This window comes from Rhizobium sp. CECT 9324 (assembly GCF_918741265.1).
Taxonomy (GTDB): Bacteria; Pseudomonadota; Alphaproteobacteria; order Rhizobiales; family Rhizobiaceae; genus Allorhizobium.
The window spans coordinates 2,117,346-2,175,016 of the sequence record NZ_CAKKMZ010000001.1 but is presented as its reverse complement, the minus strand read 5'-3'; the positions used below and the strand labels follow the sequence as shown (position 1 = coordinate 2,175,016).

The 57,671-nt window shown below is 59.9% G+C and carries 49 protein-coding genes, 1 tRNA gene and 3 pseudogenes (2 of these 53 cut by a window edge); 19 read left to right on the top strand and 34 right to left on the bottom strand.

Features of this window, described 5'->3' with window-relative positions; translation table 11 throughout:
• Together LQ231_RS10790 and LQ231_RS10785 are read right to left on the bottom strand one after the other, a co-directional pair.
• Positions 1-198: the 5' portion of an ABC transporter ATP-binding protein gene (locus LQ231_RS10790; protein WP_230171316.1), read on the bottom strand. 591 nt of this gene lie to the left of the window's left edge; the window shows 198 of its 789 coding nt (coding positions 1-198); its start codon is at positions 196-198; the stop codon falls past the left edge of the window.
• 205 nt (positions 199-403) lie between these two features.
• The gene (locus LQ231_RS10785) at positions 404-1,423 is read right to left on the bottom strand and encodes an ABC transporter substrate-binding protein (protein ID WP_230173315.1); all 1,020 of its coding nucleotides are present in this window, start codon (positions 1,421-1,423) and stop codon (positions 404-406) included.
• A gap of 331 nt (positions 1,424-1,754) precedes the next feature.
• On the opposite strand from LQ231_RS10785, the gene LQ231_RS10780 reads away from it, so the two are divergent.
• On the top strand, positions 1,755-2,798 hold the full coding sequence (locus LQ231_RS10780) for a bifunctional helix-turn-helix transcriptional regulator/GNAT family N-acetyltransferase (protein WP_230171315.1): 1,044 nt from the start codon (positions 1,755-1,757) through the stop codon (positions 2,796-2,798).
• A gap of 33 nt (positions 2,799-2,831) precedes the next feature.
• Here LQ231_RS10780 and LQ231_RS10775 read toward each other — a convergent pair.
• The 3 genes from LQ231_RS10775 to wrbA all read right to left on the bottom strand — a co-directional run bounded on the left by LQ231_RS10775 (position 2,832) and on the right by wrbA (position 4,024).
• Positions 2,832-2,916: transfer RNA gene (locus LQ231_RS10775), tRNA-Leu, on the bottom strand.
• A 79-nt stretch (positions 2,917-2,995) separates the two neighbouring features.
• A complete protein-coding gene (locus tag LQ231_RS10770; RefSeq protein ID WP_230171314.1) occupies positions 2,996-3,256 on the bottom strand; it encodes a PilZ domain-containing protein in 261 nt (86 codons plus the stop codon).
• Positions 3,257-3,427: 171 nt separating this feature from the next.
• Entirely contained in the window at positions 3,428-4,024 is a 597-nt protein-coding gene (gene wrbA, locus LQ231_RS10765; RefSeq protein ID WP_230171313.1) for an NAD(P)H:quinone oxidoreductase type IV, read from the bottom strand.
• 266 nt (positions 4,025-4,290) lie between these two features.
• Here wrbA and LQ231_RS10760 point away from each other — a divergent pair, with 266 nt between their 5' ends.
• From LQ231_RS10760 to gpt, 3 genes are all read left to right on the top strand, one after another.
• On the top strand, positions 4,291-5,076 hold the full coding sequence (locus LQ231_RS10760) for a competence/damage-inducible protein A (protein WP_230171312.1): 786 nt from the start codon (positions 4,291-4,293) through the stop codon (positions 5,074-5,076).
• A 141-nt stretch (positions 5,077-5,217) separates the two neighbouring features.
• Positions 5,218-6,060, top strand: a complete 843-nt coding sequence (locus LQ231_RS10755) for a universal stress protein (RefSeq protein WP_230171311.1) — start codon at positions 5,218-5,220, stop codon at positions 6,058-6,060.
• Between the two features lie 384 nt (positions 6,061-6,444).
• Positions 6,445-6,942: a xanthine phosphoribosyltransferase gene (gpt, locus tag LQ231_RS10750; protein ID WP_113143936.1), complete on the top strand. Its 498-nt coding sequence runs from the start codon at positions 6,445-6,447 to the stop codon at positions 6,940-6,942.
• A 66-nt stretch (positions 6,943-7,008) separates the two neighbouring features.
• Here gpt and LQ231_RS10745 read toward each other — a convergent pair whose 3' ends face one another.
• From LQ231_RS10745 to LQ231_RS10730, 4 genes are all read right to left on the bottom strand, one after another.
• Entirely contained in the window at positions 7,009-7,818 is an 810-nt protein-coding gene (locus LQ231_RS10745; protein ID WP_230173313.1) for an SDR family oxidoreductase, read from the bottom strand.
• Between the two features lie 344 nt (positions 7,819-8,162).
• Complete coding sequence (locus LQ231_RS10740) at positions 8,163-8,396, bottom strand: hypothetical protein (RefSeq protein WP_230171310.1); 234 nt, start codon at positions 8,394-8,396, stop codon at positions 8,163-8,165.
• A 50-nt stretch (positions 8,397-8,446) separates the two neighbouring features.
• A complete protein-coding gene (locus LQ231_RS10735; protein WP_230171309.1) occupies positions 8,447-8,791 on the bottom strand; it encodes an NAD-dependent epimerase/dehydratase family protein in 345 nt (114 codons plus the stop codon).
• A 169-nt stretch (positions 8,792-8,960) separates the two neighbouring features.
• On the bottom strand, positions 8,961-10,868 hold the full coding sequence (locus tag LQ231_RS10730; protein ID WP_113143939.1) for a methyl-accepting chemotaxis protein: 1,908 nt from the start codon (positions 10,866-10,868) through the stop codon (positions 8,961-8,963).
• 805 nt (positions 10,869-11,673) lie between these two features.
• On the opposite strand from LQ231_RS10730, the gene LQ231_RS10725 reads away from it, so the two are divergent.
• Both LQ231_RS10725 and LQ231_RS10720 read left to right on the top strand, forming a co-directional pair.
• Complete coding sequence (locus LQ231_RS10725) at positions 11,674-15,456, top strand: vitamin B12-dependent ribonucleotide reductase (RefSeq protein ID WP_230171308.1); 3,783 nt, start codon at positions 11,674-11,676, stop codon at positions 15,454-15,456.
• 241 nt (positions 15,457-15,697) lie between these two features.
• The gene (locus tag LQ231_RS10720) at positions 15,698-16,357 is read left to right on the top strand and encodes a hypothetical protein (protein WP_230173311.1); all 660 of its coding nucleotides are present in this window, start codon (positions 15,698-15,700) and stop codon (positions 16,355-16,357) included.
• 72 nt (positions 16,358-16,429) lie between these two features.
• On the opposite strand, the gene LQ231_RS10715 is transcribed toward LQ231_RS10720, so the two are convergent.
• The 4 genes from LQ231_RS10715 to istA all read right to left on the bottom strand — a co-directional run bounded on the left by LQ231_RS10715 (position 16,430) and on the right by istA (position 20,796).
• Positions 16,430-17,062 carry a hypothetical protein gene (locus tag LQ231_RS10715; RefSeq protein WP_230171307.1) on the bottom strand — a complete coding sequence of 211 codons (633 nt, stop codon included), beginning with the start codon at positions 17,060-17,062 and terminating at the stop codon, positions 16,430-16,432.
• A 185-nt stretch (positions 17,063-17,247) separates the two neighbouring features.
• Positions 17,248-18,456 carry an AAA family ATPase gene (locus LQ231_RS10710; protein ID WP_230171306.1) on the bottom strand — a complete coding sequence of 403 codons (1,209 nt, stop codon included), beginning with the start codon at positions 18,454-18,456 and terminating at the stop codon, positions 17,248-17,250.
• Between the two features lie 35 nt (positions 18,457-18,491).
• Positions 18,492-19,286 carry an IS21-like element helper ATPase IstB gene (istB, locus tag LQ231_RS10705; RefSeq protein WP_230171305.1) on the bottom strand — a complete coding sequence of 265 codons (795 nt, stop codon included), beginning with the start codon at positions 19,284-19,286 and terminating at the stop codon, positions 18,492-18,494.
• Positions 19,276-20,796 carry an IS21 family transposase gene (gene istA / locus LQ231_RS10700; RefSeq protein ID WP_115672796.1) on the bottom strand — a complete coding sequence of 507 codons (1,521 nt, stop codon included), beginning with the start codon at positions 20,794-20,796 and terminating at the stop codon, positions 19,276-19,278. The genes istB and istA overlap by 11 nt, the downstream gene beginning before the upstream one ends.
• Before the next feature lie 50 nt (positions 20,797-20,846).
• Between istA and LQ231_RS10695 the strand changes: the two genes are divergently transcribed.
• The 3 genes from LQ231_RS10695 to LQ231_RS10685 all read left to right on the top strand — a co-directional run bounded on the left by LQ231_RS10695 (position 20,847) and on the right by LQ231_RS10685 (position 24,163).
• A complete protein-coding gene (locus LQ231_RS10695; protein WP_230171304.1) occupies positions 20,847-21,209 on the top strand; it encodes a hypothetical protein in 363 nt (120 codons plus the stop codon).
• Positions 21,210-21,284: 75 nt separating this feature from the next.
• On the top strand, positions 21,285-22,355 hold the full coding sequence (locus LQ231_RS10690; RefSeq protein WP_230171303.1) for an ATP-binding protein: 1,071 nt from the start codon (positions 21,285-21,287) through the stop codon (positions 22,353-22,355).
• On the top strand, positions 22,355-24,163 hold the full coding sequence (locus LQ231_RS10685; protein WP_230171302.1) for a TniQ family protein: 1,809 nt from the start codon (positions 22,355-22,357) through the stop codon (positions 24,161-24,163). Before LQ231_RS10690 ends, LQ231_RS10685 begins: the two co-directional genes overlap by 1 nt.
• Before the next feature lie 32 nt (positions 24,164-24,195).
• On the opposite strand, the gene LQ231_RS10680 is transcribed toward LQ231_RS10685, so the two are convergent.
• The 3 genes from LQ231_RS10680 to LQ231_RS10670 all read right to left on the bottom strand — a co-directional run bounded on the left by LQ231_RS10680 (position 24,196) and on the right by LQ231_RS10670 (position 28,726).
• Positions 24,196-26,622, bottom strand: coding sequence for a DUF4238 domain-containing protein (locus LQ231_RS10680; RefSeq protein ID WP_230171301.1), 2,427 nt, complete (start codon positions 26,620-26,622; stop codon positions 24,196-24,198).
• A 254-nt stretch (positions 26,623-26,876) separates the two neighbouring features.
• The gene (locus LQ231_RS10675; protein WP_230171300.1) at positions 26,877-27,791 is read right to left on the bottom strand and encodes a phage exclusion protein Lit family protein; all 915 of its coding nucleotides are present in this window, start codon (positions 27,789-27,791) and stop codon (positions 26,877-26,879) included.
• A gap of 68 nt (positions 27,792-27,859) precedes the next feature.
• Positions 27,860-28,726 (bottom strand): FRG domain-containing protein, encoded by an 867-nt coding sequence (locus tag LQ231_RS10670; RefSeq protein WP_230171299.1) that lies wholly within the window; start codon positions 28,724-28,726, stop codon positions 27,860-27,862.
• 239 nt (positions 28,727-28,965) lie between these two features.
• Here LQ231_RS10670 and LQ231_RS10665 point away from each other — a divergent pair, with 239 nt between their 5' ends.
• The 3 genes from LQ231_RS10665 to LQ231_RS10655 all read left to right on the top strand — a co-directional run bounded on the left by LQ231_RS10665 (position 28,966) and on the right by LQ231_RS10655 (position 32,602).
• The gene (locus tag LQ231_RS10665; RefSeq protein WP_230171298.1) at positions 28,966-29,643 is read left to right on the top strand and encodes a hypothetical protein; all 678 of its coding nucleotides are present in this window, start codon (positions 28,966-28,968) and stop codon (positions 29,641-29,643) included.
• A gap of 2,130 nt (positions 29,644-31,773) precedes the next feature.
• Entirely contained in the window at positions 31,774-32,058 is a 285-nt protein-coding gene (locus tag LQ231_RS10660; protein WP_230171297.1) for a GIY-YIG nuclease family protein, read from the top strand.
• Positions 32,059-32,173: 115 nt separating this feature from the next.
• Positions 32,174-32,602 carry a VOC family protein gene (locus LQ231_RS10655; RefSeq protein ID WP_230171296.1) on the top strand — a complete coding sequence of 143 codons (429 nt, stop codon included), beginning with the start codon at positions 32,174-32,176 and terminating at the stop codon, positions 32,600-32,602.
• Between the two features lie 75 nt (positions 32,603-32,677).
• Here the strand turns inward: LQ231_RS10655 and LQ231_RS10650 are convergent, their stop codons facing one another.
• On the bottom strand, positions 32,678-33,109 hold the full coding sequence (locus LQ231_RS10650) for an OsmC family protein (RefSeq protein WP_113143944.1): 432 nt from the start codon (positions 33,107-33,109) through the stop codon (positions 32,678-32,680).
• A 1,517-nt stretch (positions 33,110-34,626) separates the two neighbouring features.
• Between LQ231_RS10650 and LQ231_RS10645 the strand changes: the two genes are divergently transcribed.
• Positions 34,627-34,938 (top strand): DUF1883 domain-containing protein, encoded by a 312-nt coding sequence (locus LQ231_RS10645; RefSeq protein ID WP_113144354.1) that lies wholly within the window; start codon positions 34,627-34,629, stop codon positions 34,936-34,938.
• Positions 34,939-34,960: 22 nt separating this feature from the next.
• On the opposite strand, the gene LQ231_RS10640 is transcribed toward LQ231_RS10645, so the two are convergent.
• From LQ231_RS10640 to LQ231_RS10630, 3 genes are all read right to left on the bottom strand, one after another.
• Positions 34,961-36,274: a replication-associated recombination protein A gene (locus LQ231_RS10640; protein ID WP_230171295.1), complete on the bottom strand. Its 1,314-nt coding sequence runs from the start codon at positions 36,272-36,274 to the stop codon at positions 34,961-34,963.
• The gene (locus LQ231_RS10635) at positions 36,271-37,677 is read right to left on the bottom strand and encodes a DegQ family serine endoprotease (protein WP_230171294.1); all 1,407 of its coding nucleotides are present in this window, start codon (positions 37,675-37,677) and stop codon (positions 36,271-36,273) included. Before LQ231_RS10635 ends, LQ231_RS10640 begins: the two co-directional genes overlap by 4 nt.
• Before the next feature lie 108 nt (positions 37,678-37,785).
• Positions 37,786-38,811 carry a serine hydrolase gene (locus tag LQ231_RS10630; protein ID WP_230171293.1) on the bottom strand — a complete coding sequence of 342 codons (1,026 nt, stop codon included), beginning with the start codon at positions 38,809-38,811 and terminating at the stop codon, positions 37,786-37,788.
• A 164-nt stretch (positions 38,812-38,975) separates the two neighbouring features.
• On the opposite strand from LQ231_RS10630, the gene LQ231_RS10625 reads away from it, so the two are divergent.
• Positions 38,976-39,341 (top strand): hypothetical protein, encoded by a 366-nt coding sequence (locus LQ231_RS10625; protein WP_230171292.1) that lies wholly within the window; start codon positions 38,976-38,978, stop codon positions 39,339-39,341.
• Positions 39,342-39,531: 190 nt separating this feature from the next.
• Here the strand turns inward: LQ231_RS10625 and LQ231_RS10620 are convergent, their stop codons facing one another.
• From LQ231_RS10620 to LQ231_RS10610, 3 genes are all read right to left on the bottom strand, one after another.
• Positions 39,532-39,852, bottom strand: a complete 321-nt coding sequence (locus LQ231_RS10620; RefSeq protein ID WP_230171291.1) for a type II toxin-antitoxin system PemK/MazF family toxin — start codon at positions 39,850-39,852, stop codon at positions 39,532-39,534.
• Entirely contained in the window at positions 39,839-40,060 is a 222-nt protein-coding gene (locus LQ231_RS10615) for a type II toxin-antitoxin system PrlF family antitoxin (RefSeq protein WP_230171290.1), read from the bottom strand. Before LQ231_RS10615 ends, LQ231_RS10620 begins: the two co-directional genes overlap by 14 nt.
• 168 nt (positions 40,061-40,228) lie before the next feature.
• A complete protein-coding gene (locus LQ231_RS10610) occupies positions 40,229-41,137 on the bottom strand; it encodes a LysR substrate-binding domain-containing protein (protein WP_230171289.1) in 909 nt (302 codons plus the stop codon).
• 115 nt (positions 41,138-41,252) lie between these two features.
• Between LQ231_RS10610 and LQ231_RS10605 the strand changes: the two genes are divergently transcribed.
• Positions 41,253-42,389, top strand: coding sequence for a TauD/TfdA family dioxygenase (locus LQ231_RS10605; protein WP_113144361.1), 1,137 nt, complete (start codon positions 41,253-41,255; stop codon positions 42,387-42,389).
• Positions 42,386-43,162 (top strand): class II aldolase/adducin family protein, encoded by a 777-nt coding sequence (locus tag LQ231_RS10600; RefSeq protein WP_230171288.1) that lies wholly within the window; start codon positions 42,386-42,388, stop codon positions 43,160-43,162. The genes LQ231_RS10605 and LQ231_RS10600 overlap by 4 nt, the downstream gene beginning before the upstream one ends.
• 70 nt (positions 43,163-43,232) lie before the next feature.
• On the opposite strand, the gene LQ231_RS10595 is transcribed toward LQ231_RS10600, so the two are convergent.
• Complete coding sequence (locus tag LQ231_RS10595; RefSeq protein WP_230173310.1) at positions 43,233-43,988, bottom strand: zinc ribbon domain-containing protein; 756 nt, start codon at positions 43,986-43,988, stop codon at positions 43,233-43,235.
• Between LQ231_RS10595 and LQ231_RS10590 the strand changes: the two genes are divergently transcribed.
• A complete protein-coding gene (locus tag LQ231_RS10590) occupies positions 43,924-44,199 on the top strand; it encodes a hypothetical protein (protein ID WP_230173432.1) in 276 nt (91 codons plus the stop codon). The genes LQ231_RS10595 and LQ231_RS10590 overlap by 65 nt on opposite strands.
• 78 nt (positions 44,200-44,277) lie before the next feature.
• Here LQ231_RS10590 and LQ231_RS10585 read toward each other — a convergent pair whose 3' ends face one another.
• The 9 genes and pseudogenes from LQ231_RS10585 to LQ231_RS10545 form a co-directional block, all read right to left on the bottom strand.
• Positions 44,278-44,676, bottom strand: coding sequence for a VOC family protein (locus LQ231_RS10585; protein ID WP_230171287.1), 399 nt, complete (start codon positions 44,674-44,676; stop codon positions 44,278-44,280).
• 92 nt (positions 44,677-44,768) lie between these two features.
• Positions 44,769-45,998, bottom strand: a complete 1,230-nt coding sequence (locus tag LQ231_RS10580) for an MFS transporter (RefSeq protein ID WP_230171286.1) — start codon at positions 45,996-45,998, stop codon at positions 44,769-44,771.
• A 379-nt stretch (positions 45,999-46,377) separates the two neighbouring features.
• Positions 46,378-46,577 (bottom strand): annotated as a pseudogene (locus LQ231_RS10575) (hypothetical protein); the annotation flags it as partial.
• 31 nt (positions 46,578-46,608) lie between these two features.
• Positions 46,609-48,384 (bottom strand): adenylate/guanylate cyclase domain-containing protein, encoded by a 1,776-nt coding sequence (locus tag LQ231_RS10570; RefSeq protein ID WP_230171285.1) that lies wholly within the window; start codon positions 48,382-48,384, stop codon positions 46,609-46,611.
• Between the two features lie 134 nt (positions 48,385-48,518).
• Positions 48,519-48,890, bottom strand: a pseudogene (locus LQ231_RS10565) (transposase); the annotation flags it as partial.
• Between the two features lie 136 nt (positions 48,891-49,026).
• A pseudogene (locus tag LQ231_RS10560) lies at positions 49,027-50,213 on the bottom strand (IS3 family transposase).
• A 181-nt stretch (positions 50,214-50,394) separates the two neighbouring features.
• Positions 50,395-50,823, bottom strand: coding sequence for a VOC family protein (locus tag LQ231_RS10555; protein WP_230171284.1), 429 nt, complete (start codon positions 50,821-50,823; stop codon positions 50,395-50,397).
• Positions 50,824-51,019: 196 nt separating this feature from the next.
• Positions 51,020-52,855 carry a dihydroxy-acid dehydratase gene (gene ilvD / locus LQ231_RS10550; protein ID WP_230171283.1) on the bottom strand — a complete coding sequence of 612 codons (1,836 nt, stop codon included), beginning with the start codon at positions 52,853-52,855 and terminating at the stop codon, positions 51,020-51,022.
• A gap of 357 nt (positions 52,856-53,212) precedes the next feature.
• Positions 53,213-53,416 (bottom strand): DUF1059 domain-containing protein, encoded by a 204-nt coding sequence (locus LQ231_RS10545; protein WP_113144365.1) that lies wholly within the window; start codon positions 53,414-53,416, stop codon positions 53,213-53,215.
• A 441-nt stretch (positions 53,417-53,857) separates the two neighbouring features.
• On the opposite strand from LQ231_RS10545, the gene msrP reads away from it, so the two are divergent.
• Positions 53,858-54,805, top strand: coding sequence for a protein-methionine-sulfoxide reductase catalytic subunit MsrP (gene msrP / locus LQ231_RS10540; RefSeq protein ID WP_230171282.1), 948 nt, complete (start codon positions 53,858-53,860; stop codon positions 54,803-54,805).
• 2 nt (positions 54,806-54,807) lie between these two features.
• Entirely contained in the window at positions 54,808-55,443 is a 636-nt protein-coding gene (gene msrQ / locus LQ231_RS10535; RefSeq protein WP_230171281.1) for a protein-methionine-sulfoxide reductase heme-binding subunit MsrQ, read from the top strand.
• A 128-nt stretch (positions 55,444-55,571) separates the two neighbouring features.
• Here the strand turns inward: msrQ and LQ231_RS10530 are convergent, their stop codons facing one another.
• On the bottom strand, positions 55,572-57,671 hold the 3' portion of the coding sequence (locus LQ231_RS10530) for an EAL domain-containing protein (protein WP_230171280.1). Its footprint extends 48 nt past the window's final position; 2,100 of the gene's 2,148 nt are visible here — the last part of the coding sequence; its start codon lies off the right edge, out of view — the gene reads right to left on this strand; its stop codon occupies positions 55,572-55,574.

Below are 57,671 nucleotides of genomic sequence, written 5' to 3'. Positions count from 1 at the left end.
GACGATCACGACACCGGCCTGCGGGATATGCAGGCCGGTCACCAGCTTCATCAGTGTCGACTTGCCGCAGCCGCTTGGCCCGACCACCGCGGCGAACTCGCCCTTGGCGACGCGCATCGTCAGGCCGGAGACGGCCAATGTGCCATCCGCGCCGCCATAACGCATGTCGACATTGTCGATGGAAACGAGGTGGGACATGGAGGCTTCTCTCTGTGGGTCACGTGTGCTTGGGGGGCGGGTTGCCGGGGCGACTGCCCCTCATCCGCCCTGCCGGGCACCTTCTCCCCGCTTGCGGGGAGAAGGAGACTCGTGGCGGCCTCTCCGCCTCCCTCCGGCCTTGAGCGGGGCACGTCCCCTCGCCCCGTTTTACGGGGAGAGGGTTAGGGTGAGGGGCAGACCTCGGTTACGGCAGCATGCGCTCTTCCTTGGCCGGCAGGAACGCGGCGTCGAACACCTGTTCGGCCTTGACCGCGCCCTTCAGGCCCATCGACACTTTCAGCGTCTCGATCGAGGCGGCAAGCCTTGCCGGATCGACGCCGCCGAAGCCGTTCTCGATGACGTAGGGCGTCTTTATGTTCATGGCATTGGCCATTTCAAGACGTTCCTTCTCGATCTCCGGATTGAGCGTCTCGTTGCGTTTCAGGACGGCAGCCACGCCCTCTTCCGGATTGGCGACCGCATCGGCAAAACCCTTGGCCAGGGCCTTCAGGAAGCCCTTGACCGCGTCCGGGTTCTCGGCGGCGAAATCGGTGTTCACCAGAACGCTGTTGCCATAGAGGTTGAGGCCATGTTCGGCCATCAGGATGGTGGCGATATCGTCCGCCGGCACGCCCTGCGCCTTGAGGTTCAGGATGACCGAGAAGGCGAAACCGAAGACGGCATCGACGTCGCCCTTGGCGAGCATAGGCTCACGCACCGGAAAGCCGATGCTCTCGATGGTGATCTTGCTGTCGTCGATCTTGGCGACTTCCTTGAAGGCCTTCCACTGGGCAAAGGCACCATCCGGCGGCGGGGCGCCGAGCTTCTTGCCTTCCAGCGATTTCGGGTCTTCGGTGACGCCGAGCGCCTTGCGGCCAACGACCGCAAAAGTCGGGCGCTCATAGACCATCATCACGGCCTTGATCTTCTGGGCCGGATCCTCGTCGAGGAACTTGATCAGCGAATTGATGTCGCCGAAGCCCATCTGATAGGCACCGGTCGCGACCCGCGGGATGGCCTCCACCGAGCCATTGCCGCTATCGATGGTCACATCGAGGCCTTCGGCCTTGAAATACCCCTTGTCGAGCGCCAGCAGGAAGCCGGCGGCAGGACCCTCGAACTTCCAGTCGAGGGTGAACTTGACTGCCGTTTCGGCATGGGCGGCCGTCACCGGCAGGACCAGTCCGGCGGCAAGGCCCATTGCGGCCGATACGCCGACCGACATGGCAGTGGACCTGACAGTGGACAGGGCAGCGGACAGAACCGTCGCTGCGAAAGTGCGTCTCTTGATCATCAACCCATGCTCCCCGTTTTTGGTGTTCTGCCCATCAAAAACAAGTTTGTGCTGCAGCGCAAGCAAAGATTGCTCAAACTTTCGTCAATTTTTGGACTGATTGTTTTTTGATCATTTCACGGATGCCGGCAAGGTGCCGTCAAGATCCGGCCCGTGCCTGGCCGAGCGCACAATCCTGCCGCAACCGGCATCGAACGGGCTTGAAGTTCGACGGGGTCCCTGGCAATATGGTTGCATCAGTCAACCATTTTGGACGCCACGCATGACGATCACTACCCCCACGACCGTGGAAACCGTGCGTTCCGCCGCGCGTGCCCTTGTGCGCCGGCTCGGCTTTCTTGGCGACGACCTGGCCGAAAGCGGCCTGCCGGCATCGGCCGTTCACGCCCTGATCGAGATTGGCGCAGCACAGCGCCAGGCACGCCGCCTCACGGCGAAGGACCTGCGCTGCCTGCTCAAGCTTGAAAAATCCAGCGTCAGCCGGATGTTGCGCAAGCTGGTCGAGGCCGGACTGTTGCAGGAACAGCCGGACATCGAGGATGCGCGCGCCAAGCAGATTTCGCTGACACCGTCCGGTGCGGCCAAACTGGCGCAGATCGATGCCTTTGCCCGCCGGCAGGTCGAAACCGCCCTCGCCCGGCTGACGCGGCCACAGGGCGAGACTGTTGTGCAAGGGCTGCAGCTCTATGCCGACGCCCTGTCGCAGGAGGCGGAGGATCTGCGCTCATCCCTTTCGCCCACGTCGCCCTTGCCCCTGCAGCTGGCAGACATCGCCACCGGCTACCGACCGGGGCTGATCGGCCGTTGCAGCGACATGCATGCGCGCTACTATGCCCGCACCGTTGACTTCGGCCGGGAATTCGAAGCCATCGTCGCCACGGGCCTGTCGGAATTCTGCGGCCGCATCGATCATCCGGACAATGAAATCTGGACTGCCATCGCGGCCGAAAAGATCGTCGGCACGATCGCGATCGACGGCGAGGACCTGAACAGACAGGCCGCCGCCAGCCATGCCCCCGGCAATACCTCTGGCGACACCGCAGGCGATGCCCGCCGCATCGCCCATCTGCGCTGGTTCATCGTCGACGACGGCCAGCGCGGCAGCGGGCTGGGACGACGTCTGCTGAGTGCCGCCCTTGCCTTCGTCGATGCCCGGGATTTCGCCGAGACCCATCTCTGGACCTTCCGCGGCCTCGATGCAGCCCGCGCCCTCTACGAGGCGCACGGGTTTTCCCTCACGGAAGAAACGCCCGGCCGGCAATGGGGCCGCGAGGTGATGGAGCAGAAATTTGTCAGGGTGAGATAGATCCGCACGGGATGAATATGCGTTGCGATCACCTGGTGCGGGCGGCGGGGGTCGAACCCGCACAGCCGAGGCCGAGGGATTTTAAGTCCCTTGCGTCTACCAGTTTCGCCACGCCCGCATCCGTGCCTGTTTCATCCACTTGACGTTTTTCGTCAAGGGTCGTTGGTCACGTCGCGGTACACTGTGGTCAGTCTTTGTCAGTTCACCTTGCGATCGGTGAATTCCACGCCCAGTTCGCGCGCAGTGCGCCAACGAACATGGCAGTCATGGGGGGTGCCGTCTTCGAAGCGAAGGCGGAAATCCGCGGGAATGTCGGCCGTCGATTCGAACTGAACCTTGGCGCCGGCGCGCGAGAGATTGCGAACCATGCAGTCAAAGGTCGAATATCCGCCGGCGAGGATGACGCGGCCGGACTTGAGCGCGCGTGTGCGGGGCTCTTCTCGTCGTTCCTGTTCCATGGCAAAGGCACCTCATCTTCCTGTTGTGCGCCTTACCTATCGCAGATTTGGTTCAATCCTTGATGAAGCCAATATGTCGGATTTTAACGATCCGGTGCCGGCCCGAGAAAAAGGGCAGCACAAAAAAGGGCGGGAATGACCCCGCCCTTGCATTCGTCGGAGTTTCGCCGATCAGGCCAGCTTGGCGGCGAGCTTGGCGACATGTGCGCCCTGGAACTTGGCGGCTTCCAGTTCGATCTCGGAAGGCTGGCGCGAACCATCGCCATCGGTGATCGTCGAGGCGCCGTAGGGCGAACCACCCTTGACCGCTTCAACACCCATCTGGCCCTGGAAGGCATAAGGCAGGCCGGCGACGACCATGCCGTGGTGCAGGAAGGTCGGGATGAAGCCGAGGATGGTGGTTTCCTGGCCGCCATGCTGGGTGGCCGACGAGGTGAAGGTCGAGCCGAGCTTGCCGACAAGCTTGCCGGAGAACCACAGGCCGCCGGTCTGGTCCCAGAAATTGCGCATCTGCGAGGCGACCGTGCCAAAACGGGTGCCGGCGCCAACGATGATCGCATCGTAATTGGCCAGTTCGTCCACCGTGGCAATCTCGGCCTTCTGGTCCATCTTGAAATGCGAGGACTTGGCGACCTCTTCCGGAACCAGTTCCGGAACGCGCTTGACGGTGACGTCGGCACCGGCCGACTTGGCGCCTTCGGCAACGGCATAAGCCATGGTTTCAATGTGACCGTAGGACGAATAGTAGAGAACCAGAACCTTAGCCATGACGTATCTCCTGTTGGACTGTTGGCAGAATGGTGTTGACTGTCGCTGCACCGGCGGCGCGGCGCATCGTGTTTCGATGGTCCTGATGTAACGCAATCCACCACGCTGACCAGCCATGCCGACAGGAACGCAGTGTTCACTCAAAATGCACTTACGCTTCTCAGAACGTTCACAAAGCGCTAGATTTGCCGATCTGCTGCCCACAACAGCACGTTCGGCCCCGGGTGTGTCCCGGGGTCTCGCCCCACCAGACTGACAGGATCTCCATGAGCCCCACGATCAAGACCGCCGGCATGCTCGCCATCGGCGACGAACTTTTGTCCGGCCGGACCAAGGACAAGAATATAGGCCATCTCGCCGATCTTCTGACGGTAGCCGGCATCGACCTTAAGGAAGTGCGGATCGTCGCCGACGAGGAGGACGCCATCGTCGAGGCGCTCAATGCGCTGCGCCAGCGCTACGATTACATCTTCACCTCCGGCGGTATCGGCCCGACCCATGACGACATCACCGCAGACAGCGTGTCGAAGGCCTTCGGCGTGCCTTGCGTGCACGATCCCGACGCGATGATGCTGCTCGGCACCATGTATGCGGCGCGCAACATGGATTTCACCGAATCGCGCCAGCGCATGGCCCGCATGCCGCAGGGTGCCCGCCATATCCCCAATCCGGTGTCGACCGCCCCCGGCTTCATCATCGGCAATGTGCATGTCATGGCCGGCGTGCCGCAGGTCTTCCAGGCGATGATCGCGCATGTGATCGAAACCCTGCCGACCGGCACCAAGGTGCTGACCCGCGCCATCGTCTGCCCGTTCGGCGAGGGCGATATCGGCACCTTGCTCGGGCAGATCCAGAAAGCCCACCCGCTGACCTCGATCGGCTCCTATCCGCAATTCGACGGCAAGCGCTTTTCGACCGAGCTTCTGGTGCGCGCCCGCGACGAGGCCGTTCTGGATGCGGCAGCGGCCGATGTCGCGGCCATGGTCGTGCAGATTGCCGCAGAAAAGGACGCCCTGGCGAAGCGCGATCTCGGCACCGGCGAAGTCGCCTGACGACGGCGCCTACTCGTGATCCGCGTTCAAGAATCAGTGTTCTATTTTTCGCGGCTTGACCGAAGTCAAAGCGGAACTTGATCTTGACGCGCATCGTTTTCTCATGCGGACATTGCATAAGGACCGCGTGAGGAGACGACCATGGGTTATCGTACACTTCTTGCCATATTGGACACGCCGAACACGACGAAGCAGGTCACCGATTTTGCGGTGGCGCTCGCCAACCAGTTTCAGTCGCATGTGATCGGCGCGCATGCCGAGGCGATTGCCATGGTGCCGCTGGTGGCGCCGATGGAAATTCCGGATCCCGCCACCATCCAGGCGCTGCAGGACATGGCGCATCAGGAAACCGAGAGCGTCGAGGCGCTGTTTCGCGCGATTGCCGTGCGCGAAGGCCTGTCGCATGAATGGCGCAGCTTCGTCACGTCGGCCGGCCTCAACTCCGCCGCCCTGATCGACAGCGCGCGCTCGACCGACCTCGTTGTCGCGCCGCAGGGCGAACACGGGCTCCTGTCGGAAAGCCGCGCCGAGCTCGAAAGCTTCCTGTTTGAAAGCGGTCGGCCGGTGCTTCTCATTCCCCACATCCTGAAAACGCCCAAGCCGATCAAGCGGGTGATGGTCGCCTGGAACGGCTCGCGGGAAGCGGCGCGCGCAACCTTCGATGCCCTGCCCTTTCTGAAGGCTGCCGACGAGGTCGAGGTGTTCAGCGTCGATCCGCCGGAAAACAGCATCCAGACGGCCGCCGTCGCCGGTGCCGAGATTGCCGCCACCCTCGCCCGCCACGGCGTCAAGGTCACCGTGGCAACGTCCGAGCAAAGCGGATTGTCGCCGGCTATGGCGATTGAAAACCGGCTGTCGGACAGTTCCATCGACCTCCTGGTCATGGGCGCCTACGGCAACAAGCGCTGGTGGGAAGTGCTGTTTGGCGGCGTCACCCGCACGGTGCTCGATTCGATGACCGCGCTGACGCTGCTGTCGCGCTAGAGCAATTCCAGCAAAAGTGGGAACCGGTTTTGCGTCCGGAATTGCGTAAAAACAAAGAGATAGAGCATTGAAGGCGACTCCGTTTTCGCCGGAAATGCTCTAGCTGTCTCCGGCGGCAAAATGGCCGGGCCTTGCCATGCGGCAGGGATTCCGGCTAATAGCAGCGGCCAAAGACCAGTGCCCGATCAGGGCGGCATTCGCGCGGTATCGCGGGGTTCAAGAAGTGTCTGCGGCTATCCTATAGATGGCGCTTTCCTTTCGGATTCCCTAACCGCGCGAAACGTGTTTTGCGGCAGGCCCGACAACACGAATGCCCGCCCCGGCTCCGGTTTTGAACGCCGCCTCTGTCGGCGCCCGAAAATCTCGTCTGCGGAGCCTTGCGACATGTCTCTTCCCGATAAAGCCTTTCCCGTTTCCTGGGACCAGTTCCACCGCGACGCGCGTGCGCTTGCCTGGCGCCTTGCCGGTCTCGGCCAGGAGTTCCGCGCCATCGTCTGCATCACCCGCGGCGGCCTGGTGCCAGCGGCGATCATCTCACGCGAACTGAACATCCGCCTGATCGAAACGGTCTGCATCGCTTCCTATCATGACTACGTCAACCAGGGCGAAATGAACCTTTTGAAAGGCATCACGGCCGAACTGATGACCGATGGCGGCTCCGGCGTACTCGTCGTCGACGACCTGACCGATACCGGCAAGACGGCGCTTGAAGTGCGCGCCATGATGCCGAAGGCGCATTTCGCCTGCGTCTATGCCAAGCCGAAGGGCGTGCCGACGATCGACACCTTCGTCACCGAAGTCTCCCAGGACACCTGGATCTATTTCCCCTGGGACATGGGCTTCACCTATCAGGAGCCGATCGCCAAGGGTTCGAAGGGCTGACGGCCTAGGCACCTACATGCTGCAAAGCCCGCGTCGCCGCGGGCTTTGTCGTTTGTGGAGGGTTGGCTAAAGCGCATGCCTCGGATGCGGGCTGTCCTCATATGCGCCCCAGATCGACTGGTCGAAATTGATCGTCGAGCCGGTCATCAGGCCGGATTCCGCCGATGACAGATAGGCGACGGCGCGGGCCACCTCGGCCGGATCGACCAGACGGCCAAACGGCTGCGCCGCAGCCGCCTTGTCCAGCCAATCTTCGGATGCACCATGAAACTCGCGCTGGATGCGGTCCTCGCCATCGCTCGACATCCAGCCGATATTGAGCCCGTTGACGCGGATGCGGTTCTTCAACAGCGCGAATGCCGTGTTGCGGGTCAGCGTGTCGAGCGCGCCTTTGGAGGCGCAATAGGCAGCGATGAAGGGCTGGCCACCCATCGCCGACATCGACGAGATGTTGACGATCGTGCCCTCGGTGCCATGTTCGCGCATCACCTTGATGGTGTCCTGCATCAGGAAGAACGGCGCCCGCGTGTTGATCGCGAACATCCGGTCGAACAGGTCCTGGTCGGTGTCGAGGATCGTGCCACGATCGGTGATCGCCGCGACATTGACCAGCGCATCGATCGTGCCGAAACGCGCATGCGCCGCCGCAATGACCTTGCGGCAATCCTCGACCTTGCCAAGATCGGCCTCGACGAAGACGACCGGCACGTCGTAGCGCTCGGTAATCTCGGCCGCCTTGGCCCTGCCCTTGTCGGCATTGCGGCCGCAGATCGTCAGGCCTTTCGCGCCACGTTCGGCAAACAGCCGCGCAACTTCCGCGCCCAGCCCCTGCGTGCCGCCGGTGACGACCGCATATTTTCCATCCAGTCTACCCATGTTCTCCTCATCCCTGCGCTTGGCCGCGTGACGCTTCGTCCTGTCGGCAAGCTTGCATTCAGTACCCATCCCGGCCTCCAGTGCCTCGCCCATGATGGCAATCTGCGTGCATGACGCAAGCCCTGAGACTGGCAGTTCCGGGGGGTAGCCGCGTCATCTCAAATGCCTTTGTCGCATAGAGAGATGCGGTCGCGTCTTTTCCGGCCAGACGATGCATTTCTGTCAGCGTAGGCAAGCGGCTGATGCCAGCTGTGCACCTTCAAGATTAATAGTGGCTGCGCTTCATGACGTGGGCAAGGTCTGTGGCAGGCAGATCGCCAGCTTGATGCTTCAGGTTCACCCCATCACACCAGTGCGTCAGACGTCACCACCGTCACGCCAAGCACCGTCGAAAGCGCCTGCTCCAGCATGACCCGCGCGATCGTCTCCGGCCGGTTTGCCTGCAGCGACCGCGGCAGGACCGGTTTCAGCAGCTGCAGCAGCGTTCCGAACATCTGCTCCGCCGGACGCGGCTCTGTGCGCGGTCCGTCGATCAGGCCGGGGCGGACGAGGACCATGCGGTCATAACCGAGCGCCACGACATCCCTTTCCGTTTCGCCCTTCACCCTGCTGTAGAAGAATGGCGACGTCAGATCGGCGCCTTGGCGGAGTTGAGCACAAAGGTCCCGGCGCCTGCCGCCCTCGCCAATCTGGCGATCTCGACCGGATAGTCGTGGTCGATGCGATGAAAGCGCTCGCGCGAACCGGCCACCTTGAGGGTGGTGCCCAATGCGCAGATCACCGCATCGGCCTTCCAGAATTGCAGATCCTGCGGCAGGGTGTCGAAATCGACGATGGGCGCGGACAGCCGCGCGTGTTCCGGCAGCGGTCGGCGCGTCGGCGCCGTCACGGCCGAGATGCGCGGATCGGCAAGCGCCAGTTCCAGCACATGGCTGCCGACAAGTCCGGTCGCGCCCAACAACAATAGATGCATGATCCCGCGCCTCTTCGATCTAAGTGCCCTGCCACAGTGCGCAGCCCGTAACTGCCGGTATGGCAAGATGCTAGCACAAGGTGCGGCATCCTTGCCCGTTCCGACACACAAACGCAAAAGGCGCCGCATCGCTGCGGCGCCTTTGCTCTTTCTGTCGAACCCTGCGGGATCAGGCAGCGCTGCGATACTGCGCGCCAGCCGATGCACCACCGTCCAGCTGGAAGCGCTGCAGCTGCGCCTGCAGCTGGCGGGCTTCGCCGGCCAGCACCTGGCTGGCTGCCGTGGTTTCTTCGACCATGGCCGCATTCTGCTGGGTCATCTGGTCCATGTGATTGACCGAGGTGTTGATCTCGCCGAGGGCCAGCGACTGTTCCTGGGCTGCGCGGGCAATCGAGGCAACGTGGTCGTTGACGCGGTTCACCAGCGATTCGATCTCCTTCAGCGCCTCGCCGGTGGAAAGAACGAGCGACACGCCGCCCTTCACTTCCACAGCCGAGGTATTGATCAGAGTCTTGATCTCCTTGGCGGCATTGGCAGAACGCTGGGCCAGTTCGCGCACTTCCTGGGCGACGACGGCGAAACCACGACCGGCTTCACCGGCACGCGCTGCCTCGACGCCGGCGTTGAGCGCCAGCAGGTTGGTCTGGAAGGCGATTTCGTCGATCACCGAGATGATCTGGCTGATCTTCTGCGAAGACTGCTCGATGCGGCCCATGGCGTCGATGGCGTTGCGGACGATATCGCCCGACTTGCCGGCGCTGTCCTTGGTTTCGCGCACCATCTGGGTCGCTTCATGGGCACGCTCGGTCGAGGTCTTGACCGTGGTGGTGATTTCCTCGAGGGCTGCCGCGGTTTCCTCCAGCGAGGCTGCCTGCTGCTCGGTGCGGCGGGCAAGCTGGTTGGCGGCGGACGACAGTTCACCGGAATTGTCGGTGATCGTGCCGGCGGCCTGGCGGATATTCTGCATGGTGCCGCGCAGCGTTGCCATCGTCTGATTGACGTTGGTCTGCAGTTCGGCAAACGCACCCTGGAAATTGCCCTGCATGTCGTGGGTCAGGTCGGCTTCCGAAAGCGCTGCGATGACACGGCGGACTTCGGTGACGCCGAGATCGACGCTTTCGACCAGTTCGTTGACGCTGTCGGCAAAACGCTTCAGGTCGGCATCGTCATAGGACTTGGCTATACGCTTGGAGAAGTCCCCGGCGGCGGCGGCGGCAACAATGCCGCTGATCGAGGACTGCAGGTCCTTGCTCTGGGCATGAAGGGCTGCTTCCTGGGCTTCCATGGCGCGCATCTGCTGTTCGTTGGCGCGGAAGACTTCCAGCGCACGGGCCATTTCGCCGATTTCGTCCTGGCGGTCGGTACCGGGAATGCTGTCGCCGAGCTTGCCGGCGGCCATGTCGGACATGATGCCGGTCAGGCTGCGGATCGGGTTGACGATGCCGCGACGGGCGAGCAGGAACGAGACGGCAACGCCGGCGACGATGCAGATGGCAGCGGTCGCCATCAGCACCAGCATGGTCTGGGTCGAGGCGGCAAGCGCGTCGGAGCGCGATGTGGCGAGCGTGGCGGCCGAATAGGTCGAGTATTCCTTGACCGCGGCAGTGACGACCTTCTGGGCGTCCAGCGTCTTGGCAAGCTCAGCCTTCATCACGGCCGGATCCTTGCCGGCTTCGGTTCCGGCTACACTCACCATCGAACGGATCTGGTTGAAGTAGCTATCGAGCGTGGTGCGGATGCCGTCGAGCAGCTTGGTTTCGTTGGCATCGGCCGTGGAGGCGATCTTCGGCAGGCGGGCGAGCATCTCGGCGGATCGCTTTTCAGTATCGGCCTGGAAGTCGGCGGCCTTTTCCGGCGCGAAGGCCAGCTGGTAGGTCATGCGGCTGATGGCGATAATATCGACGCGCAGGTCCATGGCTTCGCGGGCCACTTCCTCGCGGGCGCCGGTGTCTTTCAGCGACGCGCCGAGCGAGCCGAGACCCTGGGCACCGACCGCGGCAATTGCGGCTGCCGCGACGCCCATGAGCACCACGACCAGCGTCACCTTTTTCAGAATGGAAAGATTGCTAATATTCATAGTGAGACGACTCCGTTCCAAACCCTCCATCCTGGAGAGCGGCCACACAAAGGCCAACGCATGGACGTCATTCCACACTCACATGCCGCAATTTGTATGATTGAGATCTTTCAATTTGGTTGATTGCCAGAAAACTGTGGGAATCTTGTTGCAACGCACATACCGCCGCGTGATCTCGAACGTTGCCGGATCACAACATCTGGGGCGAATCCGGGACATTGCCGGCCCGGGCGCGCGCTGGCGGCAGCCATCGTCCACAGCCCCAAAATGACACTTAAAAAATATAGCGTGAGCGCCTTGACACGGCAGGCCATGGGATCGCGCCGATTCCTCCCGTCCAGAAAGCCGTGTTATTCCCGTGACTTCGATATTTCCCCCGTTATCCACACCCGCCGACACAATATCTAGCGTTAATATTTCGTTCACAGCCCACCCCTTGACGGAATCAGTGCTCTCGATGTTAATGGCCCCGTTGCGGCGGCGACGAACCGGGCATAACGAGGCCGGGTTTCACCAAACATTGTCACGCGTTTTCGGCACGGTGGAATGACGTTTTAACGACGTCCTCCCCGACAGGAAATTTGTGCGATTTTTCTCCGCGTAACAGGGGATTAGGACTGGCGGAAAGAAACTGTTAATACTATATTTAGTGTTTGCAGCCACCATCAACACTATATACAGAGCTGACCATCTCCGGATGACTCACCTGACGAGATGAACACACAACCGGCTGCGCGCTTTTGGACGCGAGGCCGGCCGGGCTTTTTCGCGCCAAACGGCGCACTAGATCGAGGGACACAGGCAGATGCGCATTGAACGCCGCTTTACCAAACCGGGCCAATCTCCTTATGCCGAGATTGCGTTTCGCAAGGCCATCAGCGAAATCAAAAATCCCGACGGCTCAATCGTATTTCGTCTTGCCGATATCGACGTTCCGAACCAGTTCAGCCAGGTGGCTGCCGACATCCTTGCGCAGAAGTATTTCCGCAAGGCCGGCGTGCCGAAGTTTCTGAAAAAGGTCGAGGAAAACGACGTTCCCTCCTTCCTCTGGCGCTCGGTCGCCGACGACAAGGCGCTGGCAGCGCTGCCCGAAGACGAGCGCTACGGCTCGGAAACCGATGCCCGCCAGGTCTTCGATCGCCTGGCCGGCACCTGGGCATATTGGGGCTGGAAGGGCAAATATTTCACCTCGGAAGAGGATGCGCTGACCTTCAAGGACGAGCTTGCCTATATGCTCGCCACCCAGCGCGTCGCACCGAATAGCCCACAGTGGTTTAACACCGGCCTGCATTGGGCCTATGGCATCGACGGCCCCGGCCAGGGCCATTTCTATGTCGACCCCTTCACCGGCAAGCTGGTCAAGTCGAAGTCGTCCTATGAACATCCGCAGCCGCATGCCTGCTTCATCCAGTCCGTCGAGGACGACCTGGTCAACGAAGGCGGCATCATGGACCTCTGGGTCCGCGAAGCCCGTCTCTTCAAGTACGGCTCCGGCACCGGTTCCAACTTCTCCTATCTGCGTGGCGAAGGCGAAAAGCTGTCCGGCGGCGGTCGCTCGTCGGGCCTGATGTCCTTCCTGAAGATCGGCGACCGCGCTGCCGGCGCGATCAAGTCGGGCGGCACGACGCGCCGTGCGGCGAAGATGGTCGTTGTCGATATCGACCATCCGGATATCGAGAACTACATCGACTGGAAGGTCAAGGAAGAGCAGAAGGTTGCGGCTCTCGTCACCGGCTCGAAGATCGTCGCCCGCCACCTCAAGGCGATCATGAAGGCCTGCGTCAACTGCGAAGCCGGCTCTGAAGCGACGCGGGGCGACTGCTTCGACCCGAACAAGAACCCGGCCCTGAAGCGCGAAATCAAAGCCGCGAAGAAGGATCAGGTTCCGGAAAACTACGTCAAGCGTGTCATCCAGTTCGCCCAGCAGGGCTACAAGGACATGGAATTCAAGACCTATGACACCGACTGGGATTCGGAAGCCTATCTGACTGTGTCGGGCCAGAATTCCAACAACTCGGTTTCGCTGAAGGACGACTTCCTGCGCTCGGTCGAAGATGACGGCGACTGGAACCTCACCGCCCGCAAGGACGGCAAGGTGATGAAGACGCTGAAGGCGCGCGACCTGTGGGAAAAGATCTCCTACGCCGCCTGGGCATCGGCAGATCCGGGCCTGCATTTCAACACGACGATGAACGACTGGCACACCTGCCCGGCCGCCGGCCCGATCCGCGCGTCGAACCCGTGCTCGGAATACATGTTCCTCGACGACACGGCCTGCAACCTTGCCTCGCTGAACCTCTTGCAGTTCAAGGATGCCAAGACCAAGACGATCGACATCGGCGATTACGAACATGCCGTGCGTCTGTGGACCGTCGTGCTCGAAGTCTCGGTGATGATGGCGCAGTTCCCGTCGCGCCAGATTGCCGAACGCTCCTACGAATACCGCACGCTCGGCCTCGGCTACGCCAATATCGGCGGCTTCCTGATGTCGTCCGGCATTCCTTACGACAGCGACGAAGGCCGCGCGCTCTGCGGTGCCTTGACCGCGATCATGACCGGCGTCTCCTATGCGACGTCTGCCGAAATCGCCTCGGAACTCGGCCCCTTCCCGGGCTACAAGCCGAACCGCGAGAACATGCTGCGCGTCATCCGCAACCATCGCCGCGCAGCTTACGGCCTGTCGGACGGCTATGAAGGCCTGTCGGTCGACCCGGTTCCGCTCGTCCATGCCGAATGCACCGATCCGGCCCTGATCGCCCATGCCACGGCTGCCTGGGACAAGGCGCTCGAACTCGGCGAAAAGCACGGCTACCGCAATGCCCAGGTCTCGGTGATTGCCCCGACCGGCACGATCGGTCTCGTCATGGACTGCGACACGACCGGCATCGAGCCCGACTTCGCGCTGGTCAAGTTCAAGAAGCTCGCCGGTGGCGGTTACTTCAAGATCATCAACGCTGCCGTTCCGGAAGCACTGCGCACGCTCGGCTATTCGGAATCCCAGATCGCCGAGATCGACGCCTATGCCGTCGGCCATGGCAACCTGAACCAGGCACCGGGCGTCAATCCCGGCTCGCTCAAGGCCCGTGGCTTCACCGACGAGAAGATCGAGATCGTCAATGGCGCGCTGAAGGCTGCCTTCGACATCAAGTTCGTCTTCAACCAGTGGACGCTCGGCACCGACTTCCTGAAAGACACGCTCAAGGTCTCCGACGAGCAACTCGCCGACATGAGCTTCAACCTGCTTGAGCACATGGGCTTTGCCAAGAAGGACATCGAGGCCGCCAACATTCACGTCTGCGGTGCGATGACGCTCGAAGGCGCGCCGTTCCTGAAGGCCGACCACTTGGCCGTCTTCGATTGCGCCAATCCTTGCGGCAAGATCGGCAAGCGTTATCTCTCGGTGGAATCGCATATCCGCATGATGGCAGCGGCCCAGCCGTTCATCTCGGGCGCGATCTCCAAGACGATCAACATGCCGAACGAAGCGACCGTCGAAGATTGCGGCGCCGCCTACATGCTGTCCTGGAAGCTGGCACTGAAGGCCAATGCGCTCTACCGCGACGGCTCGAAGCTCTCCCAGCCGCTCAACGCCTCGCTGATCGAGGACGAGGATGACGAGGACGGCGTCGAGGAACTGCTGGCCCAGCCGATGGCTGCCCAGGCGGTCACCATCACGGAACGCATCGTCGAGCGCATCGTCGAGCGTGTCGTGCGCGAACAGGAAAAGCTGCCGGCCCGCCGCAAGGGTTATACCCAGAAGGCGAAGATCGGCGGTCACACCATCTTCCTGCGGACCGGCGAATATGATGACGGCCGTCTCGGCGAAATCTTCCTTGACATGAACAAGGAAGGCTCGGCGCTCCGCGCCTTCATCAACAACTTCGCCATCTCGGTGTCGCTCGGCCTGCAATATGGCGTGCCGCTCGAGGAATATGTTGACGCGTTCACCTTCACCAAGTTCGAGCCGGCCGGCATGGTCACCGGCAACGACGCGATCAAGAACGCCACCTCGATCCTCGACTACGTCTTCCGCGAGCTGGCGATCTCCTATATCGGCCGCAGCGATCTGGCCCATGTCGACACGTCCGACTTCTCGACCACCGCACTTGGCCGCGGCGTCAAGGAAGGCAAGGCCGATGTCGTTTCCAAGGGCCTGACCCGCGGTTACAAGCCGACGCTCGTCTCCAACCAGCCGATGTCGGCCGAACCGAAGGGGGCAGCCACCGCAATGCCCGCCAAGGCCTCGGTCTCGTCCGTCACCGCCTTTTCGGGCAGCGCTGCCCGCAAGCTGGAAGTGACGACCGCGATCGCCACCTCGGAAGTGGTCTCGTTCAAGCGCGACTACGAGGAACGCGCCGTCGAACTGGCCGAAGAGATCGCCGAAGAAGGCCTGTTCTCGGATGCCGCTGCCGACGAAGCCGAAGCCGCCAAGGCCGACGCCAAGAAACTCGAAGCCGCCCGCCGCATCCGCTCGATCGCGCAAGGCTATACCGGCAACATGTGCTCGGAATGCCAGAACTTCACGATGGTGAGGAACGGCACGTGCGAGAAGTGCGATACGTGCGGCAGCACAAGTGGGTGCAGCTGAAATGACGATAGAGCCCCTCGGAGTAATTGAGAAACCGAAGGCAGTGCTGGCCAATCCGTTAGGAAAATGGCCAGTTCCGAACCTAAAAGTGGCCAACGGAACACTTGGGTCGCAAGGCCGAACGATCCATCGGATCAATTGACAGAGACGTCCCGGGTGGCTTGCGCTGTCCGGGACCACAAAAAGCAAAAGACTGCAGGATCAGGGAGACACTTCAGAAAGGAATTCAGCCTTGAGCCAAGTGCCTAAGTTCGGATTTTCCGCATTCTTGAAACTGATCAACTCCAATCCCAAACCGCAGAAGCGCCTCGTACGTGACCGTTTTAGTCCGAGCAGTGGCGGATACGATTATCACAAAAGCCTTCGACGACGGGTTCAGCGCATCGCCTTCGAGAACCTCAGCATGCATGAGGCCATGGCATCGACGGCGCAGATCGGACCAAAGGCCGAGCGCGAGTCAGCCAGGCGCGGTCTCCTGCAGTTTGCTGAATGGCGGCAGACTAATCCCGGCGAGCTATCGCCTTGTGACAGCTTCATCTTTGGCAGCCCGATGGGCCAGTTCAAGGTGGAGTTCTCGCCGAACTTTCTGATCGAGCTAAACGGTCGCCGTACTGCGGTTCACCTATTCAACACCCGTGTGAAGTTGAGCGCGGGCCTGGTGAACGCGTCACTGTGCATGGTAGCCAGCCGTCATCCAGTCGAGCGGCGTCCCGATGACTTTGCGGTGCTTTCCTTGCAAGACGGTCGACTTTACCGATGGTCTGACGCGACGAAGGAAACCGCAGCGTTCGGTGAAAAGTTGCTCGGCGTCTTAGATCACGACTTCGCAAACGCGCGGTTTGAGTTTGGTCTGCCAGGCATAGCCGAGGGCGACACCCCATTCGACACGCCAACGCCATAGGCAAATTTTCGGGTTCACGTTGAGAGGTCTATAATTTCTCCGGCTAGACAGTCAGGACAAATCGCTACGAGCTTATTCGAGCCCCTCCTGCCTCATTCTTTTTATCTCTATGCCGAGGGTAGCGTCGACTTCTCGGCGGGCGTCGAGCAATGACATTCCTTCGGAGACAAGAATATTAAACCTGTCTCGCATACGGATGTGATCTTCTGGGAAGCGTCGAAGGGCGAAAGGGAGCTTCACGCCGTGGCGATACGCTTCATTGATCCCACTTGCTGCGTCGCATATCCATTCGATTGATGGATCAGGGATAAATTGAAAACGCGGCGTAGCTGGAACGAGCTGAGGAGTAAGGCAGTACCATTGGCCGTCGGCTTCGACGACGGAATGCAGGATCAGATCAGAATCGAAAACAAGCCATCCGGCTACATGACGGTGCTGCTTTTCAGGGTCGTTTGCTTCCTGTGCGGAGCAATTCTCATGGCAATTGTGAGGTATCATACCAGCATCAAGAAGTTGCCGCTCCGGCGGTCTTGAGACCGTTACTTGAGGAAGCGTTAGAATCTCCTGCAAGACTTGAGCTTCCCATTCGGTAGGAGGATGGGCCATCGCTTCGATGTTCAAAAGAACGAATCTTGCCAGTTCTGACGTAGTGTTGCCACCACTTGTCGCTTCAGCGTTGTCCATCATTTCCCCCATTTTTCGCATCGATCCAATTCTTAGTTGAGTATATCTCACTTGGCTCCGCGCAGGACTGAGTCATCGATACGGCTATGAACAGAAATGTCGAGACGTTCACACTGAATGAGGCCGCTTGGATCGGACGCGAAAATCGCCTCGGTGGGATTGGGTAAACGCCCAATCGATTCTAACCGGTTCGCATATTCTGCCGCTTATCCACTCTGCAAACGGTCAGGCGATGCCCGAGATCTTCCAGGTGCCCTCTTAGACTCTTTAAGACGTTCACATTGGCCTAACAACTCGTCCAGGCGCTTAGGTGTAAGCGCTCCGATCTCGAACAGTTCTTGGGTAACGACATCGAGGAAAGACATTCGCTGCGACAGGATCGCTTTCGCCCTGTCAAACTGATCCTGCAGTGTTCTATGCACGCGCTCAGCCAGAGGTCTATCTAACTGACGTAACCGCTCCAGCGCTTCATCTTCAATCACCGCGCTGTGGCGCAGGGTTTGCCCCATGCCATAGCGGGCTTCCATAAGTGTGGCGATCCGGGTTGCCGCTGCAAGATCGGACGCACCACCATCTGCAAAGCATCCCAAGATTAATTCCTCTGCCGCTAAGCCCGCAACCATGACTGTAATTTGATCCAGATGATACTGTCGGTCGCGCCTCACGAAAGAAGGCATATCAAAGTACGCAGCCCCGCCACGGAGATTTGTAGCTTGCGGATTGACTACGCTGGCGATTTCCGTGCCGAGGTAGATGCCGTGTCCGAGATGGGTGCCGACAATCGTGTGACCGCTCTCGTGAATTGCAATGTATCGCCTCAGTTCGCCCTCGATTTGCATCACTGGCGGAAGGGAAGCACGCACGTCATCGACGGTCACAGCTCGCCTCGCTAACCTGGCAATACGTCGTGCCTCGCGAGCGGCCTTAGCCAAATCGGCACCGGACATATCATTTGTCGCGACCTTCAAGACTTCCAGTTCCGTTGCAGTGACCCCACACTGCAGATGTTCCGCGAGGATCGCCATCCGGTCAGCTCCATTCGGCAGCCCGATTTCGATATGGCGATCTAATCGTCCTGATCGCAAGATCGCACGGTCAATTTGACCGACGTTGTTCGTGGCACCAATTACGACCACCCCGTCCCTGCCCTCGACGCCGTCAATCTGCTCCAACAGGGCGTTCACCACCTGGGTTGAATAGTCCCTGTTGTCACCGGCAAATTTCGTGCGGTCGCCGAATGAGTCGAGTTCGTCGATGAACAGGATCGCAGGCGCGGCCTTCTTTGCTCGCGTGAAGGCACCTCTCATCGCCTTAAGCGTATCGCCTAAATGACCGTTTGCTTGCCACTGACCGAGTGACCCAGCAACTAGCTCGACACTGTTGGTTTCCACGCGGAACTGAGCCGGTTTTTCCACCGAGAAGTGAGCCACCTCTAAGTATGGTTTTTTGATCAGGCTTTGGTCAAGTGACTGGCTTTTTCTCCTCTCTTTTGCGCTGCTGCGGCCGAGCTGGCTTTGAAGCGGAAGCTATCGTTCCCGGTTTCAAGGATGTGGCAACGGTGGGTCAAACGGTCGAGAAGAGCCGTCGTCATCTTGGCGTCGCCGAAGACCGTTGCCCATTCGCTGAAGCTGAGGTTGGTGGTGATGATGACGCTGGTGCGCTCATAAAGCTTGCTCAGCAGGTGGAAGAGCAGCGCTCCGCCTGAGGCACTGAACGGAAGGTATCCGAGCTCATCGAGGATCAGCAGATCGAGACGAACCAGCGTCTCAGCGATCTGGCCTGCCTTGCCTTTAGCCTTCTCCTGCTCGAGCGCGTTGACCAGTTCGATGGTCGAGAAGAAGCGGACCTTGCGGCGATGATGCTCGATCGCCTGGACACCGAGGGCTGTCGCGACATGTGTTTTTCCTGTGCCTGGTCCGCCGACAAGCACTATATTCTGCGCCCCGTCGATGAACTCGCATCTGTGCAATTGGCGCACCGTCGCTTCGTTGATTTCGCTGGCGGCGAAGTCGTATCCGGAGATGTCCTTGTAGGCTGGGAAGCGGGCAGCCTTCATGTGATAGGCTATGGACCGGACCTCACGCTCTGCCATCTCGGCTTTCAGCAACTGGGACAGGATCGGCACGGCCGCGTCAAAAGCCGGAGCACCTTGCTCGATCAGGTCCGTGACGGCTTGAGACATGCCATACATCTTCAGGCTACGCAGCATGATGACGACGGCGGCGCTGGCGGGATCATGACGCATTGCGACCTCCCACGATCCGGACACGCAGGCCATCGTAACGTTCGACATTGGCCTTGGGCTCCCGCAGCAAAGTCAGTGCCTGTGGCGTATCGATGTCGGGACCGTCGGTCGTCTTGCCGTCAATCAACCGATGCAGCAGATTCAGCACATGCGTTTTGGTTGCTACGCCTTGATCCAGAGCCAGTTCCACAGCCCTGACGACGACCTGTTCGTCGTGATGGAGGACGAGAGCGAGGATATCGGCTATCTCGCGATCACCGCCAGGACGGCTGAGCATCTGGTCCTGCAGTTGTCGAAAGGCCAGCGGCAATTCCAGGAACGGTGCGCCATTGCGCAGGGCTCCGGGCTTGCGCTGGATGACCGCAAGGTAATGCCGCCAGTCGTAAATCGTCCTTGGCGGTTTGTCGTGGCTCCGCTCGATGATCCGAACATGTTCGCATAGGATATTGCCCTCGGCCGCAATGACCAGTCGCTCGGGATAGATCCGCAGGCTGACGGGCCGGTTCGCAAATGATGCTGGCACGCTGTAACGATTACGCTCGAAGGTGATCAGGCATGTCGGCGAGACGCGTTTGCTCTGCTCGACGAAACCGTCAAATGCAGTCGGCAACGCCATCAATGCTGCCCGCTCATCAGCCCAAACATCTGCGATTGTGCCGGACAAGGTGCCATGCGCCGTCTCTCGCCACAGGTCCTGGCAATGCTGTTCCAGCCAGTCATTCAACGCCGCCAAATCTGGGAAGTCCGGCATCTGCTGCCACAGCCGCGGTCGCGCATCCTGGACGTTCTTCTCGACCTGACCCTTCTCCCATCCTGCCGCTGGATTACAGAACTCGGGCGCAAACACGTAGTGGTTGGTCATCGCCAGGAAACGGATGTTGACCTGCCGCTCCTTGCCGCGACCGACGCGGTCGACCGCCGTCTTCATGTTGTCGTAGATGCCGCGATCAGGTACGCCGCCGAACACGCGGAACCCGTGCCAGTGGGCATCGAAGAGCATTTCATGTGTCTGGAGCAGATAGGCCCTGACCAGAAACGCCCGACTGTGCGATAGCTTGATATGTGCGACCTGAAGCTTGGTGCGCTCGCCGCCGATCACAGCATAATCTTCACTCCAATCGAATTGGAATGCTTCGCCTGCACGGAAAGACAGCGGAACGAATATGCCGCGGCCAGTCGTCTGCTGCTCAACCCGCCACTCACGGGCAAAGGCAGCGACCCGACCATAGGAGCCGGTAAAGCCGAGAACCACCAGATCGGCGTGAAGCTGCTTCAGCGTTCGGCGCTGCTTGCGCGACCTCCCGGCCTCGGTCTTCAGCCAGGCCGCCAGTTTGTCGGCAAAAGGATCAAGCTTGCTCGGCCGCTCCGGTACCGTGAACGTCGGCTCGATCGTACCAGCGTTCAAATACTTCGCGATCGTGTTGCGCGACAAACCAGTATGCCGACTGATCTCGCGGATCGACTGCTTCTCGCGCAGTTTCATTCGCCGGATGATGTTTAAAAGTCCCATGTGGATCACTCCGTTGCCCCCGTCGCTGACCGCGTTCGGGGGAAGGTCACATGGCTCAATTCTCAATGGAAATTATGCGCCTAACCGGCTCAGTTCTGCGTGGAAACCAACACTTCGAGCAGCTCGAGGCGAAGATGGATCGGTTCATCCGGATCGTGGATGTCAGCCAGGAGCAGGTGGACGCGATCCAGTACCAGATCGCGTTCCGTCCGGAACTGCGCCGCCTCTTCGGCATGACCTCCACCCTCAAGGAGAAGGCTGAGATGACTCCTGCCCTCGCCAACGTCCTCCAGCCGGTGCCGCAGCCGGACGGTGCGGCACCGGAGACGAAGCCCGCAAAGACGAAGCGGAAGACGGTAGCCAAAGCAAAGCCGGTCACCCCGCCGGACGACGAGTTCGGCATGCCGAACTGAACTTGAGGTTCGATGCCGCTCACGCGGGCGGCATCGGATTGCGCTCCTTCAAACATCCGAAACAGGGAACATGTCATGACCACCAGAAACCTGCCAGTCAGCGCGATCGAAGCCATCTCGCGCGTCCGCCAGTCGATGCCTGAGGCGCAGCTCAACATTGCGGACCGGATGGCGACCATCAGCGCCCACCACATCCCCACCTTCCGCGACGACGCCCTCAGCGCCCGCATCGACCGGATGAAGCGTAGTCTCGTGGCGCATTATTCCGGAGACGAGAAGCAGCATCGGATCCTCTTCGTCATCGGAGAATCCCATTCGGGGAAGTCCAGTCTCATCCAGCATGCCCTGGCGACCGATCCCGCCTTCGAATCTTATGTCGACTCCGACGGCGTCGACGCGATGCCCGTGCTCATGATGGACGGACCGTCCCCGTGCACGCTTCGCAACATCGCATCGGACGGACTGGAGAAGCTTGGCTATCCAGTCAAGGCGAACCTGTCCGAGAGCCGCATCTGGCCCCTGTTCCGCGAGCAGCTTAAGCGGCGGAAGGTGCTGTTCATCGTCATTGATGAGGCCCAGCACGCGATCAAGAACAACACCAGCGACTATGAGATCCAGAAGGTGCGCGACACCCTCAAGCATCTTGTGCAGATGCCGGACTGGCCGATCCGCCTCGTCCTCAGCGGCGTCTCGCCACTGGAGCGCTTGCGTGAAGGCGACAAGCAGATCGAATCGCGCTCCACCATGATGCGGCTCGGGTCGCTCACGTCCCAGCACGCGTCCCATGTCATCGGCTATGTCGAGCTCGTCGTGACGCGTCACGCCCGGTTGAAGCTGGACGACTTCCTCGGCGGGGACTTCCCCCTCAGGATGATCCATGCTTGCGGAGGCTGCTTCGGCTCTATCGTCCAGCTCATCCGCCTCGCTGTGGAGAATACGCTTCTCAAGGGCAGCGACATCGTGACGGCCGGGAACTTCGCCGCGGCCTACGCCGAGATGTCCGGATGCTCCCCGTCAAGCAACATCTTCACCGCACAGGACTGGAACTCGCTTGAAGTCGGAGCAGCCCGAATCGTCGAGGATGCCGGAGAAGCGTCGAAACCGCAGCAGAAGCCCAAACGCATCCGAGCGGGGGAGCGCCGCTGATGAGCAGGCTTGCGATCACCGTGCCTCTCAATGAGGACGAAACCCTAAGCAGCTTCTGTTCGCGCATCGCTTCTGCCAACGGGATCGGCAGCGCTCGCGAGTTCTGCTTTCACATGAGGCTCGATTACAAGAAGCTGAACGACGGCACGCCGGATGCGATCGGGCACCTTGCACGTCTTACCGGGCAGGATCACCTCGCTCTCGAGGCGTCCGCCATAGTTCGCAACGGAGATGCCTACTACATTCGCGGAAATAGATTCACGAAAGGCCAGATCCTACGCGGCCGAGTTCGTTTCTGCCCCTGCTGTCTGGAGGATGACTACCGTCGACAGACCGGGTACGGCCGCTCCCGACCCTATGGAAGGATCCTGTGGTCACTGTCGTCCGTGCTGACATGCCCGATCCACGACGTTTTTCTCTGCGAGGGAAACGACCCTTTCGGAGCGCAGACAGGTTACGATTTCATCCAGATGCTTGCAGATACGGTCGCCGGAGATCCCATGCTGTCACCCCGCCTGCCTGGTCACGGCGAATTTGACAAGTACGTATCGGATCGTCTCGTCAAGGGGCGTGCCGTCCATGACTGGATCGACAGCCTTCCCCTCCACGTGGTCTCACGTGTCACCGAACATGTCGGCGGCATGCTGCTTCATGGCCTGAAGTTCAATGTTACGGACCTCGATGTCCGGCAACGGCTGAAAGCGATGAACGCGGGCTTTGCCGTTATGGCACCTGGAAAGGCGGCATTCGTGGAGTATCTTCGATCACATCACCAGCGCATCATGGAGGGAATGGGAGATTTCGGAGGAAGGAAACTCTACGGCCGCCTGTACGAGGCGATCGGCCACGGCAAGCTGGATCCGGACTTCGACACCATTCGGAAGATCATGATTGATACGACGATTGATCATCTCCCGATCGGACCTGGCGACAACCTGTTTGGCCCCGTCGAACGACGGAAATGGCACTCGGTTCATTCGGCGTCGAGAACGTACGGCATTCACTACAGGCCGCTCACCCGGTACGTCGCCGCGGCCGGGATCGCAACCGAAGATCTGACGGCTGACCGGATCCTGGTCGACGTGGCAACCATGGACGCCATCGCGGCATCCATCAAGCAAGGTCTTACGCCTCCGGAAGCGAGAAAGATGCTGAACGTCAATCTGGCCACCTGGGGCACGTTGCTTCAAAATGGCATCTTCAGTCCCATCACGCCAGACGGAACAACTCCTCGTTTCGCGCGCGGCGATCTGCAGGGTTTTCTCGACATGCTCACGTCGAAGGCCACAGAAAGCTTCTCCGGGAAGTCGGATCTTGTCAATCTCATGACGGCTCGCCGGATGGCGCGATGCACCGTCGCCGAGGTTGTAGAACTGATGCGCGAAGGCGCTCTTGCCCGCGTTTCGGTCAACCCCGACAAGGACGCCTTCCAGGCCATCTACCTCGACTCAGAGGAACTGAAAGCGCGGGTACGCGGGGCCGAAGTCGGCGGTATCCCTGTCTATAAGGCCTACCAGGAACTCAAGATGTCTCACAGCACGATCACAAAACTGTCGGCGGCAGGCATCATTCCGACATTCCGGGCGAAGCACCCCGAAAACCGCAATCTGCAGACGTTCATCACCCCCGAAGCAATCGAGGAATTCAGACGGAAATACGTGTCTCTGTTCGTGCTTGCGGAACAGCGTGGACTCAATGTCCGCAAGCTGAAGTACGCGCTCAAGGCGGCTGGGATCGAACCCGCCCTCACCCGGGAGCAGCATGGCGCGTCGTTCTACCTGGTGGAGGATGTGGAGAAGGCGCTCTGAAAGGTACGTGGGCTCGGCCAAACTGCTCGGGGTCAATTTTGCTCTCCATGCGGCCAACGGCTGATGTAGGTGGCCATGGGAACGGACTGCAGATGATGCTCCGAGCTCGACATGAGGAGCAAGCGGTTGATGGTGTTGTCCTGTAGGCCACCGAGCCGAAAGATGCTGCTGACCTTTCCGAGCATGTGTGGAATTTTTACGCTCTCGATTGCCGCATCGGCGAGACGCTTGCCGCGTTCGAACCGGGTCACAAGGTGTGCTTCGAAATTCGGCTTGGCGGCCCCCGGTCTGGTCTTATGAAGATATCGATAGGCACTGCTGAAAACCGAGGAAACCCCATCGAACGCTCCGCCGCTCTTGAGTTGCGCCAACGGTGAGAAGCCAAGCGGAAACCGGATCGGACTGGAGCCTATTGTGGTCCGTAGTTCCTCGAGTGCGGGCGCGACACCGAGGTGGCGACGGTTCAACGCACCTTGCAGCTCTCTCCATCTAAACGGGCTGTCAGTAAGAATTTGTGCGCCCGTGGCCTGAGCCAGGTACATCGACATCTCGAAGTTCGGTGCCATCTTCATCAATTCAAGCTGCCCGCCTTTGCCCAGGGAATTCTCCTGTAGCACCGCCAACGGGTCCCGCCTGCGCATCTCCCGGACATGCTCTATAAAATCGCCCGGACTCACCGATGGATCGATGTCTGGCACCTTCGCTAGCTGCGACAGGAGAGCTTCGTCCGGCAATCCCATGAATGTGCGCTGCATATCCTCCTGGACAATCGCATCGAGCCGTGGGTCGCTGCCACGATTAAAGCGGATACCAATCCGACGAGCTTCGGCCATGCTCATCGTCTGGTCGCGAAGATGAAGGTCGAAGTCCCATGGATCGGGTACGAGGTGCACGAGACCTTGCTCCACCAACGGATAAACGCTCAGGAAGGTCATCAGTGACTTCAAGACCTCACCACGGTAGGCGCCGGGATCCTGGGTCGGTCTCATTTCCTCCCGAAGCGACATGGGATTGATAAACGGGTGCTGGATAATGATTTCGCCGAAATACAATACTGCTCCGAGAGCAAACTCGTTGATGAGCTTGGGATGCAGGGAACCGGTGTAGACCGACCTGAAGGTTCCATCGGGCTTGGGCAGGAGAGACAGAAGATCGGTTTCGCGCGGCCACAGCGATTCATAGATCCTATACAGCGTCGATATCTTCTCGTCCGTCATCTCGGATCGGACATCATTCCAATCCTTGCCGTCGAGCTCCAACAAATTCTCGATGCCCCTCATGAGCATCACGTTTCGCTCCCGGATGCTTCTCTCGCTCCAGCTTGTTCTCAGATGCGCAGGTTTGAGCTTGCAACAGTGCGAAAATTTCAAGCCACTGCCGCAAGGGCAGGAATTCCTGTTTTTCGGAGACGCTTCCGGCAAGGTTTTTGTAAGCCAGGGTCGGGGCTCCTCTTCGCGTCCAAACTGATCCTGGTAGTGCACCCGACCGCCTTCGTATCCGACATACATTTCCCCGCCAAAATGAAAGAGTTCGTCTTCGGGAGGCAGGAGTGTCGTGCGGAGATCCCGCCAGGGCTTCATCACCGACGTTTCCGGAAAGAGCCATTCGCGCTGTCCGGCGGCGATGTATCGCTTGGCACGCGACTTGGCGATGAAATTGATCTCGATAACCTGCGATTCAGTGAGATGCCGGGTATGGATGAAGTCGATGGTACTCACCAGCGCGCGCTGGAAACTCCTCGCAAATGTTCTCTTCTCCAGAGGATTGGTCGATGGGTCCTTCGCGTATTCAAGGTTGGTTAGGATCAAGCAATGATCCGGCCCCAAAGGATAGATCGTCTGGGAGGCCTTTAGTGCAATTGAAGGGTCTCCAGGGAAGTCATTCCGCGGATCTCTCGGCGGTGCGGCGTGGTTGTAGATTGTAACAGGATGATCCGTCAGTATGAATTTCGTCGGCGAGTTCTCAGCCGAAACGATCTCTCTAACTCCAGTGGTCCAGGTCGCGACGTTGAGCATCCGGATGCTTTGCATCTCCTGCATCAGTTCGTTCTGCGACAGCTCGGGATACTGTGTTTGCAACCACGACAATCCCTTAGGCGTGCGCAGTTTCTGGATGTCGAGATACTGGAAAAGGCTCTCGAAATTGTCGTGCCACGCGGTTTGATCAGTTCCCGAGAAGGCACGGATAGCGTCGGCGCCGCGAGCATCGATATCCCCGAACAGACGACGCTCGATCTCATCGTCGACATCGGTTTCGAAGAACGTCGAGTACAGATCACGTGTGCAGAATGCTCGCACTGGCGGCGTGTGGAACAGCGACTTTCCAGCCACAGGCGTTCCGTCGCCTCTATTGTGTATGGTCGGCTGCAAATCGAGATAGAAGAGCGTATTGCCGCCGCTCGGCAAGAACCGCGTCTGATGCCATTGCGGCACATAGTGATTGTTTCTCGTGACAGACATGACGCATCAACCTGCACTTGGCGGCTTTCACGCCTTCCATCGTGAGGCAAGCATATAGCAACCGTTGCGATTCTACGAAGTCGCTAGGGCGCAAGGGGGCGTGAAGAGAACCCCATTTTTTCCTTCGCCGGGGTCTGTCGCCTCAAACGGATCTCAATAGGGTGTCAGCGACCGTAATAATCAGCGCCATCAGACGCGATTCAACGATCTACATCGCTGCCCACGCTCCGTTGCTAAGATGCCCGCCTGTTAACCTAGCTGGATTTCAATTGATCACAGATGTGGAACGCGAAGTCGCGGAAGTTCTGCACCGACGGGATATAGTTGATCTTCACCCCTGCCCTTCGAGCGAAAGCCAATAGCATAGAGGTTACCGTGATCCAGAACCAGTGCGGAGTGGGCTCGGACGCTGCAGAAAGTACCGAATGCAGTCGTTCGCTTACTGGCGGATGATCTGTCGAATGGTCCCATTTCTCACGTGGTGTGAGTGTAATGATCGTAAGTTGCGCAATAATGATCCCCATAATCCGTTTGCTTCGGACAAGCTCGGCCGACCAACCATTGGCTTCGGCATACAATTCAACCTGGTCAAGCATCAAGGAAAGCGCCCAGTCATCGCAGGCACGCTCCTCGTCTATCTCCTCGGCAGGGGTATCCTCATCACGCTCGAAAAGTCCGTGGCGGATTTCGTGCGCAAAAACGTAGGCGCCCGCTATGCATACGAGATCATATGTCCCCTTTTTCTCTGGATCCGAGATCTTTAGCCCCTCCTGAGGGGACGGCACATCTTCTGGCCAATCAAATCCCTCGACGCGGCCATGCAATCCGATCTCGATAATCTTGTCGAACAAGCGCTCGAACGTGGCCTCCTTCTCGGCCTGGGAAGGTGACAGGCTCCAGGCTTCCGGATCGAAGTGCTCTAACGGGAAAACAGAAAGTGGAACGCTGTAGGCTTCGATCGCCCTCCACGCAGCATATCCAGCAATCCAGAGTTGTCGCAATGCGAGTTCGCTGACCTGGATCGTTTCCCACCTCTGTTGAAGAAGGAAACGAGGAGTGTCCAGCAAGCGAACCCGGTCCTCTTGCGCGCCCCATAGTGCGCTTAGTTCACTAGCTCTTTCCGGGACTACGCCGGAGAAAAGTTGGTCCACAGCTTCAGAAACGTCCATGATGCCTTGCTCGATTTTCTGCGGCACACCTTTTTCGGGAGCACAATGACTGCCGATCGACCCGCTCTCTACAGAGACCCTCGCTGACGGCGTACGTCGTCCTTCAGCTCTTCAATCATTCGACCAAACCCGTCGTCCTCTTCGGGATAAAGATGCTCATGGGCCGCTTCTGATATACCGCTCCGGTCCCAGAAATTCCGTGGCCTGAATTTGATCTTGGAGATTGGTCTAAGGCTAAAGTCCGTCTCCTCGTACGGGATCAGGCTCTTCGTTTCCATCGCATCGATCTCCGGATACTCCCCTAATAGATACCCTTCTTGAACGCCTGGACGCATTGCGATGTAGGGACAAACACTGGACAGTCTAATGATCTGCAGGCCTGCCTCAGCGCTTGAAGTCACGGCTGCGCTTATGTTCGGAACTGCCAGGACGTAGATGTAACCCCACTCGCGATTGCTAATGCTGGCGAAGGATGCGGCGATCCGGGGAGACAAAGTGACGTCCAGCAATGGAGTGTCTACGACCTCATAGTGCTGAAGGATGGCCCAACGAACGATGCGGTGTTTGAAAACACGCTGCTTAGGGTCGGGGATGTTGTGCGACCGGAATTGTTCCGCCAGCGACCGCTCGGCGTTTTTGAGGCCCCTGAAACGACGATCGAGCTCCGCCCGCCCTGGGTAATGGCCGTCTCTACCCCGCAGAATGCTCGGTTTCAGCGTGGTAGCCGCGCCAGACTTGTAATCCCGCGTCTGCCCGCGGAGCATCAGAACAAAATCTGGATTGTGGTACTGGATCGTCGCTAGGGTCCGGATGAGCTCGTTGTAATCCCTTATGGGCTTGCCATTGCCAATAGCCACTTCAGTTTGATCGACTTCGCGAATGTCAGCGCTTTCAGTGGCGAACCCCCAAAGCGGCTTGTGACCGACTGTCTCCACAATTTCCTCCCCAATCAATCGACAGCAATTTCATAGACGACCGACCTCTGAAACGAAAGCTCGTGAGCGGAAAGCGCCCTTACAGCGTTGGCTAAGCGACAGGCCTAGAATGAAGCTGTCAAAGTGCGCATTGGCTATAAAGAGTGCGCGAAACTCGAAAACCCTTAGGGAATTCAACGCTAAAACACCCAGAAATTACAAGATCAGTGTCCGCGTTACATGAGGAGCGCCTAACATTCATGCCGCGGGGCACAGTTCCGCGGCATGAATTCTGCTTCTGGTTACATGATCAAACCGCACGGTTGCTGGTCGAAGCATCCCATTCCGGCCAAATAGAAGACTGGCACGAAGCCGTTTCGACTGCATTATCAATGCTCGACGAAAGCATTGATGAGGGCAAAATATTGCCTGCTCTCGCCGAAAGCGGCGGAACATTATGCGTACCGATGAAGATTGATATCTTCGTTGCGGTATTATCGGATACACTTCACTTTATATATGAAGCGCTAAAAAACCTAGAAAAGCGCAAGTTCAATGTTGCCTTTTCGCTGCTGCGAAAACCGCTAACAGAAAATTTAATTATACTTTCGCGACTTGTGGCAGATGATGACCACTTCATCCGGTCTTTTGCAGACGGAACCTTCCAAAAAAAACAAGTTATACAAATATATCGGTCCCAAAGGATAGATCTATTCAATTCCGTGATCGGCAAGCTTCCAGTGGGAAGTCCTTTTACTGGTGACCTTATTGACGACATTGCATTCAGCAAGGACGCGCCGAACGGACTGCAAATACGCATGCAGCAGTCGATGCACCTTGTAACAACGCGCCACCCAGCTCTACTTACACCAAAACTTGGAATTAATAGAATATTCTTCGACGAACAGGGCGACGAAAACTATTCCGCGTACGATTAACTGCCAACTATAATTTTATTTATACTGCAGATGTCGATATCCAAATTATCGACGTATCTAGCAACTGACGAGAGGAGTACAACCGAAATTATGATTAGGGCGTTGGGTATTTATTCAAATCTGCACCCGGGCAAACTTGATGACATGTCTCAATATCTGAATAGGACTCTAGTCGATTTTTTCAAATGTGAATGGTGTGAAGAGGGTGACGCCAAGATTCGAAAGAAACATGTGGCAAAATTTTACCTTCACGATCAGATTCACTGCACTAGATGCAATCGCCAAAGCCATACCCCATTTACGTACATATTAAGAAGCGACCATTTGAAGATTGTTGAGAGCGAACGGATTCCAGATTCTGAGTATGTGAAACTTTTCGGGTGATATACCCAGACGGCACGGCACCGCCAAAGCTTTAGCGGGGTGACAGGGCAAGGCACCAACCACCTCCCCCCTTGCGGGGGAGGATGGAAAATCAGAGACTTAGGCGCGCGTTAGCTACCTAAACTTCAGATTTTCCTGGAGAGGGGCACGGTTCCGCTGGCACCACCCTGACCAAGCCCACATTCGCGCGGTGACATCACCACCGCCAGTCGCCTTTGACATCTCGTCTGCCACCCGCATCTCCCAACACTCCAGTCATCCTCGCCCTTGAGGCGAGGATCCAGTCGCAAGCAGCCCCCTCAGGCGCTACGTCCCACTTGGAAATCGCATGCCGCCCCCGTCATGCGACCCACCCTGTCAAAACCCCTCCGCCTTGCGCATGGATCCTCGCCTCAAGGGCGAGGATGACTGATTGAACGTGGCACCAAATCCCAAGCCGACCTTTGCGCGCTGATCACCACCGCCAGTCGCCTTTGACATCTCGTCTGCCACCCGCATCTCCCAACACTCCAGTCATCCTCACCCTTGAGGCGAGGATCCAGTCGCAAGCAGCCCCTCAGGCGCTACGTCCCACTTGGAAATCGCGCACCGTCCCGTCATCCGTACAACCCTGCCAAAACCCCTCCGCCTTGCGCATGGATCCTCGCCTCAAGGGCGAGGATGACTGATTGACCGTGGCACCAAACCTCAAGCAGACCTTCGCGCACTGATCACCATCGCCAAGCAACCTCGACATCTCGTCTGCCACCCGCATTTCCCAACACTCCAGTCATCCTCGCCCTTGAGGCGAGGATCCAGTCGCAAGCAGCAGCTCACCCACGACATCCCGCTTGGAAAGCGCACGCCGTCCCGTCATGCGAACCCGTCCGCCTTGCACATGGATCCTCGCCTCAAGGGCGAGGATGACTGATTGAACGTGGTACCAAACCCCAAGCGGACCTTCGCGCGCTGATCACCCCCGCCAATCAACCTCGACATCTCGTCTGCCACCAGCCTCTCCCAACACTCCAGTCATCCTCGCCTCAAAAGCGAGGATGACTGATTGACTGTGGTACCAAACCCAAAGCCAACATTCGCGCGGTGACATCACCGCCGCCAAGCAACCTCGACATCTCGTCTGCCACCCGCATTTCCCAACACTCCAGTCATCCTCGCCCTTGAGGCGAGGATCCAGTCGCAAGCAGCAGCAAAGGCGCAACATCCCGCTTGGAAAGCGCATGCCGCCCCGTCATCCGTAACACCATGTGAAAACCCCTCCGCCTTGCGCATGGATCCTCGCCTCAAGGGCGAGGATGACTGATTGACCGTGGTACCAAAGCCCAAGCCGACCTTCGCGCGCTGATCACCCCCGCCAAGCAACCTCGACATCTCCGCTGCCACCAGCCTCTCCCAACACTCCAGTCATCCTCGCCCTTGAGGCGAGGATCCAGTCGCAAGCAGCCCCTCAGGCGCTACGTCCCACTTGAAAATCGCACGCCGTCCCGTCATCCGTACCACCCTGTCAAACCCGTCCGCCTTGCGCATGGATCCTCGCCTCAAGGGCGAGGATGACTGATTGACTGTGGTACCAAAGCCCAAAGCCGACCTTCGCGCGCTGATCACCGCCGCCAAGCAACCTTGACATCTCCTCTGCCACCCGCATCCCCCAACACTCCCGTCATCCTCGCCCTTGAGGCGAGGATCCACACGCAATCCCCCTAAAAACCCAGGATTGACGACCCTGCCCGCGACGTCGAACATTTGACGATGGCAGGCTACGTCTACATCGTTACCAATCACAAGAACGGCACGCTCTATATCGGCGTCACCTCCGATCTGGAGCGGCGCATCTACGAGCACCGGGAAGGCCTGACGCCCGGATTTGCGACGAAATATGGCTGCAAGCAGCTCGTCTGGTATGAAGAACATCAACGCATCGGCACCGCCATCCAACGGGAGAAATCCCTGAAGCGATGGTACCGTAAATGGAAGATCACACTGATCGAGAGCATCAATCCCGACTGGCGGGACCTGTACTACGAACTGTGGTGAGAAGAGCCACGGCGCTCAACAACGACAATGCCTGACCGTCCAGCGCAGACAACCTGCACCATTGAAGCACCGTCATACGCGCCTACATTCATGCAAGCGTCAGGAGGAGATCGCCATGGAAACAGAGGAATTGCATCGCGGCCGGTTGATCGATCATATCCAACTGGTGGTGCGCGACCTGCCGGCCAGCCGGCGGTTTTACGGAGCGATCTTTGAGGTGCTGGGCGTGCCGATCGGCGGCGAGACGGCGGATTATTTCTGGGCCGACGAGCTGTTCGTCTCGACCGCCGACAGCGAGGCGGCGCTCGGCAAGCTGACCGGCCGCCTTCACCTCGCCTTTCAGGCTGCCGATGCCGCCATGGTCGATGCCGCGCACGCGGCAGGACTTCTGGCCGGCGGACGGGACAATGGCCCGCCCGGAGAGCGCCCCTATCATCCGGGCTACTACGCCGCTTTTCTGCTCGATCCGGACGGCAACAATATCGAGGCCGTCTATCATGGCCCGTCAACCCGCAGCGCCGCCTCCGTCAAGGTGACGTTCTGACGACAAACGGCGTCCGACCCGGATGGGCGGACGCCGCGTTCATCCATTTTGCCGACAAGCGCCGGCAGTCGGCGCTCAGCCGAACGTCACATTCAGGCTGATCGGCACCGCCTTCAGCGCCTTCGATACCGGGCAGCCGACCTTGGCCTTTTCGGCGATCGACTTGAACGTTGCAGCATCAGTGCCCGGAACCGAGCCGGCGAGGTTCAGCTCGATGGCGGTGATCTCGAAGCCGTCGCCGACCTTGTCGAGCGAGACGATCGCCTTGGTCTCGAGGCTGTCGGCCTTCAGGCCTTCCTGCTCGAGCTGCAGCGACAGCGCCATAGTGAAGCAGGCGGCATGGGCCGCCCCGATCAGCTCTTCCGGATTGCTGCCGGCGACGCCCTCGAAGCGGGTCTTGAAACCATAGGGCTGGTCCTTCAACGCGCCGCTTTCGGTGGAAACCTTGCCGCGTCCGTCCTTCAGGCCGCCGGCCCAATGAGCCGAACCATATTTCTGAATGGCCATTCGTCTTCTCCTTCGTTGCGGGTGAGTATTGGCTGTGGATGCCGTCTCTGATGCATCATCGAATGGGATCAATGCCTGGCGCGGCGAACTGTTCCGCCGAACGGCCACCGCGGACGTGGCGCAGCCGGGCGAATGCCGTAGGCGATCGACCGCACCGGCAGCATAGGCCGGGCGTGGTCTGGCGTCCATCGCCTCGCTTGCGCGACACCTTCGGTGGCCACACCCTGCCGCACGACCCCAAACACCACCTCTCAGGGGGATGACTTTTGCAAATTCCCCAACGTTTTCAATAAAACGTACCCCATTTCATCCCCCTGGTTTTGAGTTGTGCCATACTCCCCTCCGTTCCGCTTTCGGATACACCGGGTTTTGCGAGCCCGGCGAAGCGGAACCGGCGCCGGGGGGCGCGGCTGTCGCTGGCCAGACCCTCCGGGCCGGATGCAACGGTCTCCCTCCGGTGGCGGGACGGTGGATGGTTAAGACCTCGGATGGTTTGAGCCAGCCTCGATCCCAACGGCCATCGGGCGTGCCTCAGGGGCACACAAACAAGGCGCCGGATCCGGTCAAACGGGTCCGGTGACAAAGACGGCGGGAGCTCAGGCGTTAATGCCAAGGCTCCCCGGGCGAGGGTCAGGTCGGGATGTGCGCACATCCGCCGGGAACCTGAAACCTCCCGGGCACCCGGCCAGGACGTCTCGATGAGACGTTTCGGACCCGCGCCCGGTTGACGACGAAACGTATGTTTCGCCGCACAGAGCCGCCTTGCCAGAGAGACGCATGCAACCGGCAAAAATCGCCGAACGGGGCGCCGGAAGGAGCCATATAAATTATTCAACAGGTTGCTTCTGGCGCCCTGTCCGAGACTGACAAGCCATCCCCGGAGGAGGAGATTCCAACCGGAGTTTTGGCGTGGGATTTTTGAAGGTTTGAAGGATGCGAATGGAGGATGGTGGTGGGTGGAAAATCCGAAACGTGGGTCTAGCGACAACCTCAACGGCATCTGTCAGTGGCAGTCGTCAGCCGCAGCCGTCAGCGCCAGTTCACCCCCCTCTGTCGGCTCCGCCGACATCTCCCCCTCACGGGGGGAGATCACCGAGACCTCGGGGCGAGGGAGAGGATGGTGATCATGGTGCAAGGGCGACAAAACACGGACAGTCAGAAATACCTCATCGCACTGGCCTCATTTGCACAAGCTATCCGTTGGGACGAGCGACCCGCCCCAGGTCGATCTCCCTCCTTGTGGGGGAGATGCCCGGCAGGGCAGAGGGGGGTATAGCGAGGCAGAAGAGCAAACGATCCAGTGAATCGTTCGCAGTGACGAACGAACGGGAGGGCATAGAGGGTATCGCGAGGCCAGAGAGGTGCATCGCCGGGTCAGAGGAGTCTCGCCAAAGCAAAGGGGGGATCGCCGGACGCACCCCCGTCCCCGTCAAACCATGCAGCGCATGGCAAACTTTTCCTTAACCGGTCGCCTGTAATTTAGCCCCAGTGAAATCACCAGCAAGACGAGCAGCCGCGTGTCCAAGCCGACTTTCCGCTTTACCCATTACGACCTGAAGGAGCAGCGCGCCGGTACGATCATCGAGGTGACGCTGTCGGCGGTCAACAATGTCCGGCTGATGACGCCGGCGAATTTCCAGCGCTTCAAGGAGACTCTGGATTTCAAATATATCGGCGGCGTGGCGAAGAAGTCGCCGATCAAGCTGGTCATTCCTGAAAACGCCCACTGGCACCTGATCGTCGACATGGAGGGCCATCACGGTCTGGCCGAATCCAAGGTCAAGATGATTGCCGGACCGGCCGCGGCGCCAAAACAAAAGGCGTCCTGAACGCCCCTTCCCTTTGCGCGCCCTACGGCTCGCCACGCTCGCGGCGCAGCTTCGACCACCAGTCGAGACGCTTCTTGATGTCACGCTCGAAGCCGCGCTCCGGCGGATCGTAATATTGCTGGCGGCCCATCTTCTCGGGGAAATAGTTCTGGCCGGAAAAGGCATCGGGCTCGTCGTGGTCGTAGCGATAGCCCTCGTTATAGCCTTCCGCCTTCATCAGCTTGGTCGGCGCATTGAGGATATGTTTGGGCGGCAAAAGCGAGCCATGCTCCTTGGCGGCCCGCATCGCCGCCTTGTAGGCGACATAGACGCCGTTCGATTTCGGCGCGGTGGCGAGATAGACGCAGGCCTGAGCCAAGGCCAGCTCACCCTCCGGCGAGCCGAGATAGTCGTAGGCGTCCTTGGCGGCATTGCAGATCACCAGCGCCTGCGGATCGGCGAGGCCGATATCCTCGACCGCCATGCGCACCAGCCGGCGGCCAAGATAAAGCGGGTCCTCGCCGGCATCGAACATGCGGCAAAGATAGTAGAGCGCCGCATCGGGATCGGAACCGCGCACCGATTTGTGCAGCGCCGAGATCAGGTTGTAGTGGCCGTCCTGGCCCTTGTCATAGACAGGCGCACGGCGCTGAACGATGCGAGCGAGCCCCTCGGTGTCGAAGGTTTCACCCGTCCTCGCCGCCCGCCAGACTTCCTCGGCCAGCGTCAGCGAGGCACGGCCATCGCCGTCGGCCATGCGGATCAGCGCGGTGCGGGCGCCTTCATCCAGCGGCAGCGGCTTGGCTTCGGTGTCTTCGGCGCGCTTGAGCAGCGTCTCGATGCTTTGCTCGTCATGCGGCTTGAAGGTCAGCACACGGGCGCGGGACAAAAGCGCTGCGTTGAGCTCGAAGCTCGGGTTTTCCGTTGTCGCGCCGACGAGGATCACCGTGCCGTCTTCCATGACCGGCAGGAAACTGTCCTGTTGGGCACGGTTGAAGCGGTGGATCTCGTCGACGAAGAGCAGCGTCTGGCGGCCCTCCATGCGGCGCATGCGGGCGCCTTCAAAGACCTTCTTCAGGTCCGCCACGCCGGAAAAGATCGCCGAGATCTGTTCGAACGCCAGCCCCGCCTCGCCCGACAGAAGCCTGGCGACGGTGGTCTTGCCGGTGCCGGGCGGGCCCCAGAAGATCATCGAGCCGAGAGAGCCGGCCGAGATCATCCGGGCGAGCACGCCGTCTTCGCCGGTCAGATGTTCCTGGCCTGTCACTTCCGACAGGTTTTTCGGTCGCAGACGGTCGGCCAGCGGCCGCCGCTCTGCGATGTCTTTCGGAACATGTGAGGCGAAGAGGTCGCTCATCGGAAGATCTGCCGGATGCGCTGGCCATCGCGCTCGATCTCGACCCGCCAGAAGCTGGCATCGCTGCCGGCAGCGGCCGCGAGATCGTCCACCGAATTGACGTTGGCGCCATTGATCGCCACGACGATATCGCGCGGGGCAAAACCGAGCCGGGCGGCGGGCGAACCCTTGACCACTTCGGTGACGACGACGCCGGTCACTTCGGAGGCCATGCGCAATTCATAGGCCAGACGCGGCGACAGATTGGCGGCGCGCAGGCCGGCAAACGGGCTGCGGCCCTCGATCAGCTTGATGTCGCGCGGCCGGGTTTCCGGTGCCGATGCCAGTTGCAGGTTGATTTCGCCGCTTTTGCCATTGTCGCTGACGGAAAGCTTGACCGTCTTGCCGAGGCCGGCCGTGGTCAGGCGGTAGCCCAGCGCATCGGGATGTTCGACCGGAATGCCGTTGACGGCGGTAATGACTTCGCCCGGCTTCAGGCCCGCCTTGGCAGCCGGGCCGTCTTCCACCACACGCACCACCAGCGCGCCGCGCACGGTCTGCAGACCGAGCGCTTCGGCCACTTCCGAGGTCACCGGCTCGAAGATGGCGCCGATGTAAGGCCGTTCGAAATTGGCATCACCCTTGTCGGCAGCCTCGAGGAAAACCCGGACGAGATTGGCCGGAATGGCAAAGCCGACGCCATTGGAGCCGCCGCCCTTGGAAAAGATCGCGGTGTTGATGCCGATCAGTTCACCCTTCATGTCGACCAGCGCGCCTCCGGAATTGCCGGGATTGATCGCGGCATCGGTCTGGATGAAGAAGCCGAAATCGCCTTCGGTGACCTGATTGCGGGCCAGCGCCGAGACGATGCCTGATGTCACCGTCTGGCCGACGCCGAACGGGTTGCCGATGGCAAGAACCAGATCGCCGACCTCGGTCTTGTCGGAATCGGCGATCGGCAGGAACGGCAAAGTCTCCTTGGTCTCGAAGCGCAGCACGGCGAGATCGAGGCGGTCGTCCTTCAGCACCACCTTGACCGGGAATTCGCGACCGTCGGCGAGCGCCACCTTGATGTCGTCGGCACCTTCAATGACGTGATTGTTGGTGATGACAGTGCCATTCGATTCGACGATCACACCGGACCCGAGCGAGGACTGCTTTTCGGTCCGGTTCGGCATGCGCTGGCCGAAGAACTGCTCGAAAAAGGGATCGCCGGCAAACGGACTGGCGCGGCGCTGAACCACGCGCTCGGCATAGACATTGACCACCGCACCGCGGGTCTGCTTGACCAGCGGCGCATAGGAGAGCTGGACGTCGATCTTGGATTGCGGAACGACCTTTTCCTGCGCCGAGGCAGCCATCGGCACAGCGAGCGCAGCGATAATCGGCAAAACAACAGGCAGGCAGAGTTTCAGACGAAGCATGCGAATCCCCTTCGAGGCATTGGCAGAAGTTCTAGACCTCGTTCCTGCAAACCGAAATAGGCGGAACCAAGGTCAAGACATTGCAGATGGGGATAAACGCCCTCCCGCTCAAGCCTTTGCGGTTTCGATCATGCGGCTGACCAGGCCATGCAGTTCGTCACGGTAACCGGTGCGGGCTGACGGTGCCGCCTCGTTCGAGGTCATGGTGACGGTCAGATCGAGGCTCGGCACGATATAGAGCATCTGTCCGCCATAACCCCAGGCGTAATTCACCCGCTCGCCGGCCATGTCCTTCAGAAACCAGGCATAGCCGTAACCATCGCCGTTGAAGACCGAATTGGTGCGCTGGATCCAGCTTTCGCGGATCCAGGCCTCGGAGATCAACCGGGTCCCTTCCCCCGTGACGCCGCCGCGGCGATAGAGCTCACCGAAGGCATGCAGCGAGCGCGGCGTCATGGCCATCTGGTTGCCGCCGAGATAGTAGCCCTGCGGATCGCGGTCCCAGGCGCCGATGCGAAAACCCTCGAGCGGTCCGAGCCAGTCGCGGGCGAGCGCCAGGGTCGGCTTGCCGGAGACTTTGGTGAGGATGACCGAGAGCAGATGGGTGGAGGCGGTCGAATACAGCATGCCGCCGCCCGGCTCATCGACGAAATCGGCGGCAAGCGCCGTCCGCACCCAGTTTCGGCTGGCGACCCAGCGGCCGTAGTTCGGGCCTGACATGCGGTCGAGGCCGGAGCGCATCGACAGAAGATGGCCGATGGTGATCTTTGACAGGCGCGGATCGGGATTTTCGGGGAAATCGGAGCGCAGCACGGTTTCGATCGGCTGATCAACCCCCTTGAGCAGCCCCTTGTCGATGGCGATGCCGACCAGGGCCGAGACGATCGATTTCGAGGCGGACTTGATATTCGTCGAGCCGGTCAGGGCGTTGTTGCCAAAGGCACGTTCGGCAAGCAAGTCACCGTCTCGCGTCACGATCACCGTTTCCAGGCTGTCCAGCCGACGCGCGGCCTCCAGCAAGCCGCCAATGCGCTCGTTCAGCACATCGCCGCCCGTTGCCGACTGTGCGAAGCTGCGGGTGACGGATACGGCCGGAAGGGTCGCGATGAGGGCGAGGAGCGTTCTTCTGTTCATGACCTACCATTTAGGAAAAACGCCGGCCAAACAAAGGCTGACTGCCACGATCTCACCTGATCGTGAGAAGCTGTCATGCGCAAGGTGCATGGAACGATGTCTGCGCTCAAGACGTTGATCAGGCATTGATAAAATAAATCCCGTCGTCGAAAACCGAGGTGACCATGACCAATCCTGATGCCGCCGCACGCGCCGTCGTCTTCGCGCTCCTCGCAGCACCCTTGCTAGCCGGTGCCCTGCCTGCGCATGCGGCGAGCTTCGATTGCAGCAAACCGGATCTGGCTGCCGACGAGACCACCATTTGCCAGACCCTGTCGCTGAACGACATGGATGTGAAGATGGTCACCACATTCGAGCTTCTATCCGGCCTGCTGGCCATGGGAAGTCGCGGCGAATTGCAGGACCAGCAGATCGCTTGGCTGACCCAACGCGGCGAGTGCAAGGCCGATGTCGATTGCCTAGCGGCCGCCTATGCCGCGCGGATGGCGCAGTTGACCAGCGTTTATGAGGGCGTGCAGCGGCCGAAGTGAACCCGCATCTAGCTGTCATTACGCAAATTAGCTTATTTCCTAAATCTCTCCGTCTGTGAAATGCGAGAACGCCCTACTCTATCCGCGAATGGCGAGAAGCCTAGCGCTCGGCATTTTCAGTGCTTAGCGGCGGGCACATCATGGCGAAACGGTCGCCTTGACGAATAGGTTACGCCTTGCCCAAGGAATTCTAGACACGCAGCAGCACAGCATCATTTGTCGACGCGTCCGCTGGGCCCAGAGGCTCGACATGCCTAGCCTCTACCGTTGCCAGTTTGACCGGTCGCACGACCGATGGTGCCGGCAGGCCCGCAGCGGCATGGTCCGGGATCGGCACGTCCTCCGGCCAAGAACGGTTCTCGGCAGAGGTGATCATGACAACCCACAAAAGACCCTCCTGCTCGCCAATCCCGCCATTCGAAACGACAAATGCCGGCCTTCGCTGGCGGGTGTCGCGATCCGTGTAAGGAAAGGGAACGCGGACGATATCGCCCTGTTTAAAGATCGGCATAGGCCTTGCGGTCCGCTTCGCTGTCCCATTCAGAAAACGTCGCGAACGGATCATCCGACGGTTGATCGGCTAGCGCGCGGGAAATCACAACCCGGCCATCGGGTTCGATCGTATACAGGATCGCATCGCCTTCCTTCAGCCGAAGGGCCGCCCGCACCGCTTGGGGAACGGTTGTCTGCGCCTTGCTAGTGAGTTTGCTGGACATCATCACGTCACCTCTGCGAAGAAAGTAAGGAATTTCCTTTCTCGGGACAAGAGGGGGTCGGTCGCTTGCGGTTTACGGCGTAACGCGAGGGGGTGGTCTGCTCTGGCGCGATCGCCTTTTATCCCTGTTGAAAAGCGGGTGAACCGCTGACTGGGTAGAGAAGGTGACCATCTATCCGCGGGTCTCAAGTGCGAGCCTCATATCTCCGAGCCAGCGCACAAAGGCCTTGACCGCCGCTTTTTGGGCGCCGCTCGGATTGACCGTGGCATAATAGCCGGTGCCGAGATCCAGCGCGCCCTCCGGCCAATGAACCAGCGATCCGTCGGCAACGAGGCCGTCGGTGATCGAGTGCCAGCCGAGCATCAGGCCGCGGGTATCAAGGGTCGCCTGGACCGCCTGGACGTAATTATCGAAGGTTTGGCCGGCATTGCCGGGTTTGCCGAGGCCGCGCAGGCTAAGGTAGTCGCTCCAGCCGGCCCAGTGGCGCGTCTCGGTCGAGCGGACATGGATGAGGGGCGACTGCGCCAGCCCTTCGCCCGAGGCCAGCAGCCGTTCGACCAGGGCCGGGCGCCCGACCGGGCAGACGGTCTCGTCGAACAGCTTGGTGGTCTCGCCATCGTTCCAGTTGCCGGCGCCATAACGCAGAACGAGATCGGTGCCGGGCGAAATCGTCGGCAGGTCGGTGGGCGGCACCTGGACATTGACCATGACATCCGGATAGCGGGCGTAGAAATCGGTGAGCCGCGGCATGAGCCAGTAGGTCGCCATGCCGATCGTGCAGGCGACCGTCAGGCGCTGCTCCTCGAGGCCGGCGCTGATGCGGATCTCCTCGATCGTGTCGGCGATCAGATCGAGGCCGTCACGGGTGGCGCGCGCCAGTTGCTGGCCGGCCTCGGTCAGACGCGCGGGGCGTGTCGTGCGGTCGATCAACGGAGCGCCGACATGCTCCTCCAGTATTTTCAGAGCCTGGGTCACGGCCGGCTGGGTGACATTCAGGCGGGTTGCGGCCTCACGCATCGAGCCGAGGCGCGAAACTGTCTCGAACGTGGTCAGCAGTCGCAGGGGCGGCAGGCGGCTCAAGTCAATCTCCAGCTTAATTTACAATAAGCATAATCCCTCTGGTTTCCCAAGGAAAGGCGGATGATGATCGTCAAATCGAGCCGATACCCTGGCGATCCAGATTAAGGAAACCGAGATGAACATGCATGTTGCGACCGAGGCCGTCACCCTTGCTGACAAGGGGCTTCATGTGCCACTGGCCGAGGGCCGGATCGCGTATTTCAACTACTATTGGCTGCGCGACAATTGCCCCACCTCCTTCGACAGTGCGACACGCGAGCGCAGCTTCGACATCTTCCATCTCGACCAGCCGCCGCGCGCCGAAACCGCCGTCGTTGACGGTGAGACGCTGGTAATCGAATGGGCCGGCGAGGATCATGTGTCGCGCTATCCGATAAAGATGCTTACGCTCTATGCCGACGGCCGGCACCGCGCCGATCCGGCCGACCTGCCGCGCCGGGCTTGGTTCAGCGATCACTATCCGACGATCGCACGCTTCTCGCAGGCCGAGTTGAAAGCCGACCCGGCCAAGGTGGCTGATTGGATCAAGGCGATGATCGTCGACGGACTGACGATTGTCACCGACATGCCGGACAGCGACGAAGGCCTGACCGAGACGGTGAAGCTGATGGGCCATGTGCGGCCGACATTCTTCGGCGAATTCTTCAATGTGCGCACGCATATCAATCCGACCAACACCGCCTATACCGCCAAGGCGCTGGAGCTGCATACCGACACGCCGGCCGAAGAGCATGCGCCGGGCATCCAGTTCCTGCATTGCCGGGCTAATACCGTCGAAGGCGGCATGAGCATCTATTCCGACGGCGTGGCAGTGGCGAATGCGTTCCGGGAGATCGATCCGGAGGGGTTCAAGCTGTTGTCGGAGATCGACATTCCGTTCTTCTGCGAACACGACACATACGACATGCGCTCGCGCCAGCGGGTGATCGAACTGGACAAGCATGGCGAAGTCTCGGGGCTGACGATCAGCCAGCACATGGCCGACATTTTCGACCTGCCGCAGACCGTGCTCGACGATTATTACCCGGCCTTCTGCCGTTTTGGCAAAATGCTGCAGGACGACAAGTTCATGATGCGCTTCCTGATGAAGGCCGGCGAGTGCATGGTGTTCGACAACCACCGCATCGTGCATGGCCGTTTGGCCTATTCGGCGACCAGCGGCGATCGTTACCTGCGCGGCTGTTATGCCGATCGCGAGGAGATGCGCTCGACCTACCGCGCGCTGACCACCGAGGGGAGGTTCAAGGCATGAACATCGCCCCTGCTCTGCCCCAAGTGCCAGCTGAGATGCTCAATGATGCCGCGCTCACCACGTTGCGTCAGGATCTGGCCGCCGCCTTTAGGCTTTGCCATCGCTTCGGCTGGAGCGAGTCGGTCGGCAATCATTTCAGCGCGGCGGTCTCCGCCAATGGGCGAAAGTTCCTGCTCAATCCGCGCTGGCAGCATTTTGCCACGATCAAGGCGAGCGATCTCTTGCTGCTCGATGCCGATGATCCCGATGTGATGACAGGTGAGAATGCGCCTGATCCGTCGGCCTGGACCGTGCATGGCACGCTGCATCGGATGTTGCCGGAGGCGCGGGTGATCCTGCATTGCCATTCGCCTTATGCGGTGGCGCTTTCCTGCCTGAAAGATCCGACGCTTTTGCCGCTCGACAACAACACGGCGCGGTTCTTCGGGCGGATCGGCTATGACCTCGATTTCGGTGGCATTGCCGATGCGGCGGAAGAAGGCGAGCGGCTGGCCGCGATGATCCGCGGCAAGGCGGTGCTGGTGATGGGCAATCACGGCGTCTCGGTTGCCGGCGAAACGGTGGCGGACGCCTTCGAGGACCTCTATTTCTTCGAGAAGGCGGCGCAGACGATGGTGCTGGCGCTGTCGACGGGACAGCCGCTGGCGGTGCTGTCGGACGAGATCGCGCAGGGCACGTCGGACGGGTGGATTCCGTATCGCGGCATGGCGGAGCGGCATTTTACGTATCTGAAGTCGTGCCTGGACAGGGAAGATCCGTCCTGGCGGGATTGAGGCACCCTGCTCCGGTTCGCGCCGGCCTGTCGTGTGGGCAATAATCCAAGGCGGGACCGCTGCGGGTTCGTCATGCTCGGCCTTGTGCCGAGCATCTACCGCGTTCAGCTTCGTCGCTCGGCAGATCCTCGGGACAAGCCCGGGCATTTACCGAAGCCGACAAACGGGATTGGGCGGTGTCCGTCTTGGGTTTGTAACCGGGTTTTCCGCTGCGATCGATCCAGTCGAGGATGGTGCCAAGCTCGCCTTGCAGGGTGATGCTGTAGCTGCCGCGATTCTCGCCTGGGGTGACCACAACGCGATCGATGATCTCGCGGATGGTGTCTGCGGCTTCTAGCGCGTTGCCGGGTTGGGAAAGCGTCTCGGTCAAACGCTCGATTCTGCGCCTGTAGGTCTCCGCGATGCCTGGATGAAGGTCGGGAACGTTCTGGGGGATATCGGCGAGACGCGCGGTGAGGCTGTCCTGTTTGGCCTCCAATTCAGTCAGCCGGTCGGACAGAGCACGATGCCAGCCGCCCTGCTCGATGACGCGAACGATCTCGGCAATGGCCTTTGCAGCCTCAGCAAGCTTGCGACGGTTGGCCTCGGCGGAAATGCGGCGCTCGCGGTTGAGCCTGTTGGTTTCCTCTGCATAAGCGCGCATCGCCTCCGCCATCATGTCCGGGGTCATTAGGCGCTCACGCAGGCCAGCCAGCACCCGGTCTTCGAGCGGCTTACCACGGACGGTGCGGGCATTGTCGCAACCGTTGCCGAGCAAATGGTTGGAGCAGGTAAAGCGATCCTGTCCGCGCCGGGAATATGTGCCGCCACAACTGCCGCAGAACACCAGACCGGACAAGAGCGTGCGCTGCGCGAGAGGGGAAATGGTGGACCTGCATGATGTTATCGTATGCTTCTTTATCGCCTCTATGGCATCCGGCGCATTGTTGCTGAACCGCTTTATCTACCCGTTTTGGTTTCCCTATCTTCCAAACTGGAAATCCGCTTACATCGCGTCAGTCTTGGTTTTTGTAAGCGTCTTTTTTCGCTTCTCTTGAGCTGACGAGGAACAACTGCGCTTTCGCGCGATGATTTCTGGCGCTGAGCGGCAGACGCCTCTTGGCCCGAAGTGGACATCACGAGGGAGATTTGCAGACAGCCTCAATATGGTTTCCGTCTGGGTCAATTGCGAAGGCCGCGTAGTAATGTGGACCATAATGCGGCCTGAGACCCGGGCCTCCGTTATCAACGCCTCCGTGCTCCAATGCCGCGAAATGAAATGCGTTGACCGCTTCTCGGTTAGGGGCAGCAAAGGCCAGATGATGTCCTGAGCCACCAGAGACTGCGGCACCAACGCGAAGCTTAATGGCGAACTTGTCTCCGGAGTTTGGTGGTCCGTAACCGATAGCTTGGTCGTCACTGCCGAGCGCTAAATCTTCCCAGACCCTCGAATACCCCAACGCGGAAAGCACCGCATCATAGAAGTTGGACGAGGCTTGAATGTTTGAGACGCCAAACGAAGCGTGATGAAGCATTTTGCCCCCACTTTCGACCAATGCACGGAGCAATATAGTCGGGGTCCTACGGCAGCCGCAATGTCTCCTATTGGCGCGAAGCCGCCCTGCCGTCATTTACGCCGTCCGGCTAAAAACGCCATAACTGCCAGAAACTGGATAGCCACCGCCAATATGAAAACGGCGGGATCGAAGATCGTCCGGGCAATGCCGAACAGTGCGGGAGCGAGGGCATAGGTCGCCTGGCTCAGAGCCACGATCAGCGGCACCACTCGGGAGACATCGGCTTTATCGAACTCCGCCTGGGCGATGAGAGGCGGGAGCGATGTGGCGTTGCCGATGCCCAGGCCGAAAAGCAGCACACCGGCAACAATTGCAGCAGTATTTCCTCCACCCGTCGTCAAAAGCATCAGGGTGCCGATGATCTGAACGCCATAACTGGCGGAAGCAATCAGACGGCGGTCCGCCGAAACCGGCATCAGCCAGCCGATGCCGGTGCGCCCGAGGATTGCCGCAACGGTAGCCCCTCCCATCAGCAGGCCCGCCGACCGTGATCCGAAGACCGGAACCATGATCGAAAACAGATGGGCCAGTAGCCCGATCTGCGCAAAAAGCCCGGCAACCATACCCACTGCCAGCGTCAAGAAGCGGCGGTCGCGCCAAAGCAAAGCGCCTGCCATGGGCGCAGCGGGCAGTGGAGCCGTCGCCTCGTGGTCCGGCTGCGCTCCGTCCGGAAATTGCCCCAGAACGTCGGGAGATTTGGAAAATGCCAGAACGGACAAGGCGACCACGATGGTGACCATGGAGATGCCAACGACGACGGCTGCCTGTGCAAACCCGCTTGAGGCTATGAGCATAACCCACAGGGGGGAGAAGATCACGCCACCCACACTCGCGCCATTGTAGGCCATGGACAGTGCTGCCGGGCGGGCCCGGACAAACCAGGGCACGATAATGGCATTCACTGCCGCAGCGCCCATCGCAACCCAGCCTGTTCCGCTCAAGAGAGCGGAGGCAAACAGGTGCCACGGCTGGTCGGCCACGGACCAACCAACGACGCCGATGGCGAGAAGAACTGCGCCGATGGTGGTGACCGCGGCTACGCCCGCAAGCCGATACAGTCGGGGAAGGTTTGCCACGACGGCCGCACCGACCAAAAAGTGCAGCGTTACGGCAGCCGAGACAAGCGCGACGGACCATCCCGTTCGCTGGACCACCATCTGCAGGTAGATCGGTGGTCCGTAAAATCCGACACCCCAGCCAAAGACTGCCAGCACGAAGGTCGCAGCGACCACATGCCAGCCGAAAAAGGATGCGCTCGTGGATGGTGGGCAAGATGTCATGACCTGAGCTCCAGTGGCGAAAGGCCTTATGGCAGCTTCCGGGAAGTGATGCTTCGGTCGCGATCGAAGTGTTCGCGCTTGGCGACTGTTGGCGCTGAGCGGGAGACACCTGTCAGCCCACTGCAGTCATGGAGTGGAGCGCGAACGGGAAAGCTCTGTTTCACGCCACTGCATCGACGGTTCGATGTCCGCCAATGGCGCATGGTGAAAGTCGATCCCAACCCGTCTCTGCGCGGGCAGCGGCGTTCGTGCAGCGATCGGGTCTCAAGTTAAATTCGGCTTTAATGCGCGAATCTTTAATCGCGACGGCATAGGAGATCTGCAATCGCAATAGCCGGTCTTCGCCAACGATGCCTTTCAAACACAACACCGCCCGCCGCCATCGGATCTCACAAAGCTTCATGTCTTCGAGACGGCGCTCCGACGTCGGGAAATGTCCCCGCGGGCAATCAAGAGGCCGCTTGAGGTTCTTCTGGCGGAGACCGAGATGAAGGCCGAGGCGAAGCATGGAGAAGGAACGGCGGCTTCAGCGGTTGGTCAGGGGTAGCGATGCTCGTCCGGCATCCGCCTGATGATTTCTTGGTGCTTTTGTGCTGGTAGTGCGACGCCATTATCCTTCGATACGACGCTTCTCTCCCGGGGGAAGCCCATGCTCGATCAACCTGTCGAGGTAGTCGCAGTAAGGACTGCCTTCATAGAATGGGTGGGCCGCCTCTCGGACGTATTCCGCATTCAGGTTTGGAAACTTCTTCAAAGCATCAGAGATCCACATCTTTACTTCATCGGTATTGCCCTCCTTCAGGGCCACCAACGCTGCCCCAATGAATGGATAGTAGGTTGTGCGTTCGAAGGTCGCGCCTTCCCGCAGATGCATCCGGGCCATTAAGAGGTCATCGGGCTCACCTCTCAGCATCAAGCCAATACCGAGTAATGTCTTGAACGCAAACATAGACGGATCGTGAGGACTGAGATCGATGGCATTCTGTGCAGCTCTAATCGTCGTATCGGCGTCCCAGAGCCGCACGGCTGCCATTCCATGTGCGAAGTGAAGAAATGCGTAGTTGCGATTTAATGCAAGGCCCTGTTCAGCGACAGGCATGGCCTCAGCCGCTCGCCCGGCAACCGTAAGAAGGAGAGACATCATCGCGTATGCGATATCGCTCCGCCTGTCGATTTCTAATGCCTTCGTGGCGAACGATAATCCCTCCTTGACAGCGACAGGCACGTCTGCGGCACGCCCCCAAAGGACGAGTGCGTATCGGTGACGAGCTAAATAGGCGTAGGGAAGTGCGAAATTCGGATCGTGTTCGAGCGCTTGTCGAAGGAATTTCTCGGCGGTGGCTTGAGAACCAGCTTCGAAGGAAAGCAATTCAGCAATGCCGCGGTGGCAAAGTTCCCAAGCAGTAAGGTTGTCGGTCGATTTGGTGAGGGCGAGGCCCCGTTCGTGCGCTCCCAGTTCTGGTTCGATGCCCGCGATAATCCGGCGCGTTATCTCATCCTGCACATCAAAAAAATCGGCGACCGGTCGATCCCACCGCTCGGCCCAGATGTGTGCTCCGGACAGCGCGTCGATTAGCTGTACCGCGATCCTCAATCGATCACCTGACCGCCGAACCGATCCTTCCACGACATAGCGCACACCAAGTTCGCGGGCGATCTTGCGTACGTCCTTGGCTGTTCCCTTGTAGGCGAACGTCGAGTTGCGAGCGATCACGAACAACCATCGAAAGCGACCTAGTTCCGTGATGACGTCTTCGACCAGTCCGTCGACAAAGAAGTCCTGATCGGGCGTGGCAGAAAAATTCTGAAATGGGAGAACCGCGATCGAAGCCCGTTCCTGCCCAGAGAGCCGAACCGGGCTCGGTGCCGAGCCGTCCACCTCGACCTGCCACACATCAATCGGTTCGGGGATATTCTTAACGGACTGCGGCCCGAGCCACGTCATCCCAGCCTCAATCTTGCCTCGCACATGATCGTAGATTGCTCGAGATATGCAGATGCCTCCTTCGGGTGCGATGGTTTCAAGTCGCGCAGTTATGTTGACGGAGTCGCCGAGGATGTCGTCCCCATCGATCACCACGTCTCCCAGATGAAGACCGATCCGGAAACGCAGACCTCGGTCGTCCCCTTGAGGAGACTCGAGCGAGATCAAGGTGCGCTGTATTACAAGAGCCGTTCTTACTGCCAACACTGGCGATGGGAAATCGACTAGAAGCCCGTCGCCCATTGTTTTGACGATGCGGCCTCCACCTTCCCTAATCGCCGGGTCAATCACATAGGTTCGCGCATCGCGCAGCCGCGAAATTGTTCCTTCCTCGTCTGCCGCTATAAGACGAGAATAGCCGACCAAATCGGCGGCCATTATTGTGGTAAGGCGACGTTCCACGCTTTCCCCTCCGCCAAGAAAATACAGTATCGCCTGAAAAGAAAATGCGAAAGCGCTCTTGAACGGCGCCAATCAGTTGTCGGTTTTAAAACTAAAGTCCATCTCGCAGAAGGATCGTGCCCCAGGGGTTCCATGCCGATGCGATGCAGCTCGAACGAACAGCAGGGGCAAATCTTACTCTCCGGCTCGATGACCTCGTCATAACGGGGAAGATACTTGGGCGAGTGGCCGATGTTGCGAGTTGGCGATCGCCGTGCTTGCGTTTTGTATTCACTGACCGGCGCGACATCGCCATTGGCAGCAACGGGAATGTCGCTCAGATCGCCAAGGTCAAGGATCGCCTGCGTCGGATCGATGGTCGTCATCTTCTCCGATTTCGTCCCAAAAAGCTGGCCCTCAAGGAAAGCCACCCGCGCCTTAAGGTCGGCATTCTCTTCGTTGGGCGAGAGAATGATCCGGGTCAATCGCGCAGCGTCCTGGGGCAAGGGATCGTGTCGAAGCGGCATGACGGATCCTACCACGAAGACCAACATCATCAAGCAAAGCCAATAGGATCAACCTACTTTCAAGGGGCGTTTTACCGGGTTTTACGTTACCCTTGTCCAGTCGATATGGCCTGCTGCCGGTTTTTCGGACACTGAGTTAAGCTAATCCCTCCTTGGTTTCAAAGTCATTGGGGCTGAGATAGCCCAGTGTCGAATGCCGTCTCTTCGGATTGTAGAAGCGCTCGATGTAATCGAACACATCCGCTCTGGCGTCATTCCTCGCGCGATAAACCCTGCGTGCTGTTCTCTCAGTTTTCAGTGATGAGAAGAAGCTTTCCATTGCAGCGTTGTCCCAGACATTTCCAGAGCGGCTCATGGAGCAGGTGATGCCGTGGTCGCTCATGAGGCGCTGAAACTGCTCGCTCGTATATTGGCTTCCCTGATCAGAATGATGCAGGAGCGCGCGTCTGGTTTTCCTCGACGCCAGATCGCCATGATCAGCGCATCTGTGACGAGCTGGGCCGTCATGTTGGCATTCATCGACCAGCCCACGACACGGCGTGAGAACAGGTCAATGACGGCCGCGACATACAGCCAGCCTTCTGCTGTCCAGAGATAGGTGAAGTCGGCCACCCATTTCTGGTTCGGCCGCTCTGCCATGAACTGACGGTCCAGCACATTCGGCATGATGACGGCACGGTCACCGACATCCTTCGGCAACCCACGCCGTCTTGGCCTGGCCCTGAGCGCATTCAAGCGCATCAGCCGCTCAATACGATGGAGACCACAGGATAACCCTTCTTCCAGCACGTCATGCCATACGCGGCGAGCACCATAAGTGCGGTCGCTCGATTTGAAGCTCTGCGTGATCTTGTCCAGCAGAACCTCATCATAGCGGGCGTGTTCGCTCGGAGAACGATTGAGCCAGGCATGGAAACCTGAACGAGAAATCCCCAGCGCTTCGCAGAGCCATGCCACCCCTTGCCCGGCAGTCGTTGCGCAGCAACGACGATAGGGGCCAGATCGAACGGTGCTTTGCAATGAACGCGAACCTCATATCGCGTCCCTGGCAAAGTAGGCTGCGGCCTTTTTTAGGATGTCGCGCTCCGCCTTCAACTTGGCGACTTCACGACGGAGCCGATCGATCTCAAGCTGCTCTGGCTTCATCTGGCCTTTTCCAGGAAAAGACTGGCTGGGATCGTCGCCGTATTCGCGAACCCATTTGCGCAACACATTCTCGTGGACATCAAGGTCACGGGCCGCCTGGGCAACAGCGACCCCACGCTCCTTGACCAACTTCACCGCCTCAAGCTTGTACTCGCGGCTGAACTTCCTTCGTTGCATTCATGCTCTCCGGTTTCAGGAGGAACACCTTAACTCGATGTCCATGAAACCGGCAGCAGGCCAAGATCTCTACAGTCAGCAAATGTCGGTCTCGGTCAAAACCTGCCCGAGGGTGACGGATGCGGCTAATGGCTGAAGAATGAGCTGCCGCCGAGCGTAGCGGTTGAGCGGCTACCAAGCCTCAGCCGCGGCCATCCGGATATTCGGCCGGTCCCTTGATCTCGATCGTGTTGCCGAAGGGATCCTTGACGTAGAAGGAATGGCCCATGCCGCGGGCGCCGCCGTGCAGGGCCTCGCGGTCGATGGCAACGCCGTGGCTAGAGAGATGGGCGCGCAGTTCGTCATGGTCGAAGGGGCCGGTCGCGATGCAGACATGGTCGACATTGCGGCCGCCGGCGACCGGCGGGGCTGCCTTTTGGCCGCCCGGATGGGTGATGTCCCAGAGCACGATCAGGGCTGCACCGCACCAGACCTGTTCCATGCCGAGCGCCGGATAGGTGTAGCCGGTGCGGCAGCCGAGGACATCGTGATAAAAGCTAAGCGCCTTTTCCATGTCGTCGACGATGAAGACGACGTGGTCGATGCCGACGAGGCTAAAAGGGACGGTCATGGCTGGGTCCGGCTGATCGAGGGATTAAACAGAATTTTCCCGGTTCCAACCTCCGCGATCCTGCCACCGCGAGCTTTCCGGGGCGATCTTTCCGGGGACGATCTTTCCGGGGCGACCGAACTGCATCCGGTCTGGCGAAGGCGAGACGTTAGGAGACGGGCGGCGGCGAACCGCCACCCGCGTGATCAGAGATGCCTTATTCCGGCAGGATGCGCACGGCGCCCTTGTCGGCCGATGAGGCAAATGCGGCATAGGCCTTCAGCGCGGTCGTGACATTGCGCTTGCGCTTTTCAGCCGGGAACCAGCCCTTTGCGTCCTGCTCGATGCGGCGACGCTCGAGTTCGGCCGGATCGACGGCGAGGTTGATCGTGCGGTTCGGGATGTCGATCTCGATCAGGTCGCCTTCCTGGACGAGGCCGATCGCGCCGCCCTGGGCTGCTTCCGGCGAGGCATGGCCGATCGAGAGGCCGGAGGTGCCGCCGGAGAAGCGGCCATCGGTGATCAGCGCGCAGGCCTTGCCGAGGCCCTTCGACTTCAGGTAGCTGGTCGGATAGAGCATTTCCTGCATGCCGGGGCCGCCCTTCGGGCCTTCGTAGCGGATCACGACCACGTCGCCAGCCTTGACCTCGTTCGACAGGATCGCCTTGACCGAAGCGTCCTGGCTTTCGAAGACGCGGGCGGGGCCGGAGAATTTCAGGATGGATTCATCAACGCCGGCTGTCTTCACGATGCAGCCGTCGAGGGCGATGTTGCCGTAAAGCACGGCGAGGCCGCCGTCCTTGGAGAAGGGCTTTGCGACCGAGCGGATGACGCCGTTGTCGCTGTCGGTGTCGAGTTCATCCCAACGCGAGGACTGGGAGAAGGCGACCTGGGTCGGCACGCCGCCGGGGGCTGCCTTGAAGAAGGTTCGGACCGTCTCGGAATTGGTGCGGGTGATGTCCCAGCGGTTGATCGCATCGCCGAGCGTCGGCTCGTGCACGGTCTTGCATTCGGTGTTGAGCAGGCCGCCGCGTTCGAGTTCGCCGAGAATGCGCATGATGCCGCCGGCGCGGTGCACGTCTTCCATATGCACGTCCTGCTTGGCAGGGGCGACCTTGGACAGGCACGGTACGCGGCGCGACAGGCGGTCGATATCGTCCATGGTGAAATCGACGCCGCCTTCATAAGCGGCTGCCAGGATATGCAGGACCGTGTTGGTCGAGCCGCCCATGGCGATGTCGAGCGCCATGGCGTTCTCGAAGGCTTCCTTGGTGGCGATGTTGCGCGGCAGGACGCTGTCATCGTCCTGCTCATAGTAGCGGCGGCAAAGATCGACGATCAGATGGCCGGCCTCGACGAACAGGCGGCGGCGGTCGGAATGGGTGGCGAGCGTCGAACCGTTGCCGGGCAGCGACAGGCCCAGCGCCTCGGTCAGGCAATTCATCGAGTTTGCGGTGAACATGCCGGAGCACGAACCGCAGGTAGGACAGGCAGAGCGTTCGATGACCGCGACGTCCTCGTCGGAGATCTTGTCGTCGGCGGCAGCGACCATGGCATCGACCAGATCGAGTGCGACGGTCTTGCCGTGCATGACGACCTTGCCGGCCTCCATCGGGCCGCCGGAGACGAAGACGGCCGGGATATTGAGGCGCATGGCGGCCGAGAGCATGCCGGGGGTGATCTTGTCGCAGTTCGAGATGCAGACCATGGCATCGGCGCAGTGCGCATTGACCATGTATTCGACCGAGTCGGAGATGATCTCGCGCGACGGCAGCGAATACAGCATGCCGTCATGGCCCATGGCGATGCCGTCGTCGACGGCGATGGTGTTGAATTCCTTGGCGACGCCGCCGGCCGCCTCGATTTCGCGGGCGACCAGCTGACCGAGATCCTTCAGGTGCACATGGCCCGGAACGAACTGGGTAAACGAATTGACCACGGCGATGATCGGCTTGCCGAAATCGCCGTCCTTCATGCCGGTGGCGCGCCATAGGCCGCGCGCGCCCGCCATGTTGCGGCCGTGGGTCGTGGTTCTCGAACGATAGACTGGCATCGGTGTTACCTCGGATTTGTTCTTTCGCGCGGGCAGGCCCTTTAACGCGTCCGGTAAAAAGGCCGCAACACGCCCGCTTTTGATACCGTAGGTAACGGATCAGCCACGGGCTGTCACTATCGGCAACCGGCAATTCGGTACGGTCGACGATAACAGCTCGGCAGTGGCCGCGCCAGCCGAGCCGACCGACATCAGGCAGTCAACCGATGGTGCCGTTGATCTTCTTGCCCGGCTTTGACGTCGCGTGTGCGCGGCTTTTGCGCAGATTGCACGTTGCCGGCAGAGCGCTGCGGGGCGCCCTTGCCGACATTCAGACCCTTCCATTCCGTTGCCGCCATATTCCTCCGTCACACTCCGTCAGGCGACGTTGCGCGGCGCTTCCATCTCATGGATGGCCTTCCTGAGTTCGGCGCGGAATTGCGGACTGTCGTGCTCGCCGTGAACGGAGACGGCGTGCGTGACCGCGGCATTGACCAGTTCGTCGGTGCTGTCCGCGGATATGGCTATGGTGCATTTCATTTCGCTCGGAAATTCCCGGCAATCGATAAATTTGCGTGCCATCTTTGCCTCCCTAGCATGTCCGCCGCAGTGATTGGGCGGACGGCTCGATTTTACGCCTATCGTCGAGGCGCGACAAACGGGAAATGCGGCTCAGGCGGGCTTCCTGTGGCGAGCGAAGCCGGGCGACAACTGCCGACCGTGCCATCTCCTGAGAATCCCCCGTTTTGACCGCAGCGCGCATGGCGTGTGAAGCGGATGGGCGTGCCGCAACGTCAGCCCGGTCGGTGCGACGCAGTGACACATGTCCCGGCCGCAAACGTCAAGTAATCAGCCATATCTCTGGCCATGTCTCAGGGGAACGCGATTTCACAGCGGGGTCAGACGATTGCGAACACAAAATTGTTTTCGGCCGTGTGCTTTTCCAAAGGGTGAAACTCTGTTTTCCTATCTCTCGTCTCCTATGTCATCGGATATGCCGAACAGGAGCGAGAAGAGGTTACCATGTCGCGCTACCAACCGCCGAAAATCGCCTCGAGCGAAATCACCCCGCAAGGGCTCTATCTCAATCGTCGCGGCCTGATGGGGCTTGCGGCCGGCGGGATTGCCGCGGCTGCCGCGCCCGGCGCCTTTGCCGCAGCGCTGACGGCAACGCCCAGTGCCTACAAGGTCGATGCGAAGCTGACCTCGAAGGAAGACGTCACGACCTACAACAATTTCTATGAGTTCGGGACGGGCAAGGAAGATCCGTCGCGCAATGCCGGTTCGCTGAACACGCGGCCCTGGACGATCGAGGTCGGCGGACTGGTGGCCAAGCCGCAGGTGATCGACATCGAGACGATCATGCGCGACTACACGATGGAAGAGCGCGTCTACCGGATGCGCTGCGTCGAGGCCTGGTCGATGGTGATCCCGTGGATCGGCTTCCCGATCTCCGCGCTGCTCGACAAGGTCGAGCCGCTGGGCTCGGCGAAATATGTCGCCTTCGAGACCCTTGTGCGGCCCGAGGAAATGCAGGGACAGGCCGGCATCTTCCAAGCACTGGACTGGCCCTATGTCGAGGGTCTCAGGCTGGACGAAGCGCGCCATCCGCTGGCGATCCTGGCAACCGGCCTTTATGGCGAAACCCTGCCGAACCAGAACGGCGCGCCGATCCGGCTCGTGGTTCCGTGGAAATACGGTTTCAAGGGCATCAAGTCGATCGTCAAGATCACGCTGACCGAGCAGGAGCCGCCATCGACCTGGAACCGGCTGCAGGCCTCGGAATACGGCTTCTATGCCAATGTCAATCCGGCGGTCGATCATCCGCGCTGGAGCCAGGCGACCGAGCGGCGGATCGGCGAGGCCGATGGCCTGTTCGGCGGGGCGCGCGTCGATACCCTGCCCTTCAACGGCTATGCCGACGAGGTCGCCAGCCTCTATGCGGGCATGGACCTGACGAAGTTCTACTGACCATGGCAAGCCTTGCACTTCCCGCCCGCTTCAAGCCGGCTTCGGTCTGGGCGCTCTATGCGCTCGGACTGATGCCCGGCCTCTATGCGTTTTATCTCGGCATTTTCGGCGGGCTCGGCGCCGATCCGGTGCGCAGCTTCGAGCACCTGCTCGGTCTCTGGGCCCTGCGTTTCCTCTGTCTCGGGCTGGCGGTCACACCGATCCGTGACCTGTTAGGCTATAACCTTATTAGCTACAGGCGTGCGCTCGGCCTTCTCGCCTTCTATTATGTGCTGGCGCATTTCACCGTCTACCTGACGCTCGACCGCGGCCTGATTTTCTCGTCGATTGCCGGCGATATTCTCAAGCGGCCCTATATCATGCTCGGCATGGCCGGACTGATCATGCTGATCCCGCTGGCCGCAACCTCGAACAAGTGGTCGATCAAGCGGCTCGGTCCACGCTGGAACCAGTTGCACAAGCTCGCCTACCCGATCCTGTTCGTGGCCATCCTGCATTATGCGCTGTCGCTGAAGGCGATCACTGGGGAGCCGGCGTTTTACATTGCCGTGGTGACCCTGCTGCTGGGCTATCGGCTGGTGCGGCCGAAACTGATGGAGCGAAAGCGGGCGAAGCGGATGGCGGCAGCCACGCGCTGACAGTCGTTGCAGAGGACGACCCGCCGGGATTGGGCAGCGATCCCGGCCGGACGGCCACCCTCAATACCTAGAGAATGGCCCTGGCGTCTCAGCCAATTCCTGGATTTGCCGCTTGAGGACAAGTACGTCTACGAGAGCAGCAGCCTGAAATCATCAGCCGCCAGGGGCCTGGAGAAAAGGTAGCCTTGCCCGATCTTGCAGCCTTCGCGCTGAAGGAAGTCGCGCTGCATTTCGGTTTCTATGCCTTCGGCGACGAATGCTATCCCCATGCCTCGTGCGAGTGCAATGACCGCGCGGATAATCTGGGCATCGGCAGATTCGAGCACCAACTTGCGAATATAGGTCTGGTCGAGCTTCAGCTTGTCGACCGGGAAATCGCGCAGATAGCGGAATGTCGAGTGCCCGCTTCCGAAATCGTCGATTGAGATAGCAAAGCCCAGGTCCTGAAGGTCTCGCAGGCATGGCATGACTGCCGGAGAACCTTCGATGAGCAGGCTTTCCGTCAATTCGAGCTCAAAGTCGCGCGCACGACCACCAAACTCAGCGAGGCATTGGCTAAAGGTATCGGCAAGGTCAACCCCAAGCTGGCCACCGGACACGTTGATCGAAATCGGTGGCACGGTCAGGCCGCTGTCGCTCCAGATCTTGCGTTGCCGCAAAGCCTCCTCGAAGACCCAGCGTCCCAGCTGAACAATAGATCCAGATTTCTCCGCAAGCGGAATGAAAATGTCGGGGCGTTGAGCGCCCAGGGTCGGATGGTTCCATCGCACCAAGGCTTCTGCCGATACAATCGCTCCCGTGGCGATATCCACCAGGGGCTGATAGTGGAGATAAAGTTCCCCATTGGCGATCGCGCTTTCCAGCGAGCGCGCCAGCAAGGTGGCATTGCTGAACCGCTCATCGTGCTCACGCGCATACAGCGCGTAGGAGCCCGGTCCTTGCGACTTTGCTCCGCGCAAAGCCTGCTCCGCCTGGAACTTCAATTCGCCGGGAGCGACCTCAGCTCCGCTCTCGCCCTGATGCAGCGTCCCGCCGATCACGGCCTGGACCGCAATGGAACGCTCGCCCACCTGTATCGGGATGGCGATTGCGGTGGCCAGCGACTGCGCAAGACCAGCTAACGCCTCAGCACTGTTACAGGTGTTCACCATCACTGCGAATTCGTCGCCTCCGAGACGGGCAGAGACGCCTTCTATCGATGCGGCAAAATCCGACAACCTTTGCCCGATGGCGCAGAGTACTTCGTCACCACCGTGAACCCCAACCGTCCCGTTGATCTGATGGAAGCCGCTGAGGTCGATATATAGCAGCGCGCATCCACGGGGATCGTCCCGCTCTTCGCTCAACCGCATGGCCAGCGCTTTTCGCCATGCGCCGCGACTGAGCAAACCGGTGAGCGGGTCGCGGAGCGCCAAGGCAGCGACTTCGCTCTCCCACCGCTTTTCAGCGCTGATTTCGATGGCCATGCCGTCCCAAACCGTCTCACCGCCGGCGTTAAGCCTGGGGATCGACTCACTGCGAAGCCAGTGGACGACGGCGTCGGTGGAGACGAGCCGGAATTCGTCCTGGTAGATCGTCATCTCGCTGGCAGATTTGCGGATCGCCCCGAGGATGCCTTCCAGATCTTCCGGATGGACATATTCGAAAAAATTGAACGCCTGATCCGCATTGTCGGTGCCAAGCAACTTACGCAGTGAAGGGCTTGTATAAACCATCTCAATTGAGCCATCCGACCGCAATAGGCGCTGATAGATGTAGCCCGGCATGTGGTCTGTAATGCTGGCAAGCGCGGCTTCTGCCGCAGCCTTTTCTTCATTGGCAATGTGCGTATCATCGCACTCGATCTGAAGGCCGATATATCCGATCAACGCTCCATGCTCGTTGCGGATCGGATCGATCGTCAGTTCGTTCCAGAACGGAGAGCCATTCTTACGATAATTCAGAATTTCACGCTGGATACCCACACCCACGGAGACCGCCGCTCGCAACTCCGCTATCGCTTCTGGATCGGTATCAACACCCTGCAGCAACCGACAGTTCTGCCCGAGAACCTCCGATTCCCGATAGCCTGTCAGTAACCTGAAGGCCGCGTTTACGTAGACAATCGGATTGTCGCTCCGGGTGTGGTCCGTGATGACGACTGGATACGAGGTCGCAGACAATGCGGCCAACCCCTCCGGCGTCTGCCTGATAGATCGGCGGAACTTTGCACCCATCGGCGCTGGGTT

Coding starts and splice junctions, on each gene's coding strand:
- LQ231_RS10785 (WP_230173315.1), bottom strand. CDS start 1,423: ATGTCGGTCGGCGTATCGGCCGCAATGGGCCTTGCCGCCGGACTGGTC.
- LQ231_RS10780 (WP_230171315.1), top strand. CDS start 1,755: ATGACGATCACTACCCCCACGACCGTGGAAACCGTGCGTTCCGCCGCG.
- LQ231_RS10770 (WP_230171314.1), bottom strand. CDS start 3,256: ATGGAACAGGAACGACGAGAAGAGCCCCGCACACGCGCGCTCAAGTCC.
- wrbA (WP_230171313.1), bottom strand. CDS start 4,024: ATGGCTAAGGTTCTGGTTCTCTACTATTCGTCCTACGGTCACATTGAA.
- LQ231_RS10760 (WP_230171312.1), top strand. CDS start 4,291: ATGAGCCCCACGATCAAGACCGCCGGCATGCTCGCCATCGGCGACGAA.
- LQ231_RS10755 (WP_230171311.1), top strand. CDS start 5,218: ATGGGTTATCGTACACTTCTTGCCATATTGGACACGCCGAACACGACG.
- gpt (WP_113143936.1), top strand. CDS start 6,445: ATGTCTCTTCCCGATAAAGCCTTTCCCGTTTCCTGGGACCAGTTCCAC.
- LQ231_RS10745 (WP_230173313.1), bottom strand. CDS start 7,818: ATGGGTAGACTGGATGGAAAATATGCGGTCGTCACCGGCGGCACGCAG.
- LQ231_RS10735 (WP_230171309.1), bottom strand. CDS start 8,791: ATGCATCTATTGTTGTTGGGCGCGACCGGACTTGTCGGCAGCCATGTG.
- LQ231_RS10730 (WP_113143939.1), bottom strand. CDS start 10,868: ATGAATATTAGCAATCTTTCCATTCTGAAAAAGGTGACGCTGGTCGTG.
- LQ231_RS10725 (WP_230171308.1), top strand. CDS start 11,674: ATGCGCATTGAACGCCGCTTTACCAAACCGGGCCAATCTCCTTATGCC.
- LQ231_RS10715 (WP_230171307.1), bottom strand. CDS start 17,062: ATGCGAAAAATGGGGGAAATGATGGACAACGCTGAAGCGACAAGTGGT.
- istB (WP_230171305.1), bottom strand. CDS start 19,286: ATGCGTCATGATCCCGCCAGCGCCGCCGTCGTCATCATGCTGCGTAGC.
- istA (WP_115672796.1), bottom strand. CDS start 20,796: ATGGGACTTTTAAACATCATCCGGCGAATGAAACTGCGCGAGAAGCAG.
- LQ231_RS10695 (WP_230171304.1), top strand. CDS start 20,847: ATGGCTCAATTCTCAATGGAAATTATGCGCCTAACCGGCTCAGTTCTG.
- LQ231_RS10690 (WP_230171303.1), top strand. CDS start 21,285: ATGACCACCAGAAACCTGCCAGTCAGCGCGATCGAAGCCATCTCGCGC.
- LQ231_RS10685 (WP_230171302.1), top strand. CDS start 22,355: ATGAGCAGGCTTGCGATCACCGTGCCTCTCAATGAGGACGAAACCCTA.
- LQ231_RS10680 (WP_230171301.1), bottom strand. CDS start 26,622: ATGTCTGTCACGAGAAACAATCACTATGTGCCGCAATGGCATCAGACG.
- LQ231_RS10675 (WP_230171300.1), bottom strand. CDS start 27,791: ATGGACGTTTCTGAAGCTGTGGACCAACTTTTCTCCGGCGTAGTCCCG.
- LQ231_RS10665 (WP_230171298.1), top strand. CDS start 28,966: ATGCCGCGGGGCACAGTTCCGCGGCATGAATTCTGCTTCTGGTTACAT.
- LQ231_RS10660 (WP_230171297.1), top strand. CDS start 31,774: ATGGCAGGCTACGTCTACATCGTTACCAATCACAAGAACGGCACGCTC.
- LQ231_RS10655 (WP_230171296.1), top strand. CDS start 32,174: ATGGAAACAGAGGAATTGCATCGCGGCCGGTTGATCGATCATATCCAA.
- LQ231_RS10650 (WP_113143944.1), bottom strand. CDS start 33,109: ATGGCCATTCAGAAATATGGTTCGGCTCATTGGGCCGGCGGCCTGAAG.
- LQ231_RS10640 (WP_230171295.1), bottom strand. CDS start 36,274: ATGAGCGACCTCTTCGCCTCACATGTTCCGAAAGACATCGCAGAGCGG.
- LQ231_RS10635 (WP_230171294.1), bottom strand. CDS start 37,677: ATGCTTCGTCTGAAACTCTGCCTGCCTGTTGTTTTGCCGATTATCGCT.
- LQ231_RS10630 (WP_230171293.1), bottom strand. CDS start 38,811: ATGAACAGAAGAACGCTCCTCGCCCTCATCGCGACCCTTCCGGCCGTA.
- LQ231_RS10625 (WP_230171292.1), top strand. CDS start 38,976: ATGACCAATCCTGATGCCGCCGCACGCGCCGTCGTCTTCGCGCTCCTC.
- LQ231_RS10620 (WP_230171291.1), bottom strand. CDS start 39,852: ATGCCGATCTTTAAACAGGGCGATATCGTCCGCGTTCCCTTTCCTTAC.
- LQ231_RS10615 (WP_230171290.1), bottom strand. CDS start 40,060: ATGATGTCCAGCAAACTCACTAGCAAGGCGCAGACAACCGTTCCCCAA.
- LQ231_RS10605 (WP_113144361.1), top strand. CDS start 41,253: ATGAACATGCATGTTGCGACCGAGGCCGTCACCCTTGCTGACAAGGGG.
- LQ231_RS10600 (WP_230171288.1), top strand. CDS start 42,386: ATGAACATCGCCCCTGCTCTGCCCCAAGTGCCAGCTGAGATGCTCAAT.
- LQ231_RS10585 (WP_230171287.1), bottom strand. CDS start 44,676: ATGCTTCATCACGCTTCGTTTGGCGTCTCAAACATTCAAGCCTCGTCC.
- LQ231_RS10580 (WP_230171286.1), bottom strand. CDS start 45,998: ATGACATCTTGCCCACCATCCACGAGCGCATCCTTTTTCGGCTGGCAT.
- LQ231_RS10555 (WP_230171284.1), bottom strand. CDS start 50,823: ATGACCGTCCCTTTTAGCCTCGTCGGCATCGACCACGTCGTCTTCATC.
- ilvD (WP_230171283.1), bottom strand. CDS start 52,855: ATGCCAGTCTATCGTTCGAGAACCACGACCCACGGCCGCAACATGGCG.
- LQ231_RS10545 (WP_113144365.1), bottom strand. CDS start 53,416: ATGGCACGCAAATTTATCGATTGCCGGGAATTTCCGAGCGAAATGAAA.
- msrP (WP_230171282.1), top strand. CDS start 53,858: ATGTCGCGCTACCAACCGCCGAAAATCGCCTCGAGCGAAATCACCCCG.
- msrQ (WP_230171281.1), top strand. CDS start 54,808: ATGGCAAGCCTTGCACTTCCCGCCCGCTTCAAGCCGGCTTCGGTCTGG.